This window comes from Clostridium beijerinckii, from assembly GCA_003129525.1.
GTDB classification, from domain to species: Bacteria; Bacillota; Clostridia; order Clostridiales; family Clostridiaceae; genus Clostridium; species Clostridium beijerinckii_D.
The window spans coordinates 2,618,603-2,676,273 of the sequence record CP029329.1; the positions used below are offsets into that span (position 1 = coordinate 2,618,603).

Below are 57,671 nucleotides of genomic sequence, written 5' to 3' on the forward strand. Positions count from 1 at the left end.
AAGGTCCCAAAGTGTAAGTTAAGTGGAAAAGGATGTGGGATTTCTAAGACAACTAGGATGTTGGCTTAGAAGCAGCCACTCATTAAAAGAGTGCGTAATAGCTCACTAGTCAAGAGATCCTGCGCCGAAAATGTCCGGGGCTCAAACTTACCACCGAAGCTACGGGTTCACAATTTATTGTGAGCGGTAGAGGAGCGTCGTAATCGGGCTGAAGTCGTACCGTAAGGAGCGGTGGACTGATTACGAGTGAGAATGTTGGCATTAGTAGCGAGATGTAAGTGAGAATCTTACAGGCCGAATATCTAAGGTTTCCTGAGTAAAGTTTGTCTTCTCAGGGTTAGTCGGGACCTAAGGCGAGGCCGAAAGGCGTAGTCGATGGACAATTGGTTGATATTCCAATACCACTACAATCGTTATTATCGATGGTGTGACGGAGAAGGATAGGATGTGCTAGCTATTGGATGCTAGTCTAAGCGTTTAGGGAGTTAGGATAGGCAAATCCGTTCTAACAATTCTGAGGCGTGATGGGGAAGGTTTTACGGAACCGAAGTATCTGATTCCATGCTTCCAAGAAAAGCATCTAGAAAGAGAAGTAGTGCCCGTACCGCAAACCGACACAGGTAGATGAGGAGAGAATCCTAAGGCCGACGGAAGAATTGCAGTTAAGGAACTAGGCAAATTGACCCCGTAACTTCGGGAGAAGGGGTGCCTGCAGCAATGCAGGCCGCAGAGAATAGGCACAAGCAACTGTTTAACAAAAACACAGGTCTCTGCTAAAGCGTAAGCTGATGTATAGGGGCTGACGCCTGCCCGGTGCTGGAAGGTTAAGGGGAATGCTTAGCGGTAACGCGAAGGTGTGAACTTAAGCCCCAGTAAACGGCGGCCGTAACTATAACGGTCCTAAGGTAGCGAAATTCCTTGTCAGGTAAGTTCTGACCCGCACGAATGGCGTAATGACTTGTGCACTGTCTCAACTGCAAATCCGGCGAAGTTGTAGTGCGAGTGAAGATGCTCGCTACCCGCGATTGGACGGAAAGACCCCGTAGAGCTTTACTGTAGCTTAGCATTGAATTTCGGTATTGTCTGTACAGGATAGGTGGGAGACTGGGAAACCAGAGCGTCAGCTTTGGTGGAGTCGTTGTTGGGATACCACCCTGATAGTATTGAAGTTCTAACTGGATGCCATGAAACTGGTGACAGGACATTGTTAGGTGGGCAGTTTGACTGGGGCGGTCGCCTCCTAAAATGTAACGGAGGCGCCCAAAGGTTCCCTCAGAACGGTCGGAAATCGTTCGAAGAGTGCAAAGGCAGAAGGGAGCCTGACTGCGACACCTACAAGTGGAGCAGGGACGAAAGTCGGGCTTAGTGATCCGGTGGTACCTCGTGGGAGGGCCATCGCTCAACGGATAAAAGCTACCTCGGGGATAACAGGCTGATCTCCCCCAAGAGTTCACATCGACGGGGAGGTTTGGCACCTCGATGTCGGCTCGTCGCATCCTGGGGCTGAAGTAGGTCCCAAGGGTTGGGCTGTTCGCCCATTAAAGCGGCACGCGAGCTGGGTTCAGAACGTCGTGAGACAGTTCGGTCCCTATCCGTCGCGGGCGTAGGAAATTTGAGAGGAGCTGTCCTTAGTACGAGAGGACCGGGATGGACTGACCTATGGTGTACCAGTTGTTTCGCCAGAAGCATAGCTGGGTAGCTAAGTCGGGAATGGATAAACGCTGAAAGCATCTAAGTGTGAAGCCAACCTCAAGATTAGATTTCCCATAGCGTAAGCTAGTAAGACCCCTTGAAGACTACAAGGTTGATAGGTCAGAGGTGTAAGTATGGTAACATATTTAGCTGACTGATACTAATAGGTCGAGGGCTTGACCAATATATAATCAAGTTGTAAAATATACATTAATTCTATATACAATTTTGAAAGAACATTCTTTCAGTTAGTACAAGACGATATAATTGAGTTAGTTTCTGAAAGGAAACATCGACTCACATACGTTCGTCGATGTGCTGTTTTTCAACCAAATCAGAGATTTGGGAAAAACATGCATCTCGTGACGATGGCATAGAGGTAACACTCCTTCCCATTCCGAACAGGACAGTTAAGGTCTATAGCGCCGATGGTACTGCACGGGTGACTGTGTGGCAGAGTAGGACGTTGCGAGGTAAGATGGCTCGATAGCTCAGTCGGTAGAGCAGAGGACTGAAAATCCTCGTGTCACTGGTTCGATTCCAGTTCGAGCCACCATAATCATAATGGCTCAGTAGCTCAGTTGGTTAGAGTGCCGGCCTGTCACGCCGGAGGTCGAGGGTTCGAGCCCCTTCTGAGTCGCCAATTTAAATAAGACATAAAACTTAATATGGCTCCTTGGTCAAGCGGTTAAGACACCACCCTTTCACGGTAGTAACAGGGGTTCGATTCCCCTAGGAGTCACCAAGTAAGAAGTAAGTTCTAGTATAAGCTAGGACTTTTTTTGTATTTTAAAAGGTGCTTTTGGATGGAGGAATGGAACATCAAAATATTATACGTATTTTTACTAAACATGGCTTAATAGTTGTTTACGAAAAAATATTCAGTTTAACATAATATTACAAAATAATCAATAACTTGATGATATAATATTAATAAAAGATTATATTGAATAATTAACAGAGCGAATTAATTTATGGAAATAATTGAAATAGTTGCAGTAAAAGTAGTTAATGGTAAAGTTGTTGATAAATTTTCAACTTTAGTTAAGCTTCGTCAAAAAATAAGTGACGAAATAACTGAGATAACTGGAATAACTAATGAAATGGTATCAGATGCGGAAGCTACAACAGAACTTTATATGAAATGTTTAAAAGAGTCAATATAATTTTGTTTATTACATTTTAAATTATATTGACTACATATAAAAAAGGAGATGTTAAACTATGACAATAGAAAAAATGATTGAAGAATTAGAAATGTACTATGAAGCTGCAGGATTTAGAGATATCAGTGAAAGGGATTTAAAACATAAAACTGAAGATGAAATACGAGAATTGTATCGTGTTACTTTTATAGAAAAAAACGAAAAATAGATAGGGGACTACATGATGGATAAAATTGATTATAGGAAATTAAAGAAAGATTTATTAAAGAAAGTAGGTACATCAGGAATTATGCCACTTATTGTTACTGTAGATAGTGCAAGTGAAAAGGAATTACTTAGATTGGCAGAGGAATATAATTTGGATATTTCAGATTATATCAAGTGAATCTTAGTTGAACTTATAACCACAAGGGTCACAATGTACCCTCAAGGGGCACCTCGTCTAGGGTCGTGCCGGTGTTATCTCCCACTTATAGAAGTAGGAGTGTTACAGCGGCTAGACATTAGATAAAGAATTAGTAAGTATTATTTTAACCACAAATTAGCTAATACAGTTGATTAATTTGTGGTTTTTGTTGCCGTATATTTAATTTTTATAAAAATGCAAATTCATTCAACCACGTGTATTTTCACGTGGTTGAAAATAGCAAGTTCAGGAATACTTCCCTCACAAAGGGGTCAGTTTATTAAGTGGCTAGTCTCTTTAATATTATTAATTTGAGAATTCTTGTGTTCCCATATATTTACCGTTTCCGTAGATTACGCCCATACCAACTTTAGTATATGAAGCATTCATCATATTTGCTTTATGACCTGGTGAATTCCACCATTGATTAAATAATTCAATTGGATCACTAGTATTGTACGCAATATTTTCTCCTGTTGTAGTATATTTATATCCTATTGTTTGTAACCAGTTTGTCCACTTAGTTCCATCGGGATTTGTGTGGTCAAAGAAGTTGTTTTGTATCATATTGTTACTCTTATATCTTGCTACTTGTACTAAAGTATTATCCAGAGTAAGTGGCTCAAGACCAGCTTCAGTTCTTTTTGCATTCATTAATTCAAGAATTTTTTGTTCAGCAGAATCTTGTACAGTTATTGAATACTTTGTTGGTAATTTAGGTAACCCCTGTACATCAACTGAATTCACGCTTGTAGAAGGATCACTTGTAGCTTTGTTACTTTCTATAGCATTTATGCTTGTACTATTATTTGCCATAGTGGAATCTATATTAAAAACGTTATTTGCAATTGTATTATAATAATTATTTATATTTGAATCAAAAGTTGCTGCAGATACTCCTAGTGATGAGAAACTACCAATTGTCGTAGCTGCAATAACTGCTGTTACTATTCTTCTTAAACAATTCTTCATCATAAGTTGTTCTCCTTATATATGTTTTATTTGCCTACTTGAATTTTATGAAAGCAGAAAACATTTTCAAAATGTTTTCTGTATTCAAGTGATGGCATGTCTATATACTAACATCTTTTTGAGAACATTCAACACGCAATTCTCTTGATTAAGTCTTTTAAATGAAATAGGCACAAAATCTCTTGAGTATGTTCTTGTATATTCCTTTATGCACCATGATATTATTCAACACCTTACAGTGCAAAGGATAGCCCCCTATAAATAGGAAACAATACTAAGAGAAGTATATATTTATGAACATGCTAAAAAGGGATATAATAAGGAGCAACTAGAAATATTAAAGCATTCCTAAAAGATGGATCAACAGGTGGAAAAGAAAGGAATGTTAGATAATTTTTATTATAAAAAATTAAATGATGACTATAAAATTAATTATATGAGGAGAAAACAAATAATGAATACTGTAGTATATTTAACAAGACATGGACAAACAGAATGGAATATTGAAAGAAGATTACAGGGGAGAGGAAACTCGCCTTTAACACAGTCTGGAATAGCTAGAGCTATGGAGCTTCGGGACAGGATTAAAGATATAGATATTGATGTTATATATTCAAGTCCAATAGAAAGAGCATTAGATACTGCTAACATAATTAAAGGGGAAAAGAATATAGAAGTTATAACAAATGATGGATTAATGGAAATGTGCTTTGGTGATTATGAAGGTAGAAGAACAGATGAAGTTATGAAAGAAAATCCAGAATGGAATATTGATTTTATTATGAAGGGTGATGTTAATTTATGTGCTCCAAATGGTGAAACATTAGGATATGTTAGAACTAGAATAAGTGAAACTATGGATAAGTTGATAGAACAAAACATAGGAAAAACTATTTTGGTAGTAGCTCATGGAATAACACTAAAGGCTTTAATGTACTATTTTAAAGATGAAGAAGTAAATACAGAAGTTATGGGCCAAGCCACTTTAACAAAGATAACTGTAGACAAAAATAATAATTTTAATATAGAATTTAAAAATGATGATAGTCATTTTACAGTAAAGGGGCAAAAGTTAGGATGGTAAACTTAGCAAGTTTAATACTTAGTGTTTCAGGAGAAATCCCTTGGGTTTTGTGAAGGAAGAATGACTAAACTTGCTATAAATATTAGTGGGGATCAAAACAGCTGACTCCTGTACAATACAGAAATCAGCTGTTAGCTGCCTAGACTTTTTCAAAATGGCATTTACGTAGTTTCAATTTTAATAACATATATTTATTTTATTTATACGTATGATTGTCCTAATTTGTTTGCTGTTAAAATAGCAGCGTAAACATCTTCTGGAGTAACTTCAAATGGCATATTATGTGCAGTATCTTCTTTTGCTGTAGCTGCCTTTGCTACTTCCATAATTTCTTCTGGCTTGATTTCATCAATACCTAATTGTTTTAAAGTAACTGGAAGGCCAACAGAAGTGCAGAAATCTAATACTTCTTCTATTTCTTCCATTGGAGCATTTTCAAGTACTAATTGAGCTAATGTACCAAAGGCAACTTTTTCACCGTGATACATATGATGGCACCCTGGTAATACAGTTAATCCATTATGAATAGCATGAGCAGCTGCAATACCGCCACTTTCAAAACCAAGACCACTAAGAAGAGTATTAGCTTCAACTATTTTTTCCACGGATTTTGTACAAACGCCTTGTTCTACAGCAAGTTTTGCTTTATATCCTTCAGTAATTAATGTATCATAACATAATCTAGCTAATGCTTGAGCTGTAATAGTGGTAGTACCAAAAGCACATGTTCCAGCGTTAGATTTTTCACAAGCTCTTGCCTCAAAATATGTTGCTAAGGCATCACCCATACCAGATACTAGAAGACGAACTGGAGCTTTTGCAATAATTCCTGTATCAACTAAAACAATATTAGGGTTTTGCTTTAAGAATAAGTATTTATCAAAGACACCATCATCAGTATATAAAACTGATAAAGCACTACATGGAGCATCTGTAGCAGCTATAGTAGGTACAATTACAACAGGAATATTTTTGTAATATCCAACTGCTTTAATAGTATCTATAATTTTTCCACCACCAATACCAATGAGAACGCTTACTTGATTTTCATCACAAATTTTGATAATACGATTTACTTCAGTAATACTGCATTCGCCATTAAATAAATCATATTCTACAGCTACATTTTTTTCTTCAAAGCTGTTATCAATAGTATCTTTTACTCTCTTTAACCCACTTTCACTAATTAAGCATAATGCTTTTTCACCAAGTACAGATACATATTGTGCAATGTTTTTCAACTCTCCATTACCTTGGATATATTTACTTGGTGCGATCATAATTTTTGCCATAAAAACTCCCCCTCACTCAATATCTTTTAATAGTATATATTTTACTATTATTACATTAATTATATCATTTTTAATTATTATGGTAAAGTTAGTATGTTGTAAATATAGACTCTCATTTTTATGTTAGAGTAAAGTCAAGTTAAGTTACGAAATAAATTCCAGAGTTGATAAGCAGATTGTTATTAGCAGAGAATCTTGGTGGAAAGAAACACTTGGAACAACAATCCCATTTGGATGCAATTGTAATTAGAAACTTCACGATCTTAGTGGAAGTCCAATATGTTTAGAGAGAAATATGAATCTATTGGTAAAATGAAAGAATTTAATAAGTATCTTAATGGTACGCTATATTTTTATCTTAAAAGAACGTATGTACGTATATCCTGTTTGATATTGGGAATAATTATAATATAGGCATATAACTTTTAAAAGTTAAATTTATGCTATAATTTAACTAACATATTAAATTATAATAGATGCTAAATATTATTGTAAATAAATTATCTTAATTGATTTGAGTTATAGAATATATGTAAATGAAAGAAGGTATGCTTTTATGAAATGGAATGAGGCTAGACACATTTATCCTAATAAATGGCTTTTGTTTGAGGCTATTGACGCGTACTCTGAGAAAGGAAAAAGAATTGTTGAAGAGCTTTCTGTAATAAATGCATATGACCAAGGAAAAGAAGCGTTAAAAGAGTATGCAGATAAACATAAGAAAGACAAAAGTAGAGAGATGTATGTTTATAGCACCAAAAATGAAGAACTGTTGATAGAAGAAAGAAATTGGATTGGAGTGCGAAAAAATGGTTAGGTACATGAAAGACAATAAGTATATAAAGGACATAAAGCTAGAGAAGCTTGATAATAGTATCGTATGAAAGCATTGTACTAAATTCATATATTTGGTACAGTGTTTTTTGTTAAATAAAATTTAAAAAAGGATTTATGATATGAACAATAGCAAATGATAAATGTGTAGATATTTTATATGAAATGCTTAAAAGCGTCTAGATAGTTTTGTTTATTGAATTTTAAATTATAATAATAAATGAAGTATTTTAGGATAATAAATAAAGCTTTATGGAAATATAAATAATAAAAAATGAAATTAATATTAAAAATTATAGGAGTAATAATTATGAATGCATATTTACTAGATACTAATGTTGTAATAGCACTTTGGAATCAGTATCCATCTATTATTTATAAGCTTATGGAAGATAATGAGATTAAAATATTAAAAGAAGTAAGCCAAGAACTTGTTGTAAAAGAAAGGAGAGAATATAAAGGTCAACAAGTATTATCGGAAAGATTTTGCAAATTACTTACTTTTATTATAGAAGTAGATAGGAAAAATATTAAAGAGTTTTACTCTATGTTAGATATAAAGTACTCTAAAAAAGGTAATGCTTATTTTGATACAAATAAGTTATCAGAAAATGATTTATTGCTTTTATATACTTGTTATTTAGATAATAATATTGTGTTAGCAACAGAAGACAAGCATTTATTAAATACTGCAAATTATATATTAGGCAAGGAGAGGGCAATGACATTAAAAACATTAATAGCAGATGTAAGGGAGGGAGATATAAAAGTTGAATAAATTATATAATGATAATGAAATAATAGATTTAATAAAAAACAATAATATGGTAGTAATATATTTTACAGGGAGCATGTGTGGAGCTTGTGAAATTATTAAGATTAAGATTGAAGATATTTTAAAAAGATTTCCGAAGATTAAAAGTGGAGAAATAAATGTAGAAAAGTATTTAGATATAGCAGCAAAACATAATGTATTTTCTGTACCAATCTTTTTACTTTATATAGAGGGAAAGGAAAGCATAAGGTTAGGTAGAAATTTAGATTTACTGGAGTTAGAGTTAAATATAAGAAGATATTATGAAATGATATTTTAACAGAGGGCAGAGCCACTATTAGAATGTAATGACCACATTGCTAATAAAATAAAGATAATACTTTAAATTAATGTTAATTTTCAGTATAATCTTTTTAAGAAGTAATAACGTAAAAATTAAAGTAAGAATATTACTTGGTTTGTTTTAAATGGAGTGAAGAAATGACAGATTATTATAAATTATTAGGTGTAGAAAAAAGTGCATCAAAAGAAGAAATAAAAGAAGCTTATGAGAAGCAAGTAGAAAAAATAAAAAAAGAAGTAGTTAATGAAAAGCGACTGAATCAATTTTTAGAGATATTTGATCAGGCGTATGAAGCTTTAAATAGTTTAGAAGAAAATCAATTAACTGATAAAGATGAAACATTAATTATGGATCCACAAGAAGTGCAAAAAGAACTAGAGGTTAATAATAAAAGTAACAATTATACATATAGAAATAAATCTAAAAGCAAAGGAAGAAGTGCTAGCAGAAAAAAGAATGATTTCACTGAAAAAGGAGTTTCAAAATACAAAGATAAGAAAAATAAATTAAATGATAATAAAGAAGAAAAGGGCATAAAACAAAAAGTAGTTGAAAAAAGTCCTAAAAGTCCTAAAAGTAATGATAAACCAATATTAAATTTATTTATGTTGCCATTTAAGATATTAGCTTTACCTATAATAGCTATATTATCAGTAATAATATTATTACTTCAAATCATAAATATAATTTCATGGATAGCAACTAAATTATTAATCGTTGGGTCTATATCTGTAGGAGCAATACACTTATATCAAGTTAATTTAGGGCAAGCTATAAATTATAATATATTGATTTTGGCTGCTTCAGTATTAGTAGCATCATTCTTTTTACCATATATCTTAAACTTTGTGTTAAAAGTTTTAAAAACATTAAATGATGCATTAAAAGGTTTTGTTTTTTAGAATACAAATAAAAGCATGGAATAGTTAGTAAATATGAGGATTGTTATATATTAAAATTCAGGAAGATAATAAGCAAAGCCAGCACAACATTTTAATTGTGCTGGCTTTTAATTCTATGGATTATATATTTACTAGATCCTAAAAATGATGTTGTTTTTCAAAAATTATTTGGTATGAAAAAGAATAACCATTTGCTATAGACAAAAGATAAGTCCTCTACCGCATATGCTCAACTTTTTTCATCTGGATTTTGAACAGTGGGAACTATTTTGACCATCAGGCTGACAACAATAGCACCAAATAGGCTCACAACAATAATTGACACTGCCGGCAAATATGCGTTAAGCCCCCAAAGGACGCCTGACAAAATACCACCGATAAAGGAGCCGATATACTGTGCCGTATTATACACACCCGTTATTCCGCCTCTTGTAGCTGTTGTAGATAATTTACTCACACTTCCGGGCAGAACAGCGTTAAGGCTCAGATAGCCGCACATGAATAATATTGTGCTAGTTAAAATGAAAATAAAGTTAGTGATGCCAAGCAATAAACACACGCCGGAAATCGCTGTGGCTATAAACGAAAGATTGAGGACAATGCGTTCCTTCCCCTTATCAGCAAGCCTTGAGGTAACCTGCATGAGGGCAGTGCCGATGATGGTTGCCGGAATAAACACTTCCCACATCCGTCCGGATCCCATGGATTGCTGAATCAAGATAGGGATGACGTAGAATACGCTAACCATAAGGTAGTTTTGAAAAAAAGCGGATAAGGACAACCCTACAAATAGCCTATTCTTGGAGAGTCCGATGTAGTCGACTTTTTCAGTCTGTTTTTGCCGGGTATCATCTTTTTTGATAAAAATTAATATATATATCCAGGACAGAAAAACAAAAACTGCACAGGCAAAGAACATCTTCGATAACGAAATAAAATTACACAGGATGGGCCCGCCCAGAAAACCAAGGACCGCAGCCAACCCCATGAAAATGCCGACGATGCTCATTGAACGGTTACGCTTCTGTTCATCAATATTATCCCCAATCCAGGAAAAACACACTGCGGTAATCGCGCCGAATCCCTGCAGTATTCTCGCGGCAATGAGCAAATAAATATTTGTAGCGTATGCCGCAATAAGCAGCCCGCCCCCAAGAAACAATGAGCCGATTGTGACGACTGCTTTGCGCCCGATTTTATCACTAAGCCGGCCAAGAGGAATCTGCATAATGCCCTGCACCAAACCGTAAATTCCAAACACCACACCGGTTAAAACCGGTGTGCTGTATGCGAGAGAATTTCCATAAATAGATAAAGTCGGCATTATAATCACCATTACCAGCTGGCGCAATGCCATCGCAATGCTCAGGCTGATGATAAAACTCAGCTCGTATCCTGTAAAAATCCCGACTTTTTTCATATTTTTCATGTAATATCCTCCTTTTATTTTTGGTTATTGTAAAGTTTTTTATAACTCACTTTACACTATCTATTTTTGCTGCCCCGGATTTAATAACTGGTAAAAATCCTCAAATGTAATGTAGTCCTCTTTGCTCATGAAAATAAAATTCTGCAAGATGATATATGAGAGTTTATCGGAATCCAGCTTTGTGGGGAGCATTCCATTGGCAATCTCCGATTCCAGCAGTCTGGATATTTTTCTGCAAAATGTCTGTTTGATTTCGAAATTACTGTTTTGCCCAGAGGCACTCTTAACCAACATCTCAAGGAAGATGTTTTTGTAGTTGTGAAAAAACTCATAGACCGAAGCGTATATTTTTTTCAATTTGTTCTTGAATGGTATTGGGATTGCAGAAACCGTGTCGATTGAGACGAGTATCACTTCCCACTCTGCCTTTAAAATTTCAACCGTCAGTTCTTCCTTGCAGCTGAAATTGTTGTAGAAAGTCCCAGTGGCGATTCCACAACGCTGGACGAGCGTTCTAATATTCAGTCCCTCGAATCCCTCTTCAACCAGTATTTTCTTAGATTCTGCAATCAGTTGTTCTCTTGCGCCATCAATTTTGTGAGACACTGTATACACCTCCATACACGAACGATGTTCATATTATATTATAGTCATTAAGCATCGAAATGTAACCATTTACCATAAAAATATCAGCAGTAACCACTTAATTTTCAACATGCTGGAATTTACTTCCGCTAAAAAGTGTATCCCCAAGGCCAAAATGCACACCTCTCTATCAAAAATCTATAGCAACTTCAACACGACCTGTCTCAGAAGTACCCCCTGGGCACGCCAAGCAAGGGCGTTAAGAGATAAAGAAAGCAAAGTTTTAGAATTAAAAGAAAGACAAGCTGCAAGAAGTTCAGAGCAAGTGTAAAGAGAGTAGGAGAATGGTTAAATAGAAGGAGTCAGAGAAGAAGTTATAATTGGACTAGTTTTGATACAATGTTCAAATACTTCAAGATAACTAAAGCTAAGGCGAATGATTCCCTCACAAAAGGGTCAGTGCCTTGTAGAGATTTACCAGGTACAAGTTGCTCTGCATAGAATTTTCCTATTTTTGCAGTAATTTCTTATTTAATATACGCAACATAACCATTACGTATGAAAAGTTGAACACTAAAAACAAAGTACATAAAACCTATTGACAAACTGTGAAATTCAATATAATATACATGTATACCGACAAAACAGATGATAATTGTATGATATAAAAGGGGAGACAGTAATGAGCAGATTTGAAATTGACAACTATTATTGGACAAGGTATAGGAGAATATGTTGCTGTTGCAGATAGCACTTAAATATTGCATAAGTAAGAATTCAAAAATTTAAATAATGTTAGCATATAAAGTAGGCTGGCAAAGAAATTATGTATAAATTAAATAAAAATATGATAATAGATTTAGGAGGGATAATTATGGCTGAAATTCAGACATCAAAAATACTAAAGACAAAAAAGAAAAAGACAAATCAAATTCCTTTTGGAATAGCAATTTTCATTGCAATAATTGGAGTAGGATTCTTTATGTCTAACAATTCTCCAAAGACAGCGCTTATGTGGATATTTGGAGTGGCTTTAGGATTTACATTGCAAAGATCAAGATTTTGCTTTACTGCATCACTAAGAGATCCTATTTTAACAGGAAGTACATCTTTAACTAAGGCAGTTTTATTAACAATAGCAATTGCAACAGTTGGGTTTGCAGCTCTTCAGTTTTCAGCAGTATCTAAGGGAATATCAATACCAGGTAATATATCACCTGTTGGAATAAACACAGTCATCGGTGCAACAATGTTTGGTATAGGTATGGTCATTTCAGGAGGTTGTGCTTCTGGAACATTAATGAGAGTTGGAGAAGGATTTTTAATACAAATTATTTCATTAATATTCTTTATAATAGGTTCTCTTTGGGGAGCAAACAACTTTGGCTGGTGGTCAAGTCATCTTATGTCAAAAACAAGTGTATTTTTACCTAGTATAATAGGATGGGTTCCAGCAATTTTTCTGCAATTTGGACTTTTATTAGCTCTTTATATTTTTGCAGATTGGTTTGGAAATAGAAAAGTAAATAAATAATATAAAAATTAGGAGGAATTTATTATGTCAGAATATAGATTAGATTGTTTAGGAGAAATATGTCCAGTACCTTTAATAAAAACTCAAAAGAAAATGGATGATTTAAAGATTGGAGATGTACTTGCAGTTGAAATAGATCATAGTTGTGCTATGAAAAATATACCAGAGTGGGCAAGAAAAGAAGGATACAACGTTGAAATAGAAGAAGTAGACGACGGTGAATGGGAAGTATACATTGAAAAGACAAAATAGGGGGTAGATTACATGGATATCAAAAATAATGTTTATTATAAGAAGTTTCTAAAGGATCCTTGGACATACACTACAGGGGCTGTAATATTAGGAATCTTAAATATTGCAATGTTAGCCTCTACAGGAAGTGCGTGGGGAGTAACAACACCATTTTCTTACTGGGGAGCTTGGATATACAAGTTTTTTGGTGGACAACCAGAAAATTGGTTTTATTTTCAACAAAAGGCTAATGCTGAAGGCATTGCAGGTGGATTTTTAAATAATGGTCATTCTGTATCTAATATAGGAATTATAGCTGGAGCATTTTTAGCAACTCTTCTTGCATCACAATTCAAAATAAAGAAGATAAAATCAATGAAACAAGTTGTTGCAGCAATAATTGGTGGACTTCTAATGGGATATGGAGCAAGAATAGCTTTTGGATGTAATATAGGAGCGCTATTCAGTGGAATGGCATCTATGTCTTTACACGGATGGGTATATCTGATATTTATATTTTTAGGTGCTTTGATAGGAAGTAAATTGTTAGTTAAGTATTTTATATAATTATTAATAAAGGCATGGTTACTATAAGCAACTATGCCTTTTTAGGAGGACTTTTATGGAAAAGAAACATGAATATTATGATGTAGTAATAATAGGTGGAGGAGCAGCAGGGTTAACTTCTGCAATTTATTGTGGGAGATCAAAGCTTAAAACACTTTTAATAGAAAAGTCTTTAGTAGGTGGATTAGCTACTTATACAAATGAAGTAGTGAACTACCCAGGTTTTCCAGAAGGAATAACAGGAACAGAGCTTATGAATCTTTTTCATAAACAAGCTAAGAATTTTGGAGTTGAATTTAAGCTTACAGATGTTAAAAGTGTTAATTTTGAAGAAGAAGATAAGCTTGTAGAGACTTTTAGAATAATATATCATGCGAAATCTGTAATTATTTCTACAGGAGGTAAACCAAGGATCACACAAGCAACAAATGAAGAAAAATTTGTTTATGATAAAGGAATCTCTTTCTGTGCAACTTGCGATGCTGCATTCTATACAAATAAGACAGTTATGGTAGTAGGTAGTGGAGATGCAGCTATAGAAGAAGGTATCTTCCTAACTAAATTTGCAAAAAAGGTTATTATGTCAGTTAGAAGAGATAAAGGAAACATTAGGGCTAATAAGATAGCACAAGAAGAAGCAATGAAAAATCCTAAAATGGAGTTTATATGGAACACCGTGGTTAATTCCTTTGAGGGGGATGAGAGACTGAATAAAGTCATACTTAGAAACCTCAAAACTGATGAACTTGTAGATGTGATTGTAGATGGATGTTTCTTATTTATAGGATATGAGCCAAATACAGAAATTTTTAAAGGAAAAATTAACTTAACAGATATAGGGTATATTCTAACTAATGAAAATATGAAAACAAACATAGAAGGTGTATTTGCAGTTGGAGATGTGAGAGAAAAACCATTGAGGCAGGTGGCAACAGCAGTTGGAGATGGCGCCATAGCTGGAGTCGAGGCTGAAAAATATATCGCAAGACTTGGATAAGTAGAAAATTTGTAAAAACAGGAGATGTTATTTTCAATAATACAAAAGTTGAGTATACGAAAATTGTACTTCGCCTCCACCAAGCATATCCTCGACAATATTAATGTGAACTGCACCCTGTCAAGTAGACAGATGAAAAAATAAAAATTATGAAGCTAAGATCTGATTTCGATATTCAATTGGAGTCAGATCTTTTAAATTTTTCTGTAACCTTTTTGTATTATAAAAAATTATGTATTCATCAATTGTTTGTCTCAATTCTTCATATTTAAGTGGTAAATGCAAATACTATTCACATAAAGTAGTTAGGAGAATAGTTATGAAAAAGATATTATTACCGCAAAGCGCAAAGATAACACCAAAGGAAGTATTAGAGGAAATTAATAAGTTTGAGTATATTAATAAAAGTCCATATAGTTCAACCTATTATAATGTACCCAAAATTACTTGGGACTATAAGCCAGAAGGAAGTTTAAGGATATCAGACCATTGGAATTTTGTATCTCATGGAACTAAGCATTGTCTTTTAGCTCACACAGAAAAAGCAATAAAAAATAATTGGATATTAGCAAAGTATATAGATGGTAAGTATGAGATTTTAAAGGAGTTTGGAGGAAATGTTCCAGGATATAGGTTTATTGAGGTAAATAAAAATGAATTAGAGTTACTTAAAGATTTATATAATAAGGAAGGTATAGTTAGTTCAAAGGAGTGGTATAAAAAGTATCAGAAGAGACCTGACTTAGCAAAGGAGACTCATACAAAGAATAAAAAGGTATTATCAAGAAATATAAGTGATGAGAGGATAAAGAAATTTAAGGAAGAAAACAAAGGTACAAAAAAAGTAGTTTTTATTGAAGAGAAGTATTTGAGTACCATTGGGGAATTATTAACTTTGTATCAAAAGAGCAGTGATTTTGATGAGCTATGCACGACAGAACAGGGAATTAATACATTGATTAATACATATAAGGCGTATGAGTTTAATGATGATGAGTGTGAATCATTTGAAGAAATATTTATTTTAGTTTTAGATAATGGAATGGCAATTAAGTTCCAAATTAGAAAGTAAACCAGATGATGAAATGATTTTAGAAGATGATTAGATAATGAGAGAAGTTTAAATTATAACTCGTAGTTAAAAATATGAATTTAAAAGCCAATGCTTAATAACACTAAGCATTGGCTTGAAATTTCTAGTATTATATCCAAAATATCCATACTCCAATTTTGCCACCTATCCATGGATAGGTGGATGTCCTCACAGATATTTCAAAAACCAACATCAAGTATTTGGTAAGTTTACTGGCAGGCTATACTGGATGATGATCAGATAATTAAATTAGGGGATTTCTACCTGTATCCGTTTTGTTTATCTATTGCTTCGTCTTTAATTTCCGTTCTCATACCATTAATGGCTTCTGATCTTCTCTCATTTTTTTCTTTTAATGTTTCTTTCATTTTTTCATCATGTGTTTTTGAAATCATTTCTTCTGCACGATGAATATTTTGAATAGTATTACTAAGGTTATTTTCAATCCTATCGACATTGTCTCGTCTGTCATCTGGTTTATTGTGCATGATTTTTCATCTCCTTCATTTGCTTTATTTAATTCGAAAGTGTATTTTCTTATACAAGCACCTTCTTTTTTATTATGTTTAAAAATATATTTATTATGCGACAAAATTAATCTTCTTATATTTTGTAACCACGCGTTTTTTATCGCCGTTAAAATAAAGAATTTGGACTTCAGAAATACCCCAGGGGGAAACAAGATTTTCCATATACAAGCATTGTATTAAATTCATATATTTAGTACAGTGCTTTTTTGCTAAACAAAAATTAAAGAATACATTTTAGGGTAATATAAATTGCGAAGAAAGAATGACTGAACTTGATTTCTAAAACACATTATAGTAATATAAAAACAAATAAAAAATTTGTTTTTATGTTCACAATATATGGAGGTACTTTATGTTATGGCTAAGTTTACAGAATTAGAAAAAGAAAAAATTCGAGAAGAATTGCTTGAAGTTGCCTATCGCTTTTTTATAGATAAAGGCTTTAAGAGTACTTCTCTTGAAGATATTACTTCATCAGTTGGCATTGCAAAGAGTTCATTTTATCTATTTTTCGAGTCAAAAGAAGTGCTATATATGGAATTGTTAGCACATGAGGGAGAGCAAATTGAAAAGCAGGTTTGGCCAAAAGTTAGAGGGACTGAGGATATAAGTTCAGCTATAAAGTTGTATTTAAATAAGATGACTTTGGAACTAGAATCTAAGATTTTAACTCAAAGGTTGGTTTACGATCTTGAGGAATATAAAATTGTATCTAGAAAGCTAAATCCAGAGTATGTTGGCTCACAAAATCTTAGAAGCATCATCCCTCTTATGGAGTTTATAAAATCACGTCAAGACTCTAAGGAGATTATCGATGAAGACCCAGGTGTTATAGCTGGAGTTTTAAGATCAGCTTTATTAATTGGTTCCCAAAAGGGAGATTTACAGCAATATAATTATGAAAGGATTAGAGAGTTATTATTCGAAGCTGTTGCTAATCAAATTGCACGGACTTAATTTGGCATAAGTATTACAAAATGAGAGTAGAAAAGTAGTGATAATTTATGACAGAAAAAATAATTCATTTTAATGATATTCATATCTGTATTGAGAGTTTTGGAGATATTAATAATCCAACTATCTTGTTAATTATGGGAGCTACTGCATCAATGATTTGATGGGAAGAAGAATTTGATAGAGCTAGTAATTTGCAGAGTATGGAGAATCACGGATTTATAAAGGGTTGGGGTTCGTATTTATCAAGAACTGCTGAAATCAATGCTCCTACATTGGTAATTCACGGAACAGAAGACTCTATTATCCCGTACGAGAATGGAGTTCATCTTTCTAAAATTATACCAAATGCTGTATTAGTTACCTTAGATGGTTCTGGGCATGAGCTACATTATAATGATTGGAATGAAATTATTAATGCTGTATCAAAGCATTCAGCAAATTTATAACCGAAATCTAAAAATTTTAAATAGGAGTGATTTGGATGAGTAGAGATATGAAACAAGTTAAGGAAATAGCTAAAAAACATAATATTATTCTAAAGGAAGAAACAATGCAGTTTAATGAATCCGGACTTGATTTTCAAGTTGTATTTGCACAAGATGAAAGTGGAACGGATTGGGTTCTTAGATTTCCTAGGCGGGAAGATGTTATACCCAGAACAAAGGTAGAAAAACAAGCATTAGATTTGATAAATAAATATGCTCAATCTTTTCAAGCACCAAACTGGAGCATTTACGCAGATGAGCTGATTGCTTATAAGAAGTTAGATGGTGTGCCAGCAGGAACTATAGATCATAATATAGGAAACTATGTTTGGGAGATAGATATTAACAATGTTCCAGAATCTTTTCACAAGTCTCTGGGTAGAGTGTTAGCAGAGCTTCATAGCATACCTAGTGATAAAGCTGCTGAACTTGGTCTATTAGTGCAAACGCCAGAAGAAGCAAGAATGTCAATGAAGCAGCGCATGGATGATGTAAAAGCAAAGTTTGGCGTAGGCGAGAAACTATGGAACAGATGGCAAGAATGGATTAATGATGATGAAATGTGGCCTAAGAAAACTGGACTGATTCATGGAGATGTACATGCAGGACATACTATGATTGATAAAGAGGCTAATGTGACCGGATTAATCGACTGGACCGAAGCTAAGGTTGCAGATATTTCGAATGATTTTGTTTTCAACTATAAGGCCTTTGGAGAAGAAGGACTAGAAGCTTTGATTCTTGCTTATAAAGAAGTTGGTGGATATTATTGGCCTAAGATGAAAGAGCACATTATTGAACTGGTTGCTGCTTATCCAGTTTCAATTGCTGAGTTTGCAATGGTTTCTGGTGTTGAGGAATATGTTCAGATGGCGAAGAAAGCATTGGAAGTGCAAGATTCGTAAGTGGCGTGAAGTAGTTATAGATAGCAAGAGAAAAAGTTAGTGTAATTGATTCTTTAATATATGTTTAACAGAGTGGTATATAATAATTATAAAAAGAATAAAGATAATTGAAATAATTAAGTTTTCTAAGGAGATATCAGTGAAAGTAGTTTCATTCATAAACTACAAAGGAGGAGTTGGAAAAACAACATTAGCATCTAATATAGCAGCAGATTTAGCATTAAGAGGTAAAAAAACAAAAAGAGATTAGTACTAATAAAATAGAATTTGATAATTTAGTTTCTAATATAGAAAGGTTTAATAAAAGAGAAGAGGCACAAAAATATATTGAAAGTTTAAAATTAAGAAAAGAAGATCTTCTTTCAATAGGAAAATTAGTTAATGCCAATATGTCAAAGAAAGATAATAAAACAAAGATAACTGAAAAAATAATTGATGCTACAGTAGGAGCTAGACTAAGGGCAGAGGCTATTAGTCAAATTGAGTTGTCAAGGAAGAAATAAAAATAAGAATTCAGAAGGTTTTCTTATATATAATAGATAAGAAAGAAAGTATCTATAGATAAAAAATATATAGATACTTTTTTTATCTGTATTAATTTTCTCAGAAGTACCCAAAGGAGAAAAATGTGAGAAAGAAAAGATTATTTCATATGTATCCAAGCCTAGAATTCTAATAGTATTGGTTGAACATCCTTTCGGAACACTAAAAATATGTAAATTAAATGTAGAAATGTGTTGTAGAGTATCGTATTATATATAAATAGGTATTAAACTCAAAATATGTATTAACTTTAATATGTATTTCTCAAAGTTCTTAATGAAATTATAATTAGCTTAATGTTTGTCAAAGAATTAACAATAATTATCAGCAATATTTCATGGTAAGTCTATTAGTAATTATAAAGCAGAACTTTCACATATCAAACCAAACTGTAATGTATTGTGAAATTACAGTCAATTATAGTTTAGATATATTAAGTCGATTAAAGTTAAATTAGGGTTCTAATACTAATTAAGAATCTGAAAAAATAAAAAGATACTATGAATATATTAAGAGAGGTGATTTGTATGAAACAATTATTATTTCATTCTGTCAATGAGGTGTATGCATATACACAAGATGCCAATATATTAAAAACAATGGGGATAATATTGTTTGCACCAGTTGAAATGGTGATAGAACTTTCCAAAAATGTCTCGCCAAATACGATATTATGTTCAACTAGCGGGGAATATACTTGTAATGGTTATAAAGATGGCGTAATTACAGGGTTTGAATATGATAAGGGAGAATCTAAAGTTGTAGAGATAGAATATCCTGCAATAAAAAGCATTGATATGTTAAAGGGTGCTTATGATAAAGTCAAAAATAATAAAAATGCTTTTATGCTACTTTTATGTGATGGGTTAAGTGGAACTGAAGAAAGTATATTATCAACGTTTTATTTTATACCTCCAGATTTTAAAATTATAGGTGGGAGTTCAGGGGATAACTTGAATTTTAAAGAAACCTATATTTACATAGGCGGTAAAAGGGTAGCTAACGTTAGTGTATTCTTTAATAGCAAAAGAAGGACATGTATATTAAAAGAAAATATATATACAAGTATAGGACAAACTCTATTAGTTACTGAAGCAGATGTGTTAAATAGGACAGTAAAATCATTCAATAATAGACCTGCAAGCACAGAATATGCAAGAGTTCTAGGTATAACGGAAAAGGAATTACCTAGTTTCTTTATGAATCATCCATTAGGAAAGAAATATGAAAATGATATATTTATTGCTTCTCCTATGAAGGTGAATAGTGATAAATCAATAACTTTTTATTGCGAATTAATGGAAAATACATTTGTAGATGTATTAAAGGCTGAAGATCCTATTGAAGTTTTAAAACAAACTATAAAGAGTGCACAGTTTAATCCTTCCTTCATATTTTCAGTTCATTGCATTTTAAGAAGTTTGAAGTTTATACAGGAAAAGAAATGGCCTGTCTTTGATAAGGAAATGATTAAATTTTGTAATAATATTACTGGATTTGTGAGCTATGGAGAACAATATTATAAAAATCATTCTAATCAAACAATGGTACTTTTGTTAATAGAGTAAAGGGGTAAAATTATGATAGGATTTAAGAAAAAACAAAGAAAAGAAAAGCATATTGCTAAAAATGATACAAGACAGCAGGCTTTAGAAAAAAGTAAATGGAGCAATTTAGATAATATTGGATATGTTTTTGAATTAGATAATGAAATTAAAAATAAAACCCAATTAGTATTAAAAGAAGAAGGGGAAATGACTGCTAATTTTAATTCATTGCTAAACAGTGAAGGGTATACAAAAGAACAAACACAAAGTGTTCAAGAACATCTGGAAAGCGTATCAAAGAGCAGCCAATATACAAAACAACTGCTAGAACAAGCTATTGAAAATTTAATTATATCTTCTAAGAGTGTAATTAATGCAAAATCTAAAAATGTCTCTATGGTTGGGGAAATGGATAATATAATTAATTTATTCTCACAATTCAATGTATTGTCTAACGAATTGCAATCCCAATATAGCCAAATAGAAAGTCTTGCTTCAATTATCTCTAATATAGCAAGTCAGACAAATCTACTTTCTTTAAATGCTGCTATAGAAGCTGCCCGTGCTGGGGAGCATGGAAGAGGATTCTCCGTTGTGGCTCAAGAGATAAAGAAACTTTCTGAAAGTACCCAACTGAACGCTAAGAGTATAATGAGTTCTTTAAAAACTATGACTGAAATCATATCACAGCTTAGTGAAAAAAGTAATGAGGGAATAAAAATATTACCCACAACTCAAGAACTAATAAAGAATTCTAGTATAATAATGGATAATATAGCTGCCAATGAAGATGAACTATTAAATAACCTTAAAAGCGTAATGAATTCACAAGATGATAATATATCCGAGATCTCACATATTAATATAGACTTGCTAAACATAGTAACTAAGACTACTCAAGATAATACTAAATTTGAAAGTTTAGTTTTAGGCGTACAAAAAAAAGCTGATTATTACCTTCATATTTTACACTACCTAAATCAGATAGACATTTTAAAAAAACAGATGTTAGAGAAATCTGGTTCATAAAAATAAATCTATAGCAACTTTAACACGACCTGTCTCAGAAGCACCCCAGTGGAAACAAGATTTTCCATATACAAGCATTGCACTAAATTCATATATTTGATGTAGCTTACCACATTCAATGTCTAATTTAGCATCTGTGGACAAACAAGAAGTTTCTTGTACATCGAATAATTCCTTCTTAACGCTCTTTTTTGACAAAAGGTGTTGATTTTTTCATAAAAGAGAACGATAATCTAAATATACATAAAAATGGATTTATATGGACGTATTTATTAGGATGGAGTGAATTTAATGTTTGTTTGGAAAAAGGGTAGACAGGCTATGGATGTAGATAATACTGAAAATGAAGTAATAAATTATAGTAATAGTAAAAATGAAATTAGTCTTTTAAAACATAATCAAAGATGTATAGTTAATAGAATAAGTGAAAAAATTGAAGAGACTGGTTTTGCAGCTGAAAACCTAATATCCCTTACACATGATATTTCTAAGAATGTAGAAATACAAAGGGAATCAATAGATAAGGTTGCCAGTGAAATTAGTAACTATTCAGCACTTGCAGAGGAAGTTTTCGCAAGTACAGAGAACTCAAAATTGATAGCTGAGCAAACAATGAGCATAGCAAGAGAAGGAAGTAAGGCAGTAGATAATTCTATACAAGCTATGAGTGAAATTCAAGTATCCGTACAAAATGGGAAAGATGTTGTAAACGACTTAAGCTCAAAATCAACTCACATAAATGAGATTCTTACAATTATAAAGGATATAGCAAATCATACTAATTTGTTATCTTTAAATGCTTCTATTGAAGCAGCAAGAGCAGGAGAGGCTGGAAGAGGGTTTACAGTTGTTGCTCAAGAAGTTAAAAAATTGGCTGAAAGAAGTGCTGAGTCAGCTGGACAAATTTCAAATACTATAAATGAGATAAATTTCTGTATAGATCAAACAATGGATGCTATGAATAAAAGTATGAATAAAGTGCTAGAAGGTAATGATATTGCAAATAATACTAAGCAAGTATTTAATGAAATAATTAACGCGGTGGGAACCACTAATAATGTAACTGAAGAAATTAACATAGCAATTTCAAAGCAAACTCAAGGACTTGAAAATATTATCTCTTCCACAGAAGAGGTGAATAAAACATCTGAAAATGTAATGGCTATGGTAGAAACAACATCACTAAATTCTCAGTATACAAAAACTTCTTTAAATATTCTTTCAGACGTATCAAAAGATCTTCAAAGTATATCTAATAGTCTTTTAGAAAAAATTGAAGAGGCAGAAAAAAGTGAGTCAACAGTTAGAACTTTTCTAAATGGAGAGCCTTTAAATTATGATCCACAGTTAGCATTTGATACTCAAAGCGCTCAAATTTTATACAATGTTCATGGAGGTCTGCTACTAATTAGCTCTACAGGAGAAATTACTCCAGGTATTGCTAAAAGCTGGCATGTATTAGAGGATAATCTGACATGGGTTTTTAGTTTGAGAAAAGGAGCTAAATTTCATAATGGTAGGGAGATAACTTCAGAAGATATAAAGTACACCTATGAGAGACTTTTAAGCCCAGCTTTAAAGTCTCCAAACAGTTGGTTTTTAGAGCAAATTGATGGAGCGATGGAATATTCTAATGGAATGGCAAAAGAAGTTAGAGGAATAAAAACAATAGATAGATATAGGATTTCTATTAAGTTAACAGGTTCTTACAGTGGATTTTTGCTTAACTTAGGTCAATATGTTTGTTCTATATTACCTAAAGAAGATGTTTTACAAGGAAAGATTACAGGTTGTGGGCCATACATAATAGAAAGCACGGATAAAGATAAGTGTGTACTAACTGCATTTAGAGACTATTTTGGTGGTATGCCATATGTAGATAAAGTGATTGTAAACTTTGAAGGGGAGAAGTCAGCCAATAGCCTTATTAATAAAGAGTGTGATTTTATTACAATTGATAATAAAAATCAAATAGAAGAATTATCTAGAACTAATGATTTCAATATAAAGTATAAGAGTGTTATGGGAACCTATTATGCTGGATTTAATTTATCTTCAAATTCCATTTTTGTTAAAGACAATGAAATTAGAAAGGCATTTAATCTAGCAGTAAATAAAAAGAGAATTATTGATGAAGTACTAGGTGGACTTGGTGAAGAGGCTAAAGGACCTATACCTCCAAACGTGGTTGATAACGAATATTTATCAGGATTTGGATATAATCCAAAATTAGCAAAAGATATTTTAAATAAAAAACATGCTTCAATAGGAAACACTAAACTTAAAATATTGATTAGAGATGAAAGTATGGAAACTGTTTTTAATAAAATAACTCAATTTATAATAAATGATTTAAAAGAAGTTGGAATTGAGTGTACTCTAGAGAAAATAAGCCCAGATAAGTATTTAAATCCTGAAATAATCAAGAAAAGTGATTTGTTCTTAAGTAGATGGATTTCAGATACTGGAGACATGGACAACTTCCTTCAACCAATGTTTAACCCGGCTAACTTTACAGATTTTACAGGATACAACAAGTCAGAAGTTGTAGAAATGATGAATAAAGCAAAGGGAATAATAAATCCTCAAAAGAGAATTCAAATGTATAAAGATATTCAGAAAATAATAGTAGATGATGCTCCTTGGATATTCTTATATCACCCACAAGTTGGATATACTTCAAGAGAAGGTGTAATTGGTGTAAGAGTTAGTCCTCTTGGAACAGTAAGATATGAAGATATAATTATAGAAAAATAAATTATATTTACAACTACAGGCAAATGTCTATACAAGCTCAGCAGATTAGAGGAAGTTGTAAAATTTTTATCAAGAATGCAGGAATTTTTTTATAAGGATGAATTTAAGATACATGAATAAAACCTAACATAAAACAACTTAATAAGGTTGATATATGTTAGGTTATTCTATCTTATATTTATCTATACACAAAATAATTTTTCGTGTAAAATGAAGAAAAAAGGGGTTGAGAAATATGAATGATAATAAAATAAACCGATCAAATAAAATTTTGGTTACAGTCACTTTTTTAGCTATGATTATTGTTAATGGACTTGCAAATATATTACCTATTAATGGTCAGACCACAGGTCAAGTATCAAATTACTATAAAAATCTATTTTCACCGGCAGCAATAACATTTGCAATATGGGGAATTATTTATGTTTTATTAGCAGGACATACATTATATCAACTTGGTATTTTTCGAGGAAATAAAAGTGAAATTAAGTCCAATTTATTGCACCGAGTTGGAATTTATTTTTCAATTTCATCTATTGCTAATGGAGCATGGATTTTTAGTTGGCATTATCACATGATTCCATTATCAATGGTATTTATGATTGTAATTCTTGTTTGTTTGATTTTGATTACAAAGGAAATAAATAAATATGAGCTTTCACTTAGAGAAAAAATTTTTATAAAATTGCCTTTTAGTGTTTACTTTGGGTGGATTACAGTGGCAACGATTGCAAATCTTGTAACACTTTTTGTAAGTATTGGATGGAATAGTTTTGGAACAACTGAATGGATGTGGACAGCTGTTGTAATCTTAATTGGAGCTATTATCGGAAGTGCAATAACAATAAAAAACAGAGATGTTGCATATGGATTGGTTATTATCTGGGCTTATATAGGAATACTCAATAAACACATATCACAAGGCGGCTTTGCTAGTTTATATCCTGGAATAATAGTTACAGTGAGTGTTTGTATTGTTTTATTAATAATTATAGAAGTTTATGTTTTTATGATTTATACGCACAATAAATAAGCTTACATTTTTATAATGTATTATTAAAAGTAAATAATACATTATAAAAGGTATTAGAGGAGATTTTGCATGTTCATTATAAATAAAATAGGTATAAAGAGTATTAAGATAACCTTAGCTGTCATTATATCATTATTAATAGGGCATTTATTTAAATTAGATTCACCTTATTTAACAGCTATTAATGCATTGATAGCTATACAAAGTACTATATATGATTCAGTTTCTTTTGGTAAAAATAGAATTTTAGGAACTCTTATAGGTGCTTCAATAGGTATTATCATTGTAACTTTTATTCATGATGATTTTATAATCACATCCATAGGAATTTTTATAATTATATATGTCTGTAATATGCTAAAACTAAAAAGTAGTATAGTCGTAGCTATCTCAGTATGTCTTTCAATTATAATTTTTCCTTCTCCCAATTATAGTGCAATTAATGCAACAGTAAGTACAACAATAAGTACAACAATAGGAGTCTTAATAGCAATAATTGTAAATTCAGTATTATCACCATTTGAACTTATAAGTAATATAAATAACTCTTATTATGATTTAAAGCAAAATATATTCTCTTTATATATAAAAATTTTTACTACGGATGAAACTATAGATACATATGACTTTAATTCAAAGGTTATGAATTTTAAATCTCTAGTAAATTCTTATAATAATGAATATTTTAAAATTAAAGATAAAAAGTTAAAATATCAACAGGTAAAAACTTTATTTGAAAATGTTGATGGAATCAGCTTTTTTATAGCTGTAATTATAGAATTGAGAGAAAATAATTTAAATGAAGTTAATGTTAATAGGAGTAAGAAATTCTTTCACCATGATATAAAAGCTTTAAACTACAAAGAAAGTCATGATGATGACTTATTTAACTTTCATGTAGATAAACTTTTGGATTACTTAGAAGCAATTGAGAATGTTTGATTATCTAACGAGTTAAATAATGAAGAAAAGAAAGGATTTTATATATGCTAAAGTTAAAAACTCCAGGAATGAGGACTATAAAAACCTCCTTAGTAGTGGCTATTTGCCTCATAATTTCCAAGTTATTAGATTTATATTATCCATATTATGTTACCATAACAGCTATTATTTGTATTCAAAACACTGTTAATGGGTCTTTCAAGACTGCTAAAAATCGTGTTCTAGGAACCATAATAGGTTCTCTTCTAGGAATTTCATGTGCGATTATATTCCCGTATGATCCTTTGATTGGTGGCATTGGAGTTTTGATACTAATATATTTTTTGAAAGTAATAAATTTAGAGGCTTCTTATACTGTTGCCTGCATTGTATTCTTAGCAATTTTTGTACCAGGCCAGGGCTCTTCTATAACTTACAGTTTACATAGAACTTCAGATACTATAATAGGAATATTAATAGCTTTATTTGTGAATTTGTGCTTATCTCCTCCACAATATGCTGATGATATTCATAATTTTTCTTATAACTTAATTGATGATTTACTTATAACCTGTGGTAACTTTTTTATTCATGATAAAGAAATAGAACTATCAAAAATTGGTGCTGAAATTTTAAAGATAGAAGATTTAATAAAAAATTACAAGCTAGATATAAGAAAAAGTAAAATTAAAACTATCGATAGTAATAAATTGAACCTTTTAATTCAAGACTCAAAGGAATTATATAATCATCTTGGTGTAATAAATGAGTTAAATAAGTTAGGGTATAATTGTACCTTAAATGAAGAAAATGCTGATTACATAAGAAATCTATATAATCATAATCTTCCTTTTGACAAATATGAAAAAACTCCGTGCAATGAAGCTTTTAATTACCATGTAAAGGAGCTTTTGAAATATCTTGATTGCTTTAAAAATTTAAATTTTAAATAGAGATTTTTTACTCAGTGAATGTATATGAGTCATGCCAAAATTCCCTGGGGTGTTATGAGCAAATAAAAAAGTATATTTGTAACAATTACAGGATATGATGAGAACAGAGTTCCTAAAGGTACTTCAGTTGGTGGGAAGTGTAAAGGAAGTGCAACATATCCAGTAACAGCAGCTACAATAGGGCAACGCAGTTGCTCTTTCATACAATGGGTTGAATTGGAAAAATATTTGTCCAATTCAACCCATTCTGTTTTATCGTAGAGATTTATATTTTTGTAATAGGCAAGCTGAATAAAGGTCATGCCTTAATTGTTAAAATACCAGGATATAAATGTCAACCATTCTTATCTTATCATTTTATGATAATCTACAGGTTTCTTAATGATAAAGAAGTTTTGACTGCCCAGTAAGATAAAAAATAAAAAAATATATAAGTTAAAGTTCTAAAAGAAAATATTATAAAGAATAAATCAATCTAATTAGATGGAAAATAAAGTAAAATGATATATAATATAATTGTTATGTTTATAAAGATAGTTTCATCAATAAATAGATATGAAATTCTATTAGATGATTGTTATATCTAGTAAAATATAGATTTAGCTTATAGAAAAGCCAGAGCGATTTTGTCAAGCTAAACCAAGTGTAATTTAGAGGAATAGCTGAAAGTTATGAAGCATAACTTTATATGTTCTCTATTTTAGTAGCTTTCAGGTAAAACTTGTATAGATTAATCAGTTGTTGAAGACGTTTTGTATATATAATCAATTATATGAGGGGGAAAAATTTTGATTGAAAATAAAATACTTGAACTAATTGAAAATGAGGACAAAAGAAAGCCATTAACTGATAGTGACATTGCTAGATTAATAAATACAACTAGAGAATATATAACTCAATTTAGAACAGAGAAAAATATAAATAATTCTCGCCAAAGAAAAGAAGCGATTTTACATAATGATATAAAGAAACTAATAATTGAAGATAAAGATATTTCAGACAGGCAATTATGTAAAAGGTTATCTCTTCTTGGATATGATATTTCTAGGTATTCTGTGACTAAGATAAAAAAATATATGATTGAGAAACTGTTTCCAGAGGATTTGGATGTGGTTGAAAGTGTGGCGGAAAACTTAACAGAAGTTAAATGTTTGGTAAACAAAAATATACAAGAAATAAGTAATAAAGAAAATATATATACAGCGAATCAAGAAAATAAGGAAAAGAATAATTATTTAAGAAAGATTATAGGATATCATGGTTCATTAAAAAATGTAATTAGTCAAGCTGAAGCTGCAGTATTATATCCTCCCCATGGACTTCATACGCTTTTGCTTGGACCATCAGGTGTTGGGAAAAGTTTTTTCGCAGAATCTATGTATAATTTTGCAATTAATTCTTCACACTTTGGGAAAAGTGCACCGTTTATAATATTTAATTGTGCTGATTATGTAGAGAATCCACAATTACTTCTTTCTCAACTATTTGGTTATAGTAAAGGTGCCTTTACTGGCGCTAATACAGAAAAAGTTGGTTTAGTAGAGAAAGCAAATAATGGAATACTATTCTTGGATGAAGTGCATAGATTGCCAAGTGAAGGACAGGAAATACTATTCTATCTGTTGGATAAGGGCAAGTACAGAAGACTTGGGGAAACTGAAAATAGCAGAACAGCCAATGTAATGATAATTGCAGCAACTACAGAAGATCCTAAATCATCCTTATTGTTAACATTTAGAAGAAGAATACCAATGATAATTGAAATCCCTTCTATTAATAACAGGCCAATTAATGAAAGATATGTATTAATAAAAAGTTTCTTTTCACAAGAATCAGCGAGAGTTGGAAAAGAAATTACCGTGCGTTATGAGGTTATTAGGTCATTGTTGTTATACAATTGTCCGGGAAATATAGGGCAGTTAAGAAGTGATATACAAGTTGCGTGCGCAAGAGGTTTTTGTAATTCATTAAGCAGTAATTCAAATGAAGTCGTTATTGACTTAAAAGATTTACCTAAGCATGTGCCCTTGGGGATACTAAGCGTTGAGGATAGAAAACTAGTGTCAGAAAATATTTTTAATGAAGATTTGATTGTTAATCCTAATGATGTTGTTACTCAGAAATCAAAAGATGATAGATATACGTTACCTGATGAAATATATAATAATATAGAGGAAAAGTATTATAAACTTGAAAAGCAGGGAATTAGTAAAGATGAAATTAATAAAATATTATGGAGTAAAATGGAATTTGATTTAAATAAATTTGCAAAAAACATAGAAGCGAATTTATTTTTTCCTAAGGAAGAGTTAAAAAATATAATAGATGAAAAGATATTAAATGTGGTTGAAAAAGTAACTAATATTGCTAAAGGATATATAGAGAATATCCAGGAAAATTTTTATTATTGTATAGCAATGCACTTAAATTCAACCTATGATAGATTAAAACAGGGGAGAGTAATAAAGAATCCTGAATCGGACTATATTAAAAAGGAATATTATAATGAGTATAGAATCGCAAAAATATTAACTAAAGAGATAAATAAAAGTTTAGACATTGAACTTCCGGAGGATGAAATAGGATTTATTGCGATGTACTTAAAAACGTTTTCTGTGGTAGAAAAAAATGTAAGCAGAGTGGCTGTTATTGTATTAAGCCATGGACATGTTGCTTGCGGTATGGTTGATGTAGCAAATAAGTTGTTAGGTACAAATCTTGCCGTAGGAATAGAAATGTCACTTGATGAAAATCCTCAAAGTTTGCTTGAAAGAACTATAGAGGTTGCAAAGAAAGTGCATGAAGGTAAAGGATGTTTATTATTAGTAGATATGGGATCCTTGGTTACGTTTGGCGAAATCATAACTAAAGAAACAGGAATTCCAACAAGGGTTATTGGTAGAGTAGATACAGTAATGGTATTGGAGGCTGTGAGAAGATCTTTAATTGAAAATAGTAATCTGTACGAAATTTCTAAGGCACTTGATGGAGATAAGGCCTATGTTGGAAAAGTACAAGGCGTAAAGAAATATATTAAAACCATAATTACAATATGTATAACTGGTGAAGGTACAGCTTTAAAAATAAAAAAATATCTTGAAGATGTATTGGGGAATTCAAATAAAAATTTAAATATTATACCAATTGGAATCATGAATAAAAATAATGCTCAAGATGAGATAATTAAGATGAGCAAAGATAATAATATAGCCACAATTGTTGGAACTATTGATCCTGAAGTAGAAAGTATTCCATTTATATCTTTTCAAGATATTCTGAAAGAATCAGGTAAATTACTGCTAAAAAGTTTACTTGGAATAGAGAATATAAATCCTTTAATAAATGTAATTGATGAGGAACTAATTCAGATTAAGGATGATATATTTACAAAAAGTGATTTAATAGATGAAATGTGCAATCTATTGATTACAAAAGGAAAGGTTAAAGAAAAATTTACAATAGGTGTATACAAGAGAGAAATGATGGGAGGAACTCTATTTGAAGGTACTTTTGGTATACCTCATGGTTTATCGGAGTTTGTAGAGAAATCATCCTTGTGTATTTTTAAACTTAACAATCCCATTTTATGGGACTATGATTGTAAGGTTGATGTTGTTATTATGTTGGCACTAAAAGAGAGTGATGGGAAAATAGTTAGGCAACTATTTGACACTTTATCAAGGATAGAAGTAGCTGATAAAATAAGACATGCAAATTCAGCTAAAGAAATTTCAGATATATTACTAAAAATATAATAATTATTTTTAAGTTATAAGGTAGAAAATATTAAATTCTACCTTTTTATTTTATATAAAATTATATATTACTTTTTCAACATAGTTTTGGCATGAAAATTGCTATATAAATATTGTGAAGATGTAATCATAGATGAAAACGTATATATAACTTACAAAAAGGAGGAAAATTAATGACTAGTAGTATTAAAGAATTTTTAAGAAGAGATTTAGTAGTAAATAACCTTGAAGCTAAATCAGCTGAGGACGTCTTTAAGAAGATGTCTCCCATATTGTTAGAAGCAGGATTTGTAGAAGATTCCTTTTTTAATGGGTTAGTAAATAGAGAAAACAAATTTCCAACAGGTTTATTACTTGGAAAATATAATGTTGCAATACCTCATACAGATGCTGTTCATGTCAAAAAACCAGCTATAGCTATTGCAACACTAAAAAATCCTGTGAAATTTAATTGCATGGATGGAAATGGAAGCGTGGATGTTAATATAGTATTTACTATGGCTTTAAATGAACCTCACAGCCAGATAGTAATGTTGCAGCAATTGATGTTTCTAATTCAGAATGAAAGTATTTTAGAAAATATGCTTCAAGCAAAAGATAGCGACGAAGTGTATGATATCGTTTCGAACTTTAATTGTAATTGCGAGTAAATAATAAGCAATTATTAAATTATAGAATTTTATTTAAGGAGGCAAAAAAATGGACAAACAGAAACTAATATTAGTAGCCTGTGGTACAGGAATAGCAACTTCAACAGTTGTATGTAAAAAAGTGGAGGATTTAATTAAAGTCAATGGTATTAATGCGAGAATTATACAATGCAAGATTTCAGAAGTGGGAGTTTATGAAGACCAAGCTGATCTTTTAGTAACAACTACAATTTCATCACGAAACTATAAATTTCCTGTAGTTAATGCCATAAACTACCTAACTAACATTAATCCAGGCAAAATTGACCAAGCAATTATTGAAGTTTTGAAATAAAAAAGATAGGCCACATTAAATGTGGACCTATATAAAAAATTAATTGGACTACTAATTATTATAGCACATAAAAATATGTATTTAAATTTTATGAAAGTAAATATAAATTGATAATATAAGGGGGAAATAGAATGTTATTAAATGTAATACAGTACATTTTGAACTTAGGACCTACAGTTATGCTGCCATTAACAATTACTATTATTGGTATGATATTTGGACAAGGATTTAAAAAAGCATTTAGGTCAGGTATTACAATCGGTATCGGTTTTGTTGGTATAAATTTGGTCATTGGATTACTTACAACAAACCTTGGTGGAGCCGCACAACAAATGGTTACTAGATATGGATTACATTTGAATATAATAGATGTAGGCTGGCCAGCAGCTGCTGCAATTAGCTGGGCATCCCCTATAGCAGCAATAATGATTCCAATATGTATGTTAGTAAATTTAGTAATGTTGGCTGCAAAGGCAACAAATGTAGTTGATATTGATATATGGAATTATTGGCACTTTACTGCTGCTGGTGCAACTGTATACGTATTAACTCATGGTAATTGGTTACTTGCTATTTTAGCTGGTATTTTATATGAAATTGCTGTTCTTAAGATTGCTGATAAAACATCTCCTATGGTTCAAGAATTCTTTGGACTTGAGGGAGTATCATTACCAACTGGTTCAACTGCTGCTTGCGGTCTTATAGGTATTCCTATTGTTAAAGTTGTAAGAAAAATCCCAGGCATTAAAAATTTAAAGGCAGACCCAGAAACAATTCAAAAAAGATTTGGTGTTTTCGGAGAACCTATGATGATGGGACTCGTTCTTGGTATTATACTAGGAATTCTTGCTGGTTATGGAGTAGATAAAATTCTACAAATAGGTATTTCAATGGCTGGAGTTATGTTCTTAATGCCTCGAATGGTTAGAATACTTATGGAAGGTTTAATTCCTGTTTCAGAATCAGTTAGAGAATTCTTACAAAAGAAAAACTTTGGTAAAGATAGAAAGCTTACAATTGGATTAGATGCAGCAGTGGCAGTTGGACATCCAGCAGTTATTGCAACAGCACTTGTATTAGTTCCAATCACACTATTTTTAGCTGTAGTATTACCGGGAAATCAGGTTTTACCATTTGGAGACTTAGCTACAATATGTTTCTATGTTGCGTTTATAGTCGGTGCAGCAAAAGGTAATATAGTTCACTCAGTTATAGCAGGTACAATAGTTATGGCATTAGGATTACTAATGGCAACAAATATTGCTAGTTTTCACACTCAAATGGCAACAATGGCTCATTTTACAATGCCAGAAGGAACATCAACTATTTCAAGCTTAGACATGGGTGGTAATTTCTTAAACTGGATAGTAATTAAGGTATTCCAATTATTCACAGGAAGCCTATAAAGTGAAACTTAGTTTCAGAGTGAGATAAAATTAAATAACTTAAATTGTTAAAGAGTGCTGAATGGTACTCTTTAGCAACATGGTCTATTTACAATGAAAGGATGATGGTTATAGTGGATGTAACAAATTTAAAAGCAGAAGAACTTATTGGAATGAATTTTGAGTGTGAATGCGGAAAAAATCATAGTGTAGAAATCAATTCGGTTAAGATAGGAATCAATATAATAGAACAACTGCCAGAGTTTCTTAAAGAATTTAAAAATAAAAAAATATTAATTGTACAAGATGTTCACACATATGCTGTGGCTGGAAAAAGGGTAGAAGAAATACTACGTAATGATTTTTTATTAAAAAAATATATATTTCCACAGGAACACCTGTTACCTGATGTGTATGCTCTTGGAAGAGTTCTTATGGAAATAGAAGATGATACAGCACTTATACTTGGCATAGGTTCAGGTGTTATAAATGACATCTGCAGGTTCGTGGCGTGCAAGGTACATGTGCCTTATGCCATAGTAGGTACTGCACCATCCATGGATGGTTATGCATCCGTAGTATCTCCTTTAATTACAGATGGATTTAAAGAGTCTCACAAAGCTATATATCCTTATGGAATATATGCGGATATTGAAATCATGAAGAATGCTCCAATGTATTTACTTTGTTCAGGACTTGGTGATGTATTAGGTAAATATATTGCTTTGGCAGATTGGTCAATTGCAAATCTCTTAACAGGAGAATATTACTGTAAGACTATTGCAGATATGGTTCAAGCTGCAGTAGATAAGTGTGTTGCTGCTGCACCAAGGATTCCTGAAAGGAATGATGAAGTTGTAAAAAATATAACAGATGCGTTAGTTTTGTCAGGAATAACTATAGGAATGGCAGGGGCTTCAAGACCTGCATCTGGTTCTGAACATCATATTGCCCATGGTTGGGAGATAATGTTTCATACAAGGAACAATGAAGAAAAATGGGTACATGGAAACTTTGTTGGAGTAGGTACAGTGGTTATGGCCATGGTATTTGAATCATTAAAGGATATAGATATAGAGAGTGTTATGGCTAAGGGAAGTTTCAGAACTTATGATATGAATAAATGGAGAAAAAATATTGAAAGCGTATTTGGTAAAGTGGCAGGTAATGTAATTAACTATAAGAAGGATGCAATCGAATTGAATCCAGATAAGAGACAGGAAAATGCAGAAAAGATAGCAGCAAGCTGGAAGGACATTCTTCATATTGCGCATACTATAGTACCAAGTTCTAATGACGTAAAAAAAATATTACAGGATGGGGGCTGTGTATGGCATCCTGAAGAGCTTGGAATTGATAAGAATCTATTTATTAAAACATTCATTGCAGCAAAGGATATAAGAACAAGATATGGTGTTGTGCATTTAATTGATGATCTTGGATTAACAGAACAAACTGCTAATTTAATTGCTGATAAATTATATAAATCCGAAAACATATAAGACAATTATATGTTTTAATTTGGAGGTAAAAATGAATGAGTTAAAAGATATTAAATGTTTTCTACTAGATATGGATGGAACTTTCTACCTTGGAAATACACTTATTGATGGTGCACTAGACTTTCTAGATATTTTAAAAAGTCAACAAAAGAAATTTATATTTTTAACAAATAACTCTTCAAAAAACAAATCAACGTATAGGCAGAAGCTTTCAGCACTTGGCTGCTACATTGATAAAGAACAAGTTTATACATCTGGTGAAGCTACTATATGGTATATGAAGAAAAACTGTCCAGGTAACAGGGTATACCTCATGGGTACAGAACCACTTATGAAAGAATTTGAAAATGCAGGATTTATATTAATTAAGGACAAAAATGACAAGCCAGATTATGTAGTTCTTGGTTTTGATACTACACTAACGTACGAAAAGATTTTAACAGCATGTGATTATATAAGGGATGGAGTACCATTTATAGCTACTCATCCGGATTTCAATTGTCCAATTGAAGATAGTAAATATATGCCGGATACTGGTTCTATGATAAGAATGTTTGAAGCATCTACAGGTGTTTCTCCTGTGGTTATAGGTAAGCCACATATATATATAGTAGAGGCTATAATGGAAAAATATGGTCTTGAAAAGGAAGATGTGGCAATTGTAGGAGACAGACTTTACACTGATATCAAAACTGGGGTAAATGCAGGGATAACTAGTATTCTTGTATTAAGTGGTGAGACATCAGAGGACATGCATGAAAAGTCTGACATAACTGCAGATTATGTATTCTCATCAATAAAGTACATTGGCGAAGAATTAAAGAAATTCTAGAAGAGATTTATTTAATTCTATATGTCAGAAAAAAATAGAAAAAATTCATTAAGTATGGCTGAAATCTCATAGACTCTGAGAAATTAAAACTATTTTAATATAATTGATTAATATTTAAACTGGGAGGTAATATTATGAGCATTATAACAATTATTGGAGCAGGCCAAATGGCATCTGCATTATCTTTTCCTGCAACAGAAAATAACAATGAGGTACGACTTGTTGGTACTCCATTAGATAGAGATATAATTAACACGGCAAAAGATACAGGTTTTCATACTACATTAAAACGCCAATTACCTAAAACAGGTATTGAATATTATCAAATTGAGGATGTAAATAAAGCAATAGATGGAGCTGAAGTTATTATTTGTGGAGTTAGCAGTTTTGGTGTTGATTGGTTTGCAGATAACATATTGCCTATTCTACCTGAAGATATTCCTGTTCTTTCAATAACAAAGGGAATGATTACTGAAGAGGATGGCAAAATGATTAATTATCCACAATACTTTTTAAGTAAACTTCCTTCTAATAAGAAACTTTCTATTAATGCAGTAGGTGGCCCATGTACTAGTTATGAACTTGCTGATAAAGATAACTCTGAAGTTGTATTTTGCGGAGATGACATAAATATACTTAGAAGGCTTAAGAGTTTGTTTGAAACATCATACTATCATATTAGCTTATCTACAGATATTGTAGGTGTTGAATGTGCAGTGGCCTTAAAGAACGCTTATGCCCTAGGTGTATCGCTAGCTATTGGACTAGCTATTGGAACTGATGGTTCTGGAAAAGAACATTATAATTCTCAGGCTGCACTTTTTGGACAAAGCATAAAGGAAGCAAAACATCTTCTTGAAATAGTCGGCGGTGGTGAAAAAAATATTATATATTTTGGTGGTGACCTATATGTAACTGTCTTTGGTGGACGTACTCGTAGAATAGGAACCTTATTAGGACAAGGATTGACCTTTGAAGAAGCTATGGAACAATTAAAAGGAGTTACATTAGAATCTGTAGTTATTGCTACTCAAGCTGCAAAGTACGTACGTTGTCTAGCAGAAAAAGGAATCGTTAAACTTAGTGAATTTCCGATGATAATTCATATTGATGAGATCATAAATTCCGGTGCCATAGTTGATATTCCATGGAAAGCCTTCGAATCAGAAAAAATATGATGGTAAAACACATTAATTTAAAGATGTTTGGAAATTTATAAATGGAGAATGGTATTATTTTGATTCAGATGGATAGTAACTTCAACACTTCGTGTTTCAGAAGTACCCCTGAAGGAAACAAGATTTTCCATATACAAGCATTGTACTAAATTCATATATTTAGTACAGTGCTTTTTTGCTAAGCAAAAATTAAAGAATACATTTTAAGGCAATATAAATTGCGAAGAAAGATAGCAAGTTTGGGAATGCTTCCCTCACAAAAGGGTTAGCGCCTTGTGAAAAATTGCCAGGTACAAGTTGTTAAATTGAACACAATAACTTCCATTTATGGCTATGACATCAGAGGCTATAATAAAACCTAAGAGATAAAGCATTAAGGAGTCTTTTTACTATTAATATATTTGTTTTTCCCCATGACCACATTCCACACAATAGCAAAGGCTGAAAATCAAAAAAGATGATTTTCAGCCTGTTATATTTATTAGGCATTTGTAGCAAGTGATACTCCCATATCAAAAGCTTTTTGACAATCAACAGGAAACTCATCAGCTTTATGTTTTGCTTTTTCTTCTTCCGAAAACTTAGAAGATTCGTATTTATCATAATCAGAGAATTGATAAGTATTATAACTATATAATGATTCTAGTGGCTTCCCTGTGGTTCTTGCAATCATATTTTCACGTAAAGTAAAACTTTGATTAACTCCAAATTGATTAATTTGTTCTTCTGTAGCATTCATAGTATAAATAAATCCTGCTGGTATTGTCTTAGGATAAACGGTTGGTATTTCATCGCTATAGATGCTATTTGAAAATAAGAAACGTTCTAAAAGTGCAGTCATTCCAGCTGTAATATTCATGTAATAAATAGGAGAACCAAAAATAACTGCATCTGCTGTTTTTAATTTTTCAAGAATAGGGGTTAAATCATCTTTTATTGCACACTTACCATGCTCACCGTCTTTTCTTTTACAGGCAAAACAGCTTATACATCCACTATATTTTAAATCATAAAGGTTTATGAGTTCAGTTTCTGCACCCTTTGACGCTGCACCCTCAAGAGATTTCTTTAATAAAGTTGCTGTATTCCAATTCTTACGGGGACTCCCGTTAATAGCGATAATTTTCATAAATGTTCTGCTCCTTTTCATATAAATTAATATTCATTTCATGATATAATTATATTACTAAATCAAAAATATACTAGTACGCAACTTTTTTTGACTAGGTATATTAAAATTGACTAAAGGAGATTTTTATTATGGACGATAGAACAAAGGATAAATCTACAAATAACCATCTACAATATTTACTTCAGGTAATTGGTGGCAAATGGAAATTACCTATACTATGTATATTAACAAAAAAAGAAGTAGTACGTTTTAATGAATTAAAAAGAGAACTTGGTGGAATTACTAATATGTCACTAAGTAACTGCTTACAAGAATTAGAGCAATATAAAATAATAAATCGTGTTCAATACCTAGAAATGCCTCCACGTGTGGAATACTCTTTAACTGAGAATAGCAAAAAGTTAATTCCTACATTAAAAGGTCTTAGTGATTGGGCAAAGGAACAAATAGAAATTAATATATAATTTGTTAAAAGTGTTAATTAAGAGGAGTTGCTAATCTTAAGCAATTCCTTTTTTGCATCTCATTTAGAGAAGTTTATCGTTGTGAGTTAACCACATATTAGGAAGATTATTGCATTTTTATATGCAAAAGTTCTCCTTTTATAGAAAAGATTATTTTTATATAATAATAATATAAGGGATAGGAGAGTGGAGTTCAAATGAGATTTAGTCAGATAATGAGTGACTTCATAGAAAATGAAGATTACTGTTCAATTGAATATTTTATTCACAAATACAAAGTATCTAAAAGAACAATTCAAAGTGACATTTCATATCTCATGAGAATTTCGACTAGCAAAGGATTTGAAATACATACTAAAAGGGGAGTGGGGTATTTATTAGAAATTAAGGACGATGAATTATTTGGGAAATTTCTTAAAACTTTAGATGAAAACATTGTTTTTAAGATAAAAGAAAGGCCATCTCAAGTACTGGCATTTTTATCAGTTCAAAATGAATACATTTCAATGGATAAAGTTGCAGATACTTTTCAAGTTTCTAAAACACTTATCAAGCATGATATTAAAGAGGTAGAAGAACTAGCTAAAGGCTATCATCTGGCGTTGGAAAAAAAGAGCCATCATGGAATCAGAATAGTTTCTTCAGATAGATATCTTAAAAAATACTTATGCAAGGAATATCAAACTCAAAACGTATTTGTTCGAATGGCAGTTGACGGTGTTGTAATGGACTTTTCACATGTTGAGTCTCAGTTGATAAGACAGATGAACAGAGAAAAATTAAATATTAATTATAATGAACTGTTAAATGTAATAGTTTTTCTAAAATCCATGGTATATGTTTCACTAAAGGGGGATATGCAGTGTGTCCAAGACTATGAATTTCATGAATCTAGTTCAATTGAGAAAATTGCTACATTATTAATTCATACGATGGAAAGGAAATATAAGGTATGTTTTGATAAGGATAGCGTTGAAGAATTAATCGAAGTTCTGCAGAAAAATATCCGTAGGAAAGATGCCTGTGTTTCCTTTACTGACAATCTGCTTGATGATATAGAAGTTTTTTTGAAAAAAACAGATAAAACTTATGATACTCACTTTTTTGAAGATCAGGACTTGAAACGGCTTCTGCTTTCACATATGTACCTGTTAGTAGACAGGCTTCGCAATAAAATTTCATATAAAAATGCTCTGGCCAATCAGCTAAGTATCACATATCCCTTGATATTTAATATAGCAATACAATTTTGTGATATTCTTCATGAGAAATATAATGTGGAATTTACCTTTGATGAAATCGGTTTTGTAGCTATGCATTTTGCTGCACATATGGTAAAGGAGAAACAGCTAAAGCTTCAATCTTACAATAAAATCTGTGTAGTATGCTCTTCTGGTGGCGGAAGTGCATATATGATTAAAATGCAACTTGAATCCGTATTTCCAAAGGCAGAAGTCAAAACCTTCTCTTTTTTGCAGCAGGATGAGCTGATCAGCTATAAACCCGATATTATTTTTACAGTTATACCAATATCTTATGATGCCCACATACCTGTCATTTATATAAAAGAGCTTCTGGATGACAAAGATTTATATAGAATTAGGCAGATTCTGGAGTGCGATGATTATGATCCCTATACGTTTATTAATGAAAACCCAATATACTATTCCTATTTTTCAAAGGAATTTTTCAATATAACAGAAGAAGATGACTATGAATATCTCATTAGAGAGATGGCAGAAGATCTTGAAAATAAAGAATATGGCAAGGAAGGATATGCAGACTTAGTTATGGAACGGGAGGCATTCGTAAGTACCGTTTATTTAAACGGCGTATGTATACCTCATCCTATTGAAACAGATGCTTTAAGAAATGCAATATCAGTCAGTATATTAAAGAAGCCCTTTCTATGGCGGGAAAAAGAAGTAAGGATTGTTTTTATGATTTGTTTAAAAAAGGAACAGGTAGAGGTCTATAAAGATATTACTAAAAAGTTATATCAGCTTATGAAGGAACCAAAATACTTGGAAAGAGTGATTAATGTTAAATCTTTTGAAGAACTTATAGCGGTGATGAAAGAGATGGGAGGTGTTAATTATGAATGATATTTTATTAAAAGCATTAAGTAATGCAGACAGTATAGCTTCTCATGAAAATGAAGTCAGGGGAATTTTATACAAGGAACTTGCAAAATATAGTGATGATGTTTTTTATGATAATATTGGAAGCATTATATTTCATAAAAAAGGGAAAGGTGAGGAGCCACTTAAAATTATGTTCTGCGCCCATATGGATGAAGTGGGATTTATGGTTCGTAGTATTTCTGATATCGGTTTTATATATCTTATGGCTGTCGGCGGTGTACAGGATAAAAGCAAAGAAATGCAAATGGTTAGGTTAACAACCTTTACTGGCAAAAAGATAGAAGGGCTGTTAAATGTTACGAAAGATAGTGAAGGAAATGTAAAAGATATGTACGTTGATATTGGATGTGACACTTTTGATGAAGTTAAATCATTGGGCGTAGAGATAGGTAATATGGTCTGCTTCGCCAGTGAAGCAAGACAATTATCAAATGAAAATGTTTATATGGGCAAAGCAATGGATGACAGGGCCGGATGCTATGTTATTGCCGAGGTCATAAAGAGGATGAAAGATGATTTGGAAAACGATGTCTATTTTGTTGGGACAAGCAGCGAGGAAGTCGGAACTCGGGGAGGGAAAACTTCAGCTTATATCATCAATCCAGACATAGTATTTGCCTTAGATGTAGCAAATAATCCAGAACTTACAAAAAATTATTCAAATCATCGTCTTATTGGAAAGGGAACAATGATTGTGCATTATGATAAGACCATGTCTCCTAATGTAAAGCTCCTAAGGTATGTCATGAATATGGCGGATAAAAAAGGAATTCCATATCAATGCGATATGTTTAGCGGGGGAGGAACTGATGGTGGAAATGCCCATTTAGATCGTGGAGGAAAGCTGGCATTGGTCTTAGGAATACCATTGAGATATTGCCATGGCGCATATTCTCTTGTCCATGGTGATGATTTGGAAAATTTAATTAAACTTGTATATGAGTTGTGTTATGGTTTAAAACGTAAAAATTATGAAAAATTTATCGATTTTTTAGGAGGATATGAAAATGACTGAAGTAGAACAAAACATTATTATGGAAATGATTTCTTCCGCTGGTGAAAGTAAGGCAAAATCTTTTGAAGCGTTAAAAAAGGTAAAGACGAGAGAGTATGATGAGGCTCGTAAATTATTAATTGAGGCCAGAGAGGCAGATCTGGCTGCTCATCAAATTCAAACAAAGATTATCACTGCAGAACTGTCAAATAGCGACAATAAACCGGAAGTTGGGTTATTAATGGTACATGCACAAGACCATTACATGACAGCTCAATTAGCCAGAGATCTAATTGAGGCGTTAATAAATGTATTTGAAGAAAGGGAGGAAAAATAAAATGAAGATTGTATTATGTTGTGCAGGTGGCTTTTCAACGACTATGCTTATGGACAGTATGAAAAATACCGTTAAAAAAAGTGAAAAACTTAAAGATGAGGATTTTAAATTCACTGCAATTCCTGTAGATATTCTAGAAAGTGAAGTAGAAGGGTGTGATGTTGTTGTTATTGGACCACAAATTGCACATAAGGTGGATTATATTAAATCAATCATTGACCCATATGAGATTCCTTACATCATTGTTGATAAGGAGACTTATGGCAAGATGGATGGAGCGACTGTATTAAAAAAAGTCCTTATAGAACGTAAAAAAGCTGATATGAAAAAAATAAAGTAAGGAGGTTGAAAAATGTTTGAAAAGTTTGAATCTTTTATAAATAAGTACTTAGCACCACTTGCTAATAAGATGGATAAAGAAGTTCATTTGAGCGCTATTAAAAAATCAATGGTAGCTTTAATGCCTTTATTAATCATTGGTAGTTTTTGTTTGATTCCAGAAGCTATTCCTAATATGATTGGTGAGAATAATCCAATATCTCAATGGATATTAGCTAATCTTGATATTATATATATTCCTTACAACGTAGGTATGGCACTGATGTCCTTATATGCTACAGCTTTTATAGCTTATCATCTTGCAAATTCCTACAAGCTGGATGTTCCAGGGTGTATCAGTATGGCGGTTATCTCTTTCCTTATGATGACTGTTGATTATACAAAAGATGGCGGAATTATGACTAAATATTTAGGACCTAAAGGTCTGTTTGCAGCAATGTTTGCTGCAATTATTGCAGTGGAATTATATCGCTGGTGTAAAAAGAAAAAATTCACAATTAAGATGCCTGATTCAGTACCGGATTTTGTTTCAAGATCTTTTGAAATGATTCCAATATCAATTATTATTATTGGTTTCTTCTTAATTATTCGTATTGTGTGTGTGAATGTGTTTAATATTATGCCTCCATTAATTTTTACAAGCATATTTGCACCATTAGTAGGGTCTATGGACAATCCATTGTCTTATACATTCTTAAAGATGCTACAATGTTTGCTATTCTTCTTTGGAATTCATCCTTCTGTATTGAGTCCAATTACAACTCCTATTTCTACTCAGTTCCTGGCAGAAAATATAGCTAACTATAAAGCTGGATTAGCCATGACCCATTTCTTTGCCCCAGGTCCAGAGTCTGCATTTGGTAACTTTACAGGTACAGGAATAACATTTGGTCTAGTATTCTGGTGTTTATTATCTAAATCAAAGGCCTTAAAGCAGATAGGACGTGTTGCATTAATTCCTGCGTTATTTGGAATCAATGAACCAATATTATTTGGTGCTCCAATTGTATTAAATCCTATATTCTTTATTCCATACGTTATTTGCGGTGGAATTATAGGAACTATCCCTGGCTGGATGATGAAATTTGGAGCGCTAAGCTGTTCATTCTTTACACCTCCTTATGTGGGTGTTTTCTTAGAGGGATATCTGACTAATATGGATCCAATGTCCATTGTTGCTAATGCAATTCAATTAGTCTTATCCATTGTTGTATGGTATCCATTTTTTAAGGTATATGAAAAACGTTATCAACAAAAGGAAAATGATAAGAATAACATGTCTAAAGAAGATGAAGAAATCTTAAAGGATCTTGATTTGGACTTCTAAAAAGAAAGGCAAGCATATGCTTGCCTTCATTTTTAAGGATGGTGATAATATGGCTAAAAGGATAGAAAAAATACATGAGTTCATGCATTATAATAATATTGATGCTCTACTTATTAAAAGCAAAACTATGAAAAAATGGTTATCAACTATGACAGGCAGCGGATGCAATATCCTAATCACTCAAAATAAAGGGTTCCTTATCTTAGACGGGAGATATCTGACTGAGGCTAAAGAAAAAGAACATGATCTTGAAATAATTCTTCACTCACCTCATGAAATGGGATGTAATTATCTAGCGACAGTTGGAGATATATTGAAGAAAGAACGTTGCCGCAATTTAGGGGTTGAAGCTTCTCAGATGTTAGTGAAAGAATACAGAGATGTTGAAAAGATAGGTGTAAAGATTATTCTGTTAGATGAAGAAATAGCTAATTTACGTATTATTAAACAACAGGAAGAAATAGATATCATGCAAGAGGCAGTTGATATCACAGATGATATTTATAAAAAGGTGCTTGGAAATATACATTTAGGAATGACAGAGTATGAAATAAGCGCTCTGGTCCAATATTATTCAATTGCACAAGGAGCACAGCAAATGTCTTTTGATACAATTGTAGCAACTGGGGAGAGGACAGCTTTTCCACATGGCAGGCCCACTGGACGCAGAGTCAAGGCTCATGAGCCCATTATGATTGATTTTGGGATCCAATATAAAAATTATCAGTCAGATATGACGCGTATGTGTTTTATGGGAGAGCCTGAACCTAAGATTAAAGAAATTTACGATATCGTTTTAAAAGCACAGTTGGCAGGATTGAACGCTATTAATGCTGGCGTTACTGCTAGTGATGTGGATAAGAGTGCCAGGGATGTTATTGTAAAGAATGGATATGGGCAGTATTTCAATCATGGCCTGGGTCACGGCCTTGGAATCGGTGATGGCTGTGAATTGCCAATTTTGAATTCTGCAAGTAAGACTATTTTAAAGGAACATATGATGATGTCCTGTGAGCCTGGAATCTATGTTCCAAATATAGGGGGCGTGCGTATTGAAGATGATGTGGTTATTATTAATGGCAGAGGTGTTCCGCTTAATAAAACTACAAAGGATTATATAATTTTGGAGGTAAAACCATGAAATATAATTTTGATGAGGTTCATAATCGTTTGGGAACCTATTCTACACAATGGGATTATATTGAAGATCGCTTTCATAAAAAAGATTTAATACCATTTTCAATTTCAGATACTGATTTTATTATTCCAAAACCAATTACTGAAAAAATTCTTCAAGTTGCCAGCCATCAGATATATGGATATACGAGGTGGAATCATCATGATTTCAAATCTTCTATAACAGAACATTATAAGAGAAGATTTAATACATGCATTGAAGAAGATTGGATTTTATATAGTACAAGCGTTATGTATTCAGTATCATTATTAATCAGGCTGCTAAGTTGTCCCAAAGATAAGATTTTGACATTTAATCCTATGTATGACTCATTTTTTACAGTCATAGAGGATAATGATCGCATATTGGTATCAAATGATTTAATTCATAAAGACGGGTCATTTGAAATTGATTTTGATCTATTTGAGAAACGGGTACAGGACTGCAGAATATTGCTTTTATGCTCTCCACATAATCCTACAGGTATGATATGGTCACAAGATGATATGAAACGCATGGTAGCATTGTGTAAAAAATATAATACAAAGATAATTTCGGATGAGATACATATGGATATACAGGTTGGGGAAAAGAACCAGATACCACTTTTATCCTATATGCATGATTATGATGAGCTATATACAGCATCTTCTTCTAGCAAAACATTTAATACCCCTGGCTTGATTGGTTCATATGTAATGATACCAAATGAAACGGTGAGAAATGAGTTTTTATATCATACAAGGAAGAAAGATTTTTTGAATTCTGCAAGTATATTTGGAATGTATGCGACAATGGTAGGGTATATGCAATGCGATGATTATATTGATGAGCTAAATGACTATATCAGTGGCAATATGCAGCTGGTGGAGGACTTTATTAAGAGTGAGCTTACGGACTTCAAATTTAAAAAGCCAGATGCCACTTATTTGGCATGGATAGATGGAAGGGGAGTTCCATTCACTTCTGAACAGATTCAAGATGCTCTAGTAAATGTGGGTGGAGTTGCTATTATGAAGGGCGAAACCTATGGGGAGAATGGTGCAAAATATTTGAGGATGAATTTAGGATGTCCTCGCTTAAAGATTAAAGAAGGGCTGGAGCGCTTTAAAAAAGCTATGGACTATTTGTATTTAAAATAGGAGGAATGTTTTATGCATAAATTATGGGGAAAAATAACATCATGGGTGGATAAGAAGCCGTCTAATGTGAGCATATCAAAACGGCTACTGGCTTATATTATAGACTGGTGTTTGGGAGGAATTATCACAGGATTCCCTGCAGTTTTGATTTATAGTGCGGTGACAAAGAAAGAGGATATGTTTAGCAATCTCTATGTTTTTGCAAGTCTGGGATATTCAAACGGATGGGCATATTTAGCTGGTAGTCTATGTTTTATTGCAGCCCTAATTTATTATGTATATATCCCTTATAAAAAGTACAATGGTCAGACAATTGGAAAACATCTGGTTAAGATTAAAATCGTAAAAGCGGATTATTCAGATATAGATTTAAAAACCCTTTTAATAAGACAAATTATAGGGTTGATGATCATAGAGGGAGCTGCAATTGTTATGACAAGTTATTTAATACAGCTGCTTACTCTTGTGACCGGTTTTTATTTTGAATACTATCTAGGGATAGCAGGCAGAATTTTAACAATTGCATCTGGAATTCTGGTTTTAAGTACGCTATCACATAGAGCTATTCATGATTATATTTCAGGAACAACGGTTGTATCAGAAAATGCTTAGTATGTTTATGTACAAAATGTGAAAAATAACTTTAGATTTTTCTAAAGATATTCATTCTTACACGATTTCTTCTAACATCTTCATAGGTTATGATATGGATAAGGATAAGAGTTTATGTAATGTAAGCTCTTATTTTATGCTAAAATATATCTATAGTGTATTTTTAGGAACTAAATTTAATAACATGAAATTATGATAATGAGGTTTGCAAAGTCAGTTATCCACTAAAAAGATAATATGATTGGTGAATAGATTGAAAAAGAACGAATATTTATTAAGTATAGTGGCAGAAATCTAAATTAAATAATATAAAAGATTATTGGTAATATTAAATATATATAATATAAAAGGGGATATGAAAGGAATTTTGAAATATGGAATTAAAAGCTTATTTACATAAGGTACAATATTATGAAACAGATCAAATGGGAATTGTGCATCATTCAAATTATATAAGATGGTTTGAGGAAGCAAGAGTTGATTACATGGAACAAATTGGTGCAGATTATTCAATAATGGAGCAGGAAGGATATATTAGTCCTGTTGTCTCTATAAATTGTAATTATAAAACAGTAACAAAATTTGGAGAGTATGTTTATATAATTACGAAACTTGAGCATTTTTCAAATGCAAAATTCACTATAGTTTACACAATAGTAGATGCAGCTACAGAACAAGTTAAAGCTATTGGAGAAAGTAAACACTGCTTTATTAATAAAGATGGGAAAATTATATCTTTAAAAAAGGAAAATAGAAAGTATTTTGAACTGTTTTCTGATTCGATTGGAAAAGAAACAAAAATACTTGATGATCAAAAATAAGCTATAGCATCAAGTCCGACTAAAGCATGCAAATACTCAGAGGTCAAAATTACCTTTTGGACTCTCACTTATATATGGAAGATCTAAATCAATGATTAGATGGAGTGATAAAAATAGGATTCGTCATTTTGAACTAGTTGAATATATAAAGAAATATTATAATCAAATCAATGTAAATATTAAATTATGGAGGCAATAAAATGAGTAAAAAATATGTTAAAAAGTCAATAGAAGAATTAAAAGAAGAGTTAACTAAGGAACAATATAAAGTAACACAAGAAAATGCTACAGAAGCACCATTTTCCAATGAATATGATAACTTTTTTGAAGAAGGAATTTATGTAGATATAACAACAGGTGAGCCTTTATTTATATCTTCAGACAAGTTTAACTCTGGTTGTGGGTGGCCTGCCTTTTCAAAGCCTTTAATAAGAGGTGTTGTTAAAGAAAAAAAGGATGAAAGTCATGGTATGATAAGAACAGAGGTTAGAAGTAATGTAGGAGATGCTCATTTAGGACACGTATTTTCCGATGGTCCAGAAGAAACAGGTGGATTAAGATATTGTATTAATTCAGCATCACTTAAATTTATTCCTATGGATAAAATGAAGGAATTAGGTTATGAAGAATATTTAGAGCAATTGAAGATATAAATATTCTCTAATTAGCAACATCAGTACTTTGGAATTCAGTAGCAACTTCAACACGACCTGTCTCAGAAGCATCTCTGGGGGAAACATAAATTTCCATATATAAGCATTGTACTAAATTCATATATTTGGTGCAGTGCTTTTTTGATTATAGCAAATTAAATTAGGCAATAATAATGAATGAAAATTTAATAAGTTGACATTTCTTTGTTTGAGTTGTATAGTTGCATAGGCAATTATTTTAGTTGCATAGACAATTATTTTTAAGGAGGCAATCTTTTGAACGATTATTATGAGTTTTTTCATCAAAATTTAAAACTTTCTAGAACTTTAGTTAGCAATTTGAATAAAGGACTTATTATACATAATCTTCATCATTCTCAGTGGGGGGTTATCCGTTTTCTAAAAGAATTTGGTCCTTCTACTCTTGTTGATATAGCTAATTATATGAGTGTAGAAAAATCATCAGTTACTCGTGCTGTAGATCGTTTGAAAAAGAGTGAATTCATAGAAGAAGTCTCAGGGAAAGACAAGAGAGAAAGAAGAATCAAACTAAGTGATTTAGGAGAACAAGCATATACTTCAGTATATGAATTTGCAGTAGAGTTTGATAATAATGCTATGAAGGATATTTCAAATGAGGAACTAGAAACTACATATAAAGTACTACTCAAAATAATGAACAATATAACTAATGAACATGGGGGAAACACACATGAATAAATCCAAGTTATGGACTAAAGATTTTACAATTATTACTGTAGCTACATTTTTTGTTTATATTACTTTTTACTTATTAATGACAACAATGACTGTTTATGCTATTAAACAATTTAGTGCTTCACAAGGCCAGGCTGGTCTTGCTTCTAGTATATTTGTCATTGGTACACTTTTTGCACGTATTCTGGCAGGAAAATATATAGATGTAATTGGACGTAGAAAATTACTGTTCGCAGGCTTAATTTTGTTCGTAATTGCGTCTGTATCATATTTTTTCGCAAATAATTTGAACGTATTATTAGTTGTTCGTTTTATACATGGAGCAGTTTTGGGTATTGCTGGTACAGCAATGGCAACAACTGTAATGTCTATTATTCCTAATGAACGTCGTGGAGAAGGAACAGGTTACTATTCATTAAGTATAACTCTTTCATCAGCAATGGGACCATTCCTCGGACTTTTTATAACTCAGCATGCAGATTATAATGCCGTATTTACTGCTTGCACTATTTTTTCAGTAATTAGTATTGTTGTTATGTTATTTGCAAAAATTCCTGAAGCCAAATTAACAAAGGAACAAATGAAATCTATGAAAGGATTTAAGTTACAGGATTTCTTTGAAAAAAAAGCTGTTCCTATTACAATTATCGGATTTATTATGGGTATAGCTTACTCTGGAATTTTATCTTATATTAATTCATATGCAATAGAAATTAATTTAACAAGTGCTGCAAGTCTCTTTTTTATTGTATATTCTATAGTCTGCCTTATTTCAAGACCAATTAGCGGTAGGTTATTGGATAGTAAAGGAGATAATACTATTATGTATCCTTCATTAATATCATTTGTTTTAGGACTTATATTAATTAGTAAAGCTAGTAATGGTTTCGCTCTTTTATTGTCAGCAGTATTAATAGCTCTTGGCTATGGAACTATCTATACTTGTATCCAAGCCATTGCTATAAAAGAATCACCTAAACATAGAATAGCACTTGCTACGTCAACATTTTTCATTTTTATTGATGGAGGAATTGGAGTTGGTCCTTTAGTAATAGGAGCTATAATACCTATACTTGGTTTCCGCGGAATGTATATGTCACTAGCTGTTATTGTATCTTTATCTATCATTTTATATTATTTTCTACATGGGAAAAAATCAGCATCTATAAAACAGGTTTCAATTGAAAATGAAGAAATAGAACCAGAGACTATAATGGATTAAATTCATTTTAAAAGTTAGCCCAAATCATACTTAAAGATAAAATAAACTCTAAGGTAAAATAAAAATACCTTAGAGTTTATTTTGAGTGGTGACAGTCACAATTCCGTATTGGGGCTGTCATATTTAGAAACTATTTTATTGAAATGAATAAATATTATGCGATTTTCTTAATAGATTCTACATACTTATTAGCTTTTATAGAATTATATTTTCCTTCCCACTTTGAGATAACAACAACTGCTAAGGAATTACCTAATACATTTACAACAGTTCTAGCCATGTCAAGGATACGATCTATTCCTGCTATAAACGCTAATCCTTCAGCTGGGATCCCAACAGAACCAAGAGTAGCTAAAAGAACTACAAAGGATACCCCTGGTACGCCTGCTATACCTTTTGAAGTAAGCATTAATACAATCACTAGATTGATTTGAGCAGATATAGGTAAATTAATACCATATAATTGTGCTATAAATATAGCAGCAATAGCTTCATAAAGGGTAGAACCGTCTAAATTAAAAGAATAACCTGTCGGTACTACGAAGGCTGCAATGGATTTTGGACACCCGAATTTCTCCATCTTTTCCATGATTTTAGGTAGAACTGTTTCAGAACTTGCAGTACTATAAGCAAGTATAAGTTCATCTCTCAAAATTCTTATGATTGAAAAAATGCTTGATCCAACTAATTTAGCAATTGTGCCAAATATTACTAGTATAAATAAAAGCATTGAACCATATGTTGTGATTATTAATTTTCCTAATGGAATTAAAGATGAAAGTCCAAACTTTGAAACTGTTACGCCAATTAAAGCAAATACTCCAAAAGGAGCTACCTTCATTATTTGATTTGTTACCCAAAACATTGCATCAGCTGTACCTTGAGCAAGTTGTATAATAGGTTTTCCTTTTTCACCAATTGCAGCAACTCCTAAACCAAACATAACTGAAAAGAAAATAACTGAAAGCATATCTCCCTTTGTAAGTGCATCAAAAATGTTAGTAGGTACAATATTTACAAATGTATCTGCAAAGCTATGATGAGACACAGTTTCTGCTGAGTTTACATAACTATCAATACTTGATGTAGCAAGACCCTGCATATTTATTCCTGTACCTGGATGCACCACGTTAGCTATAAAAAGTCCTAATATAATAGCAATAGTAGTTACTACCTCAAAATAAAGAAGAGTTTTTCCTCCAAGTTTGCCTACCTGCTTAATATCTCCCGCTCCAGCAATACCAACTACAAGAGATGAAAAGACAATTGGAACCACAATCATTTTAATTAGACGAATAAAAATGTCTCCAATAGGCTTTAAATATGCTTCAATAGCAGGATTACCATAAAACAATCCACCTATTATAACTCCAAGTACAAGCCCAACAAGAATTTGTAATGCTAGGCCAAATTTAATTTTCTTCATTTGTATTCTCCTTTTTTAGTTTAAAATTTAAAATAAATAAAAAATAAGGCCAATATGACACTTCATTTACAAAAAGTTGCAAATTCATATAAAAACCTTAATAACATTTTGAATTATAACATAATTAATGAATTTTGTCTCTACAAAAAATTCATTATTAAAAACAAACAATATATTCTTCACAATATATACCATAAAAATAAAATCCAAGTTCAAAATTAACCTTAGATTTTTTATGTGTATTTAATTTTATTATAATGTATATTTATACAATAAAAAATTTTCTTTAAAGTAATGCTGAAAATAAAAATTAGAGAAGTTAATTGAAATGATACAGATATAAAAAGAGTTGAAAAATTTTGAATCGCAAGCAAAAAGTGTAAGAAGGATTTTTACAGATTATCTAGATAGAAAAGATACAAATAGAAGAGTTCCATATGGATTTGTTCCTTAGACCGGCAGTTCGTGAATAGACATTCTTGTTAGAGTAAGACTTAACCGCCAATAAAAAATAAACTACTACCCTACCTTTATTATAGCATATTAAATTTTTAAATAGTAGACTTATAATTTGCGTTTATTGTGGATATTATAGAAGCATATATCACTTCATAGAAAATTGTTTAATCCAAGCTTAGAAAAGAGGAAGGAGAATATGCATGAATTCATATGTGCTTAGCTTTCAGGAAATTGACAAAACAATGCTTTCCATGATCGGGGGTAAAGGCGCAAACCTAGGGGAACTATCAAAGGCTCTGGGAATCCTAGTACCGGATGGTTTTTGTGTTACCACAAAGGCCTATAAAAAGATAACTGGAAATAATCAGGAACTTAACGGTTTATTAGCTGAATTATCACATCTTAGAGTGGAAGATAGGGAAAAAGTTTGTGAAGTTAGCAAGAAGATTCGAATGGTCATCGAAAGAATTTTTATTTCTAAGGATATAGCAGAAGAAATAGAAATTTTTCTTACAAAGTTTGGTGAAAAAGATGCCTATGCTGTGCGATCCAGCGCAACTGCAGAGGATTTACCAACAGCCTCATTTGCTGGCCAGCAGGATACGTATTTGAACATTATCGGAAGAGAGGCAATCCTAAAGCATATCAGTAAGTGCTGGGCATCCCTATTTACAGAGAGGGCAGTAACTTACCGCATTCAAAACGGATTCGATCACCGCAAAGTACAACTGTCTGTGGTTGTTCAGAAGATGGTTTTTCCAGATGTGTCAGGAATTTTATTTACTGCTGATCCCGTCACTTCTAATAGGAAAGTGCTATCCATTGATGCCAGCTTCGGACTTGGTGAGGCTTTGGTCTCCGGACTGGTGAATGCTGATAATTATGAAGTACGTAACGGCAAGATAATCAATAAGAAAATATCCGCCAAGAAGCTAGCTATTTATGCCTTAAAGAAAGGCGGTACGAAAACACAAGAGATTGAGGTTGAAATGCAGAATATGCAAGCGCTGACGGATGAACAGATTTTGAGCCTCACGCACATGGGCAGAAAGATCGAAGAACATTTCGGCACTCCACAGGACATCGAATGGTGTTTGGCTCATGATACATTTTATATTGTCCAAAGTCGCCCAATTACTACTTTATACCCAATTATTGAAACGAATGATGAAGAAGATCACGTTTATTTATCTGTTGGTCATCAACAAATGATGACCGATCCCTTGAAACCATTGGGAATGTCTGTATTCCAGTTAACATCTTTTGGGCCTAGGGTTAAAGCTGGTGGAAGGTTATTTATTGATGTCACACATATGCTAGCATCATCTGACAGCAGAGAAGCTTTATTAAATAACATGGGACAACACGATCCACTTATGAAAGATGCACTTATGGCCATAATAAATCGAGGTTTCATAAAATTATTACCAAGTGATAAACAAGAACAGAAGGATCGTAAAAACAATAAAAATGTATCGCCTGCAGATACTCAAGTACAAATCGAAAATGACCAAACAATCGTTTCTGATTTGATTAAGAAGAGTCAAACGTCTATAGAAGAATTAAAACAAAAAATCCAAACAAAGTCAGGATTAGATTTATTTGATTTTATTCTAGAAGATATCCAAGAGTTGAAGAAGATTTTATTTGACCCCCAAAGTACAGCTGTATTTATGGCTGCAATAAATGCTTCAGCATGGATTAATGAAAAAATGAACGAGTGGTTAGGTGAAAAAAACGCAGCAGACATACTGTCTCAATCTGTATCAAACAATATTACTTCGGAAATGGGGCTAGAGCTACTTAATGTTGCAGATGTGATTCGTCCTTATCCTGAAGTAATTGATTATTTACAAAATGCAAAAGATGATAACTTTTTGGAGAACATAGTTAAGTTTGATGGTGGACAGGAAATCAAGGATGCTATATGTAGTTATCTTAATAAATATGGAATGCGATGCAGCGGAGAAATTGATATTACTAAAACTCGTTGGAGTGAAAAACCAGCTATACTTGTTCCTATGATTCTAAGTAACATAAAAAACTTTAAGCCTAATGCTGGTAATCGAAAATTTGAACAAGGGAAGCAGGAAGCTTTGAAGAAAGAACAAGAGTTATTAGAAAGATTGAAGCAGTTACCCGATGGCGAACAAAAGGCCAAAGAGACAAAACGGATGATTGATATAATTCGAAATTTTATCGGTTACCGTGAATATCCAAAATACGGCATGGTTAGTCGCTACTTTGTTTATAAGCAAGCTTTAATGGAAGAAGCTAAGCAACTGGTAAAATTAGGAGTTATTCATGACGAAGAAGATATATACTACCTCACTTTTGAAGAACTTCATGAAGTAGTACGCACAAAAAAATTGGATTACCAGATTATAAGCAAAGATAAAGAGGAGCATAAATTATATGAAAAACTAACTCCACCACGTGTTATTACGTCTGATGGTGAAGCACTATCAGGTGAGTACAAACGAGAAGATATCCCAGCAGGAGCCATGGTAGGTCTATCTGTTTCTTCTGGAGTTATAGAGGGAAGAGCACGTGTCATCTTAAAAATGGAAGATGCTGATATGGAAGAGGGAGATATATTAGTCACCTCTTTTACTGATCCTAGCTGGACACCATTGTTTGTATTAATAAAAGGCCTAGTCACCGAAGTTGGTGGACTTATGACTCATGGATCAGTTATCGCACGAGAATATGGATTACCAGCCGTTGTCGGAGTAGAAAATGCTACTAAACTAATAAAAGATGGAGAGCGAATTCGCGTACATGGAACAGAAGGGTATATAGAAGTCCTATAATGGGGAATTTAAATTATTTTACGCAAAATCAATAAGTTGGCTAAAATAACTATGGTTTTGCGTAAATGTTCATAAAAATCAGAGCAAACACGGCCAAGGTCTAAATATTTTCAAGTATAAGCAAATTAAAAGATTTAGATTAACCACGCGTTTTTTATCGTCGTTAAAAAACAAGCTATAGTATCAAGCACGTCTAAAACGTGTAAATAGTACCTTCAACACGACATGTCTCAGAAGTAACACCGGGAAAAAAAGATTTTTCATAGACAAGCATTGCACTAAATTCATATATTTGGTTCAGTGTTTTTTTGTTAAGTAAAAATTGAAGAATACAAACAGAATATTATCTGTAAATAGTTTACTTATAATATCAAATACTATAAAATTAAAGCATAAAATGTAAAAACTATAATATAAATTAATAGAATATAGGTGGAAAATGAAAGGTATTTTAGAAGATACTATAGAAAAATCATTCTTGTATAGTAAAAATAATATTGTTATTGAAGTGGATATAGATTTTATTGCTCTTACGGGCTTTACTAATAACGAATTAATAGGAAAAACACTTACAGAAATAAGTAATATGTTAAGAATTGACTCTCAAGTTTATATTGAAAATATTGAAGAGGAATATAGTGGTTATATATTCACTAAGGAATATGAGCCAAAAGAGGTAAATATTTATTATGAAAATTTAAACTGTGAAAATGAAAAAATATATTTTTTCAAAGAGAACGTAGATTCAAGAATTAAAGAACATTTTGATATTTTTAAACAACTTTATGCAGACGGTAAAACTGGATTTTCAATTATTAGTACTAATGACTTAATTTTACTTAAAGCAAATGAAAATTATTTAAATTATCTTAATGAATCTTATAATAAAATTAATGATAGTATAGGTAAAAAACTCAAAGAATTAATAATTCCATATGAAAGTAGTAAGATAGAAGAAATGTGGAATTCTGTTATAACTACAGGTAAACCATATTATGTTGAGGAATTTCAACATGATTTTCATAAGAGGGGAGTTACTTACTGGAGTTTATCAATTGTACCAATATTTATAGAAGGAAAATTAAAATATATAATTAGTACTGCATTGGATGTAACAAAAAGAGTTTTAAGTAGAAAACTTTTAAAGGAAGAATTTAAAATTATTAAAGAGGAAAAAGAGTACTTAGAATCAGTAGTTGAAAATATAACTGATGGTTCTTTTATTTCAAATAAAGATGGAGAAATTATTAAAGTAAATTCTAAATTAAGAAATAAATATCCTCATGATACTATTAATTGTCTAAAAAGCATACAGAAGATGCGCAAATATTTTGATACATCAGGTAATGAAATTACTCATGAAAATGATCCTATAATACGTGCACTAAATGGAGAAAAAATAAAAGGTGAAATAATAATAATAAAATCAAAGTACACCGAACATGTTATTCAATTTACAGCTATTCCTATTTGGGATGCAAAAGGCAATATTACTATGGCAGCAGTATTTTTTAACTATATTACAGATTCATTTAATAAAGAAAAAATTATTAAAGAACAGAATGATAAATTAGAAATTATTGTAGAAAATATGAATGATGTTTTGATAATTTTTGATAAGGATGGAAATATCGAAAAAATTAATAAAGCAGCTAAACTTTATGATTTTTATTCACCAGAAATTATAAAAATGAATGACTTTTACAAGAAAACTAAAATATATGATACAAGTGGCACCTTGATATCAGATAGAAATTCAATTGTTAAAAGGATAGTAGAAGGTGAAAAAATATCAAACTATCAATGTACTGCTTTAACTAATAATTGTATTACTTATATTGAGATAAACGGTAACGCCATATATGATAATAAAGGTAATTTTATTGCAGGAATATTATTGATACATAATATGTCTGATAGGATACAAAGTGAGGAAGCATTATTATTAAATACTCAGTATAATTTATTAAATAATATTTTAGTAAATCTTAATGTAGGTTTTGTAAGATATTCATATCCAGATTTAAAAGTTATAGATATGAATAATAAGGCTTATAGTCAAATAATGCAAATGCAATCTAATCTCAAATTAGAATCATTATCATCTCTTAAAGGACAGGATTATTCATATATATTTTTTGATGATAAAGAAGATAAGTGGAATGAAATGATTCAAAATTTACAAGATAAAAAAGATAAAAAAGATAATACTTTTTCTCGTTATGTAAATTATACTTATAATGGAGAGAAAATATTTTTAAAGATTATGTATCAACCTTTATTTGGAGTAAATAATAAAATTTGTGAAATAATTGCTATTTCAATAGATATTACTGAAGAAGTGAAAGCAAAAAATAATATGGAAAAAACTTTAAAATTACAGGATGAAATATTTGCGAATATTTCACATGAACTTAAAACTCCTTTAAATGTAATTTTCAGCACAACTCAATTAATGGAATTTTATTCAAAAAGCGATTTGATACAAGGTAATAATAAAAAGGTTTTGAAAGGCGTTAAGATTATTAAACAAAATTGCTATAGGTTCATAAAGCTTATAAACAACATAACAGATATATCGAAAATAGAATCTGGATTTTTGGAATTAAACCTATCTAATGAAAATATAGTTGATATTACAGAAGAGATAGTTCAATCAATAGCAGATTACATTAAGGCGAAAGAATTAAATAT

General features: G+C 31.7%; 51 protein-coding genes, 3 tRNA genes, 2 rRNA genes and 1 pseudogene (2 of these 57 running past the window's edge). 49 read left to right on the forward strand and 8 right to left on the reverse strand.

Annotated features, from left to right (window positions below):
* From DIC82_11675 to DIC82_11700, 6 genes are all read left to right on the forward strand, one after another.
* Positions 1-1,877, forward strand: a 23S ribosomal RNA gene (locus DIC82_11675); it begins 1,037 nt to the left of the window's first position.
* 173 nt (positions 1,878-2,050) lie between these two features.
* Positions 2,051-2,167 (forward strand): 5S ribosomal RNA (rrf, locus tag DIC82_11680).
* Positions 2,168-2,172: 5 nt separating this feature from the next.
* A tRNA-Phe gene (locus DIC82_11685) sits at positions 2,173-2,248 on the forward strand.
* 10 nt (positions 2,249-2,258) lie between these two features.
* Positions 2,259-2,335, forward strand: a tRNA-Asp gene (locus DIC82_11690).
* 27 nt (positions 2,336-2,362) lie between these two features.
* Positions 2,363-2,437, forward strand: a tRNA-Glu gene (locus DIC82_11695).
* Positions 2,438-2,666: 229 nt separating this feature from the next.
* Positions 2,667-2,858, forward strand: a complete 192-nt coding sequence (locus DIC82_11700; protein AWK51639.1) for a hypothetical protein — start codon at positions 2,667-2,669, stop codon at positions 2,856-2,858.
* 712 nt (positions 2,859-3,570) lie between these two features.
* Here the strand turns inward: DIC82_11700 and DIC82_11705 are convergent.
* The gene (locus DIC82_11705) at positions 3,571-4,239 is read right to left on the reverse strand and encodes a serine protease (GenBank protein AWK51640.1); all 669 of its coding nucleotides are present in this window, start codon (positions 4,237-4,239) and stop codon (positions 3,571-3,573) included.
* Positions 4,240-4,690: 451 nt separating this feature from the next.
* Here DIC82_11705 and DIC82_11710 point away from each other — a divergent pair, with 451 nt between their 5' ends.
* On the forward strand, positions 4,691-5,320 hold the full coding sequence (locus DIC82_11710) for a histidine phosphatase family protein (protein AWK53080.1): 630 nt from the start codon (positions 4,691-4,693) through the stop codon (positions 5,318-5,320).
* A gap of 200 nt (positions 5,321-5,520) precedes the next feature.
* Here DIC82_11710 and gldA read toward each other — a convergent pair whose 3' ends face one another.
* Complete coding sequence (gene gldA / locus DIC82_11715; GenBank protein AWK51641.1) at positions 5,521-6,612, reverse strand: glycerol dehydrogenase; 1,092 nt, start codon at positions 6,610-6,612, stop codon at positions 5,521-5,523.
* A gap of 556 nt (positions 6,613-7,168) precedes the next feature.
* Between gldA and DIC82_11720 the strand changes: the two genes are divergently transcribed.
* From DIC82_11720 to DIC82_11735, 4 genes are all read left to right on the forward strand, one after another.
* Entirely contained in the window at positions 7,169-7,429 is a 261-nt protein-coding gene (locus DIC82_11720) for a hypothetical protein (protein ID AWK51642.1), read from the forward strand.
* A gap of 327 nt (positions 7,430-7,756) precedes the next feature.
* Positions 7,757-8,224: a hypothetical protein gene (locus DIC82_11725; GenBank protein AWK51643.1), complete on the forward strand. Its 468-nt coding sequence runs from the start codon at positions 7,757-7,759 to the stop codon at positions 8,222-8,224.
* Positions 8,217-8,540: a thioredoxin gene (locus DIC82_11730; protein ID AWK51644.1), complete on the forward strand. Its 324-nt coding sequence runs from the start codon at positions 8,217-8,219 to the stop codon at positions 8,538-8,540. The genes DIC82_11725 and DIC82_11730 overlap by 8 nt, the downstream gene beginning before the upstream one ends.
* 161 nt (positions 8,541-8,701) lie before the next feature.
* Positions 8,702-9,466: a molecular chaperone DnaJ gene (locus DIC82_11735; GenBank protein ID AWK51645.1), complete on the forward strand. Its 765-nt coding sequence runs from the start codon at positions 8,702-8,704 to the stop codon at positions 9,464-9,466.
* Between the two features lie 229 nt (positions 9,467-9,695).
* Here DIC82_11735 and DIC82_11740 read toward each other — a convergent pair whose 3' ends face one another.
* Together DIC82_11740 and DIC82_11745 are read right to left on the reverse strand one after the other, a co-directional pair.
* On the reverse strand, positions 9,696-10,886 hold the full coding sequence (locus tag DIC82_11740) for an MFS transporter (protein ID AWK53081.1): 1,191 nt from the start codon (positions 10,884-10,886) through the stop codon (positions 9,696-9,698).
* Positions 10,887-10,955: 69 nt separating this feature from the next.
* Positions 10,956-11,516 (reverse strand): hypothetical protein, encoded by a 561-nt coding sequence (locus tag DIC82_11745; GenBank protein AWK51646.1) that lies wholly within the window; start codon positions 11,514-11,516, stop codon positions 10,956-10,958.
* 838 nt (positions 11,517-12,354) lie between these two features.
* On the opposite strand from DIC82_11745, the gene DIC82_11750 reads away from it, so the two are divergent.
* The 4 genes from DIC82_11750 to DIC82_11765 are packed head-to-tail and all read left to right on the forward strand — an operon-like array spanning position 12,355 to position 14,809.
* Complete coding sequence (locus DIC82_11750; protein AWK51647.1) at positions 12,355-13,014, forward strand: transporter; 660 nt, start codon at positions 12,355-12,357, stop codon at positions 13,012-13,014.
* Between the two features lie 24 nt (positions 13,015-13,038).
* Complete coding sequence (locus tag DIC82_11755; GenBank protein ID AWK51648.1) at positions 13,039-13,266, forward strand: sulfurtransferase TusA family protein; 228 nt, start codon at positions 13,039-13,041, stop codon at positions 13,264-13,266.
* Positions 13,267-13,278: 12 nt separating this feature from the next.
* Entirely contained in the window at positions 13,279-13,812 is a 534-nt protein-coding gene (locus DIC82_11760; protein AWK51649.1) for a YeeE/YedE family protein, read from the forward strand.
* A 55-nt stretch (positions 13,813-13,867) separates the two neighbouring features.
* Positions 13,868-14,809: a pyridine nucleotide-disulfide oxidoreductase gene (locus DIC82_11765; protein ID AWK51650.1), complete on the forward strand. Its 942-nt coding sequence runs from the start codon at positions 13,868-13,870 to the stop codon at positions 14,807-14,809.
* A gap of 147 nt (positions 14,810-14,956) precedes the next feature.
* Here the strand turns inward: DIC82_11765 and DIC82_11770 are convergent, their stop codons facing one another.
* Positions 14,957-15,094 carry a hypothetical protein gene (locus DIC82_11770; protein ID AWK51651.1) on the reverse strand — a complete coding sequence of 46 codons (138 nt, stop codon included), beginning with the start codon at positions 15,092-15,094 and terminating at the stop codon, positions 14,957-14,959.
* Positions 15,095-15,128: 34 nt separating this feature from the next.
* On the opposite strand from DIC82_11770, the gene DIC82_11775 reads away from it, so the two are divergent.
* Entirely contained in the window at positions 15,129-15,881 is a 753-nt protein-coding gene (locus DIC82_11775) for a hypothetical protein (GenBank protein AWK51652.1), read from the forward strand.
* A 281-nt stretch (positions 15,882-16,162) separates the two neighbouring features.
* Here the strand turns inward: DIC82_11775 and DIC82_11780 are convergent, their stop codons facing one another.
* Positions 16,163-16,390 carry a small acid-soluble spore protein Tlp gene (locus DIC82_11780; protein AWK51653.1) on the reverse strand — a complete coding sequence of 76 codons (228 nt, stop codon included), beginning with the start codon at positions 16,388-16,390 and terminating at the stop codon, positions 16,163-16,165.
* A gap of 399 nt (positions 16,391-16,789) precedes the next feature.
* Between DIC82_11780 and DIC82_11785 the strand changes: the two genes are divergently transcribed.
* From DIC82_11785 to DIC82_11870, 18 genes and pseudogenes are all read left to right on the forward strand, one after another.
* On the forward strand, positions 16,790-17,389 hold the full coding sequence (locus DIC82_11785; protein ID AWK51654.1) for a TetR family transcriptional regulator: 600 nt from the start codon (positions 16,790-16,792) through the stop codon (positions 17,387-17,389).
* A 47-nt stretch (positions 17,390-17,436) separates the two neighbouring features.
* Positions 17,437-17,835: pseudogene (locus DIC82_11790) on the forward strand (hypothetical protein).
* A gap of 35 nt (positions 17,836-17,870) precedes the next feature.
* Positions 17,871-18,779 carry an Mph(B) family macrolide 2'-phosphotransferase gene (gene mph(B) / locus DIC82_11795; protein ID AWK51655.1) on the forward strand — a complete coding sequence of 303 codons (909 nt, stop codon included), beginning with the start codon at positions 17,871-17,873 and terminating at the stop codon, positions 18,777-18,779.
* Positions 18,780-18,918: 139 nt separating this feature from the next.
* The gene (locus DIC82_11800) at positions 18,919-19,029 is read left to right on the forward strand and encodes a hypothetical protein (GenBank protein AWK51656.1); all 111 of its coding nucleotides are present in this window, start codon (positions 18,919-18,921) and stop codon (positions 19,027-19,029) included.
* Positions 19,030-19,849: 820 nt separating this feature from the next.
* A complete protein-coding gene (locus DIC82_11805) occupies positions 19,850-20,890 on the forward strand; it encodes a hypothetical protein (protein AWK51657.1) in 1,041 nt (346 codons plus the stop codon).
* Between the two features lie 12 nt (positions 20,891-20,902).
* Positions 20,903-21,898 carry a chemotaxis protein gene (locus DIC82_11810; GenBank protein AWK51658.1) on the forward strand — a complete coding sequence of 332 codons (996 nt, stop codon included), beginning with the start codon at positions 20,903-20,905 and terminating at the stop codon, positions 21,896-21,898.
* Positions 21,899-22,189: 291 nt separating this feature from the next.
* Positions 22,190-24,655, forward strand: a complete 2,466-nt coding sequence (locus DIC82_11815) for a chemotaxis protein (GenBank protein AWK51659.1) — start codon at positions 22,190-22,192, stop codon at positions 24,653-24,655.
* Positions 24,656-24,890: 235 nt separating this feature from the next.
* A complete protein-coding gene (locus DIC82_11820; GenBank protein AWK51660.1) occupies positions 24,891-25,688 on the forward strand; it encodes a lantibiotic ABC transporter permease in 798 nt (265 codons plus the stop codon).
* 69 nt (positions 25,689-25,757) lie between these two features.
* Positions 25,758-26,630: a hypothetical protein gene (locus DIC82_11825; GenBank protein AWK51661.1), complete on the forward strand. Its 873-nt coding sequence runs from the start codon at positions 25,758-25,760 to the stop codon at positions 26,628-26,630.
* Between the two features lie 44 nt (positions 26,631-26,674).
* The gene (locus DIC82_11830; GenBank protein AWK51662.1) at positions 26,675-27,562 is read left to right on the forward strand and encodes a hypothetical protein; all 888 of its coding nucleotides are present in this window, start codon (positions 26,675-26,677) and stop codon (positions 27,560-27,562) included.
* 788 nt (positions 27,563-28,350) lie between these two features.
* Positions 28,351-31,317, forward strand: coding sequence for a transcriptional regulator (locus DIC82_11835; GenBank protein AWK51663.1), 2,967 nt, complete (start codon positions 28,351-28,353; stop codon positions 31,315-31,317).
* Between the two features lie 173 nt (positions 31,318-31,490).
* A complete protein-coding gene (locus DIC82_11840) occupies positions 31,491-31,967 on the forward strand; it encodes a PTS galactitol transporter subunit IIA (GenBank protein AWK51664.1) in 477 nt (158 codons plus the stop codon).
* 49 nt (positions 31,968-32,016) lie between these two features.
* Complete coding sequence (locus tag DIC82_11845; protein AWK51665.1) at positions 32,017-32,301, forward strand: PTS galactitol transporter subunit IIB; 285 nt, start codon at positions 32,017-32,019, stop codon at positions 32,299-32,301.
* Positions 32,302-32,432: 131 nt separating this feature from the next.
* Complete coding sequence (locus tag DIC82_11850) at positions 32,433-33,707, forward strand: PTS galactitol transporter subunit IIC (protein AWK51666.1); 1,275 nt, start codon at positions 32,433-32,435, stop codon at positions 33,705-33,707.
* A gap of 101 nt (positions 33,708-33,808) precedes the next feature.
* Positions 33,809-35,188: a sn-glycerol-1-phosphate dehydrogenase gene (locus DIC82_11855; protein AWK53082.1), complete on the forward strand. Its 1,380-nt coding sequence runs from the start codon at positions 33,809-33,811 to the stop codon at positions 35,186-35,188.
* Positions 35,189-35,219: 31 nt separating this feature from the next.
* A complete protein-coding gene (locus tag DIC82_11860; GenBank protein AWK51667.1) occupies positions 35,220-36,020 on the forward strand; it encodes an HAD family hydrolase in 801 nt (266 codons plus the stop codon).
* Positions 36,021-36,154: 134 nt separating this feature from the next.
* Complete coding sequence (locus tag DIC82_11865; GenBank protein ID AWK51668.1) at positions 36,155-37,198, forward strand: glycerol-3-phosphate dehydrogenase; 1,044 nt, start codon at positions 36,155-36,157, stop codon at positions 37,196-37,198.
* 37 nt (positions 37,199-37,235) lie between these two features.
* Complete coding sequence (locus tag DIC82_11870) at positions 37,236-37,274, forward strand: hypothetical protein (protein ID AWK53083.1); 39 nt, start codon at positions 37,236-37,238, stop codon at positions 37,272-37,274.
* Between the two features lie 405 nt (positions 37,275-37,679).
* On the opposite strand, the gene DIC82_11875 is transcribed toward DIC82_11870, so the two are convergent.
* The gene (locus DIC82_11875) at positions 37,680-38,327 is read right to left on the reverse strand and encodes a flavodoxin (protein ID AWK51669.1); all 648 of its coding nucleotides are present in this window, start codon (positions 38,325-38,327) and stop codon (positions 37,680-37,682) included.
* Between the two features lie 131 nt (positions 38,328-38,458).
* Here DIC82_11875 and DIC82_11880 point away from each other — a divergent pair, with 131 nt between their 5' ends.
* The 13 genes from DIC82_11880 (at position 38,459) to DIC82_11940 (ending at position 50,279) form a co-directional block, all read left to right on the forward strand.
* Positions 38,459-38,794 carry a transcriptional regulator gene (locus tag DIC82_11880; protein ID AWK51670.1) on the forward strand — a complete coding sequence of 112 codons (336 nt, stop codon included), beginning with the start codon at positions 38,459-38,461 and terminating at the stop codon, positions 38,792-38,794.
* 197 nt (positions 38,795-38,991) lie between these two features.
* On the forward strand, positions 38,992-40,899 hold the full coding sequence (locus tag DIC82_11885) for a transcription antiterminator BglG (GenBank protein AWK51671.1): 1,908 nt from the start codon (positions 38,992-38,994) through the stop codon (positions 40,897-40,899).
* A complete protein-coding gene (locus tag DIC82_11890) occupies positions 40,892-41,953 on the forward strand; it encodes an aminopeptidase (protein ID AWK51672.1) in 1,062 nt (353 codons plus the stop codon). Before DIC82_11885 ends, DIC82_11890 begins: the two co-directional genes overlap by 8 nt.
* Positions 41,946-42,269 carry a PTS lactose/cellobiose transporter subunit IIA gene (locus DIC82_11895; GenBank protein ID AWK51673.1) on the forward strand — a complete coding sequence of 108 codons (324 nt, stop codon included), beginning with the start codon at positions 41,946-41,948 and terminating at the stop codon, positions 42,267-42,269. Before DIC82_11890 ends, DIC82_11895 begins: the two co-directional genes overlap by 8 nt.
* 1 nt (position 42,270) lies before the next feature.
* The gene (locus DIC82_11900) at positions 42,271-42,609 is read left to right on the forward strand and encodes a PTS sugar transporter subunit IIB (protein ID AWK51674.1); all 339 of its coding nucleotides are present in this window, start codon (positions 42,271-42,273) and stop codon (positions 42,607-42,609) included.
* A gap of 12 nt (positions 42,610-42,621) precedes the next feature.
* The gene (locus DIC82_11905; protein ID AWK51675.1) at positions 42,622-43,935 is read left to right on the forward strand and encodes a PTS sugar transporter subunit IIC; all 1,314 of its coding nucleotides are present in this window, start codon (positions 42,622-42,624) and stop codon (positions 43,933-43,935) included.
* A 49-nt stretch (positions 43,936-43,984) separates the two neighbouring features.
* Positions 43,985-45,076 carry a peptidase M24 family protein gene (locus tag DIC82_11910; protein AWK51676.1) on the forward strand — a complete coding sequence of 364 codons (1,092 nt, stop codon included), beginning with the start codon at positions 43,985-43,987 and terminating at the stop codon, positions 45,074-45,076.
* Positions 45,073-46,254, forward strand: a complete 1,182-nt coding sequence (locus tag DIC82_11915; GenBank protein AWK51677.1) for a beta-cystathionase — start codon at positions 45,073-45,075, stop codon at positions 46,252-46,254. The genes DIC82_11910 and DIC82_11915 overlap by 4 nt, the downstream gene beginning before the upstream one ends.
* 12 nt (positions 46,255-46,266) lie before the next feature.
* Entirely contained in the window at positions 46,267-46,866 is a 600-nt protein-coding gene (locus tag DIC82_11920; protein AWK51678.1) for an RDD family protein, read from the forward strand.
* A 374-nt stretch (positions 46,867-47,240) separates the two neighbouring features.
* On the forward strand, positions 47,241-47,687 hold the full coding sequence (locus DIC82_11925) for an acyl-CoA thioesterase (GenBank protein ID AWK51679.1): 447 nt from the start codon (positions 47,241-47,243) through the stop codon (positions 47,685-47,687).
* A 200-nt stretch (positions 47,688-47,887) separates the two neighbouring features.
* On the forward strand, positions 47,888-48,340 hold the full coding sequence (gene msrB, locus DIC82_11930) for a peptide-methionine (R)-S-oxide reductase (protein ID AWK51680.1): 453 nt from the start codon (positions 47,888-47,890) through the stop codon (positions 48,338-48,340).
* Between the two features lie 276 nt (positions 48,341-48,616).
* A complete protein-coding gene (locus tag DIC82_11935) occupies positions 48,617-49,060 on the forward strand; it encodes a MarR family transcriptional regulator (GenBank protein AWK51681.1) in 444 nt (147 codons plus the stop codon).
* Positions 49,053-50,279 (forward strand): MFS transporter, encoded by a 1,227-nt coding sequence (locus DIC82_11940; protein AWK51682.1) that lies wholly within the window; start codon positions 49,053-49,055, stop codon positions 50,277-50,279. The genes DIC82_11935 and DIC82_11940 overlap by 8 nt, the downstream gene beginning before the upstream one ends.
* Before the next feature lie 154 nt (positions 50,280-50,433).
* Here the strand turns inward: DIC82_11940 and DIC82_11945 are convergent, their stop codons facing one another.
* Positions 50,434-51,705, reverse strand: a complete 1,272-nt coding sequence (locus tag DIC82_11945) for a glutamate:protein symporter (GenBank protein AWK51683.1) — start codon at positions 51,703-51,705, stop codon at positions 50,434-50,436.
* Between the two features lie 659 nt (positions 51,706-52,364).
* Between DIC82_11945 and DIC82_11950 the strand changes: the two genes are divergently transcribed.
* Both DIC82_11950 and DIC82_11955 read left to right on the forward strand, forming a co-directional pair.
* Positions 52,365-54,977 (forward strand): phosphoenolpyruvate synthase, encoded by a 2,613-nt coding sequence (locus DIC82_11950; protein AWK51684.1) that lies wholly within the window; start codon positions 52,365-52,367, stop codon positions 54,975-54,977.
* A 439-nt stretch (positions 54,978-55,416) separates the two neighbouring features.
* Positions 55,417-57,671, forward strand: the 5' portion of a protein-coding gene (locus DIC82_11955) for a PAS domain-containing sensor histidine kinase (GenBank protein ID AWK51685.1). Its footprint extends 469 nt past the window's final position; only the first 2,255 of its 2,724 coding nucleotides appear in the window; it begins with the start codon at positions 55,417-55,419; its stop codon lies off the right edge, out of view.

Excerpts from the sequence above, each read along its gene's own strand:
- DIC82_11840 (AWK51664.1), top strand. The coding sequence starts at position 31,491 with ATGACTAGTAGTATTAAAGAATTTTTAAGAAGAGATTTAGTAGTAAAT.
- DIC82_11700 (AWK51639.1), top strand. The coding sequence starts at position 2,667 with ATGGAAATAATTGAAATAGTTGCAGTAAAAGTAGTTAATGGTAAAGTT.
- DIC82_11745 (AWK51646.1), bottom strand. The coding sequence starts at position 11,516 with ATGGAGGTGTATACAGTGTCTCACAAAATTGATGGCGCAAGAGAACAA.
- msrB (AWK51680.1), top strand. The coding sequence starts at position 47,888 with ATGAGTAAAAAATATGTTAAAAAGTCAATAGAAGAATTAAAAGAAGAG.
- DIC82_11850 (AWK51666.1), top strand. The coding sequence starts at position 32,433 with ATGTTATTAAATGTAATACAGTACATTTTGAACTTAGGACCTACAGTT.
- DIC82_11910 (AWK51676.1), top strand. The coding sequence starts at position 43,985 with ATGGCTAAAAGGATAGAAAAAATACATGAGTTCATGCATTATAATAAT.
- DIC82_11825 (AWK51661.1), top strand. The coding sequence starts at position 25,758 with ATGTTCATTATAAATAAAATAGGTATAAAGAGTATTAAGATAACCTTA.
- DIC82_11705 (AWK51640.1), bottom strand. The coding sequence starts at position 4,239 with ATGATGAAGAATTGTTTAAGAAGAATAGTAACAGCAGTTATTGCAGCT.
- DIC82_11845 (AWK51665.1), top strand. The coding sequence starts at position 32,017 with ATGGACAAACAGAAACTAATATTAGTAGCCTGTGGTACAGGAATAGCA.
- DIC82_11710 (AWK53080.1), top strand. The coding sequence starts at position 4,691 with ATGAATACTGTAGTATATTTAACAAGACATGGACAAACAGAATGGAAT.
- DIC82_11760 (AWK51649.1), top strand. The coding sequence starts at position 13,279 with ATGGATATCAAAAATAATGTTTATTATAAGAAGTTTCTAAAGGATCCT.
- DIC82_11905 (AWK51675.1), top strand. The coding sequence starts at position 42,622 with ATGTTTGAAAAGTTTGAATCTTTTATAAATAAGTACTTAGCACCACTT.
- DIC82_11855 (AWK53082.1), top strand. The coding sequence starts at position 33,809 with ATGATGGTTATAGTGGATGTAACAAATTTAAAAGCAGAAGAACTTATT.
- DIC82_11880 (AWK51670.1), top strand. The coding sequence starts at position 38,459 with ATGGACGATAGAACAAAGGATAAATCTACAAATAACCATCTACAATAT.
- DIC82_11860 (AWK51667.1), top strand. The coding sequence starts at position 35,220 with ATGAATGAGTTAAAAGATATTAAATGTTTTCTACTAGATATGGATGGA.
- DIC82_11925 (AWK51679.1), top strand. The coding sequence starts at position 47,241 with ATGGAATTAAAAGCTTATTTACATAAGGTACAATATTATGAAACAGAT.
- DIC82_11750 (AWK51647.1), top strand. The coding sequence starts at position 12,355 with ATGGCTGAAATTCAGACATCAAAAATACTAAAGACAAAAAAGAAAAAG.
- DIC82_11885 (AWK51671.1), top strand. The coding sequence starts at position 38,992 with ATGAGATTTAGTCAGATAATGAGTGACTTCATAGAAAATGAAGATTAC.
- DIC82_11940 (AWK51682.1), top strand. The coding sequence starts at position 49,053 with ATGAATAAATCCAAGTTATGGACTAAAGATTTTACAATTATTACTGTA.
- DIC82_11815 (AWK51659.1), top strand. The coding sequence starts at position 22,190 with ATGTTTGTTTGGAAAAAGGGTAGACAGGCTATGGATGTAGATAATACT.
- DIC82_11945 (AWK51683.1), bottom strand. The coding sequence starts at position 51,705 with ATGAAGAAAATTAAATTTGGCCTAGCATTACAAATTCTTGTTGGGCTT.
- gldA (AWK51641.1), bottom strand. The coding sequence starts at position 6,612 with ATGGCAAAAATTATGATCGCACCAAGTAAATATATCCAAGGTAATGGA.
- DIC82_11895 (AWK51673.1), top strand. The coding sequence starts at position 41,946 with ATGACTGAAGTAGAACAAAACATTATTATGGAAATGATTTCTTCCGCT.
- DIC82_11820 (AWK51660.1), top strand. The coding sequence starts at position 24,891 with ATGAATGATAATAAAATAAACCGATCAAATAAAATTTTGGTTACAGTC.
- DIC82_11755 (AWK51648.1), top strand. The coding sequence starts at position 13,039 with ATGTCAGAATATAGATTAGATTGTTTAGGAGAAATATGTCCAGTACCT.
- DIC82_11720 (AWK51642.1), top strand. The coding sequence starts at position 7,169 with ATGAAATGGAATGAGGCTAGACACATTTATCCTAATAAATGGCTTTTG.
- DIC82_11915 (AWK51677.1), top strand. The coding sequence starts at position 45,073 with ATGAAATATAATTTTGATGAGGTTCATAATCGTTTGGGAACCTATTCT.
- DIC82_11865 (AWK51668.1), top strand. The coding sequence starts at position 36,155 with ATGAGCATTATAACAATTATTGGAGCAGGCCAAATGGCATCTGCATTA.
- DIC82_11810 (AWK51658.1), top strand. The coding sequence starts at position 20,903 with ATGATAGGATTTAAGAAAAAACAAAGAAAAGAAAAGCATATTGCTAAA.
- DIC82_11890 (AWK51672.1), top strand. The coding sequence starts at position 40,892 with ATGAATGATATTTTATTAAAAGCATTAAGTAATGCAGACAGTATAGCT.
- DIC82_11725 (AWK51643.1), top strand. The coding sequence starts at position 7,757 with ATGAATGCATATTTACTAGATACTAATGTTGTAATAGCACTTTGGAAT.
- DIC82_11740 (AWK53081.1), bottom strand. The coding sequence starts at position 10,886 with ATGAAAAAAGTCGGGATTTTTACAGGATACGAGCTGAGTTTTATCATC.
- DIC82_11765 (AWK51650.1), top strand. The coding sequence starts at position 13,868 with ATGGAAAAGAAACATGAATATTATGATGTAGTAATAATAGGTGGAGGA.
- DIC82_11950 (AWK51684.1), top strand. The coding sequence starts at position 52,365 with ATGAATTCATATGTGCTTAGCTTTCAGGAAATTGACAAAACAATGCTT.
- DIC82_11775 (AWK51652.1), top strand. The coding sequence starts at position 15,129 with ATGAAAAAGATATTATTACCGCAAAGCGCAAAGATAACACCAAAGGAA.
- DIC82_11900 (AWK51674.1), top strand. The coding sequence starts at position 42,271 with ATGAAGATTGTATTATGTTGTGCAGGTGGCTTTTCAACGACTATGCTT.
- DIC82_11780 (AWK51653.1), bottom strand. The coding sequence starts at position 16,390 with ATGCACAATAAACCAGATGACAGACGAGACAATGTCGATAGGATTGAA.
- DIC82_11735 (AWK51645.1), top strand. The coding sequence starts at position 8,702 with ATGACAGATTATTATAAATTATTAGGTGTAGAAAAAAGTGCATCAAAA.
- DIC82_11830 (AWK51662.1), top strand. The coding sequence starts at position 26,675 with ATGCTAAAGTTAAAAACTCCAGGAATGAGGACTATAAAAACCTCCTTA.
- DIC82_11785 (AWK51654.1), top strand. The coding sequence starts at position 16,790 with ATGGCTAAGTTTACAGAATTAGAAAAAGAAAAAATTCGAGAAGAATTG.
- DIC82_11920 (AWK51678.1), top strand. The coding sequence starts at position 46,267 with ATGCATAAATTATGGGGAAAAATAACATCATGGGTGGATAAGAAGCCG.
- DIC82_11875 (AWK51669.1), bottom strand. The coding sequence starts at position 38,327 with ATGAAAATTATCGCTATTAACGGGAGTCCCCGTAAGAATTGGAATACA.
- DIC82_11805 (AWK51657.1), top strand. The coding sequence starts at position 19,850 with ATGAAACAATTATTATTTCATTCTGTCAATGAGGTGTATGCATATACA.